This window comes from Stenotrophomonas sp. STEN225, from assembly GCF_056756445.1.
Window position 1 is genome coordinate 113972 of record NZ_JBRRBV010000008.1, and the last position, 57222, is coordinate 171193.

Here is a 57222-nt window from a genome sequence, read left to right on the forward strand (position 1 = left end):
GCGGTCAATGCGCTGTGGCCGCGCACGGTGATCGCCACCGACGCCATCAACATGATCCCCGGCGTTGACGCGGCGGGATGCCGCACGCCGCAGATCATGGCCGATGCCGCGCATGCAGTGCTGGTACGCGAAGCCGCGGGTTTCCACGGCCAGTTCCTGATCGATGACGAGGTGCTGGCACAGGCCGGCATCACCGACCTGTCCGGCTACGCGGTGGATCCGTCGCGGCCGCTGGTGCCGGATCTGTTCCTCGACTGATCCGATGCGAGTGTCATGATCGGCCAACTGCGATAGAATTCGCGGCTGTAATCGTTTTCAACAAGGATGTGCGTAGATGCTCCGTCGTACCACTGCAGCGCTGCTCGCTGCGTCGTTGTCGCTTGCCCTGGTCGCCTGTGGTGGCAAGCCGTCCACTTCGCCCGGCACGTCCGACAAGACCGATGCCGCGCCTACGCAGGATGCCCAGCAGCAGCTGACCTCCAAGCTCAACGCCTATATCGGCTGCTTCAACGCGGTCGATTCCGAGGTGCATGGCAGCGCCCGCGCCTACACGGGCTGGATCAAGGATCTGGAGGCCGGTCCGAGCGGACGCGAGACCCGTGTGTACGGACCGAGCGAGATCGACGACTACGACATGAAGCAGTGCGACGCACCGATCACCGAGGCGATCGCGGCCCAGCCCGCGCTGCCGGAACTCGATGCGGCGGCTGGCCGCTACCTGCAGGCGTTGAAGGCACTGGTGCCGGTCAGCCATGAGGCACACGACTACTACGAGCGCCAGGATTACGAGGACGACCAGTTCGCCAAGGGCAAGCAGCTGCACGCGCCGCTGATGGCGGCGTTCAAGGCCTTCGCCGGCGCCAGCGAAACGTTCAACGTTGAACTGGAACGCCAGAACGATGCTGCCCAGCGCGAGCACCTCAAGGCGCTGGAACAGGCCGAGGGCCGCACCCGCGAGTACTACCGGCTGGCGATGATGCTGGAAGCGAAAGCGATCATGGACCTGATGGGCGACGACGATTTCGATCCGGCGCAGGCCGATGAACTGCTGCAAGCCTTCAATCGCATTTCCGACGAAGCACATGCCAAGGTGGCCGATCAGGAGCCGGGCAAGCTGGACTGGAACAGCTTCGAGCGCGAAGCCGAGAACTTCCGTCGCGAGGGCAAGGAGCGCCTGCAGCGGGTCAGCAGCAAGACCCCGTACAACGACTTTGAGCGGCGCATGCTGGATTCGCCGTCGATGGCCCCGCGGGGTTCGGCCGGGCGACTGCTGCATGTCTACAACGCGCTGGTGTTCCAGAGCAACCGGCAGTAGATCCGGGTGAGAGTCCAGTGTGCCGACGCACTGGTCAGTGCCAGCAATCAGATGCGCTGAGGCGGGAGCGGCGGCAGGCCGCTCACCGCCCCGCGCAGGTACGGGTCAGCGGTTGAAGGCTTCCGGCAGCGCGTTGCCGCAGGCCCGGCAGTGGCGTGCATCCGGTTCGTGGCCTTCCAGCCCGCAGTGCGGGCAACCCCGGGCATCGCGGCGTGCCGCCAGCTCGGCCTCGCGCATGGTGCTGGCCAGTTCAGCGGTGTAGATGCCGGTGGGCACGGCAATGATGCTGTAGCCGATCAGGATCAGCACGGATGTGACGAAGCGGCCGAGCACGGTCTGCGGCACGATGTCGCCGAAGCCGACCGTGGCCATGGTCACCACCGCCCAGTACATGCTGGCAGGAATGTTGCTGAAGCCGTTCTCCGGTCCTTCGATCACGTACATCAGCGCGCCGGCGATGATGGTGATGGTGATCACCGTGAACAGGAACACCAGGATCTTCCGCCGGCTGCGCCACAGTGACTGCATCAGCACGCCGCTTTCCTCGATGTAGCGGGTCAGCTTGAGGATGCGGAACACGCGCAGAATGCGCAGTGCGCGCACCACCAGCAGGCTCTGCGCGCCGGGGATGAACATCGACAGGTACGCGGGCAGGATCGACAGCAGGTCGATGATGCCCCACACGCTCACGGCATAGCGCAGCGGGCGCTTGACCACCGCCAGCCGCAGCAGGTACTCGGCGGTGAAGATGAGGGTGAAGCCCCACTCGAGCACGTACAGGCTGGTGGACCACTCGGCGTGCAGGTGCTGCACGCTGTCGATCATCACCACCAGGATGCTGGCGATGATGGTCACCACCAGCAGCAGGTCGAAATTGCGCGAGGGCCGGGTATCGTGCCGGTAGATGATGTCGAACCACTGGCGGCGCCAGCCGGTTTCGGTGGCGGGGTTCAGCTGGGGGGCGGAGAACGGTCGCATGGGCGCATTGTGCCGCAGGGGTTCCGGCGCGAGAATGGGCATTCCTGAATCCTGCCGACTGCCATGACCTCCGCGACCGACCCGCTGATCTCCCTTTCGCACTACTACCTGCCGGTCTACAAGCCTCGCCAGGTGGTGCTGGAGCGTGGCCAGGGCGCCCGCGTGTGGGACAGCCAGGGCCGTGAGTTCATCGATCTGGCGGCCGGCATCGCCGTGTGCGGCCTGGGCCACAACGACCCGGATCTGGTGGCGGCACTGGTCGAGCAGGCCGGCAAGCTCTGGCACACCAGCAATGTGTTCTACAGCGCACCGCCGCTGCACCTGGCGGAAGAGCTGGTGAAGGCCAGCCGCTTCGCCGAGCGCGTGTTCCTGTGCAATTCCGGCGCCGAAGCCAATGAAGTGGCGATCAAGATGGTGCGCAAGTGGGCCTCCAGCCAGGGGCGGCCGGCTGACAAGCGGGTGATCATCACGTTCCGCGGCAGCTTCCACGGCCGCACCATGGGCGCGGTGACCGCCACCGCCCAGCCGAAGTACCAGGAAGGCTATGAGCCGCTGCCCGGTGGCTTCCGCTACATCGACTTCAACGACGAAGTGCAGCTGGAAACGGCGATGGCCGCGGGCGACGTGGCGGCGGTGATGCTGGAGCCGGTGCAGGGCGAGGGTGGCGTGATGCCGGCCAAGTCCGGTTTCCTCAAGCGCGTGCGCGAGCTGTGCGACCAGCACGGCGCGCTGCTGGTGCTGGATGAGATCCAGGCGGGCATGGGCCGTACCGGCACGCTGTTCGCGCACTGGCAGGATGACGTGGTGCCGGACATGGTCACCCTGGCCAAGGCGCTGGGAGGCGGCTTCCCGATCGGCGCGATGCTGGCCGGCCCGAAGGTCGCCGAGACCATGCAGTTCGGTGCGCACGGCACCACCTTCGGTGGCAATCCGCTGGCTGCTGCCGTCGCCCGCGTAGCGCTGCGCAAACTGTCCTCGCCTGAGATCGCCGCCAATGTCAGCCGCCAGTCGAAGGCGCTGCGCGATGGTTTCGCCCGCATCAGCGAGGAATTCGGCGTGTTCAGTGGCGTACGCGGTCGCGGCCTGATGCTGGGCGCGGTCCTGGCCAAGGACTTCGCCGGGCAGGCCGGTGCCATCCTCGATCACGCGGCCGAACACGGCCTGCTGACCCTGCAGGCCGGTCCGGACGTGCTGCGTTTCGTGCCGTCGTTGAACATCACCGACGAAGAAGTGGCCGAAGGCCTGAAGCGCCTGCGTGCCGCTGTTGCGGCGTTCGTCGCCGCACGCTGAAGCCTTGGCGCTGACCCCGTTGCCGCGGAATCGCTGTAGAGCCGAGCCCATGCTCGGCTCATCTCCACGTCAGGCAACAGCAGCCGAGCATGGGCTCGGCTCTACAGCGGTCACGTGATCCGGTAGCGCTTCAACACCTTGCCCAGCCCACGGCCATCGTGCACCGTTTCCGCGTGCAGCCCAGCGGCGCGTGCGCCGCGCACGTTGGCGAACAGGTCATCGACGAACAGCGTGTGCGCAGGCGCTGCATCAAGCATCTCCAGCGTGCGCAGGAACACCTCCGGCGCCGGTTTGCGCAGGCCGAAATCGGCGCTGCAGAACACGCGACCCAGCAGGGCAGGGAACAGCTCCGGCAGCAGGGAAGGCAACGCCTGCTTCATCAGCGCGCCATTGTTGGTCAGCACCGCCATCGGCAGCTGCAGGGCCCGCAGCCGTTGCAGGACTGCGCGCTGCGGATGGCTCGCGGCTTGCCGCGCTGCCGTCCAGGTGTCCACGTCGATGGTCCTGTGCAGAAGCTCTCCCAATCGCGCCAGATAGGCAGGGCCGCCCAGCAAGCCATTGTCATGCGCGGCTTCCAGCCCGCTGTCGTACAACGCGGCCTGCACGGCCTGCGTCGGAACCCCCAGCGCCTTCGCCAGATGCAGCACGCGTTGCGCGCGCTGGTAATGCACCAGCACGCCGTCTACATCCAGCAGCAACAGGTCGATCCGCATCGGCCGAGCATGCCATTGCGGCAAGTGTGCGGGAAACCCTGGAGTGGGCATGCGACAGACGGTCGCAGACGCGGCCACAGGGGGCTGCCTAGAATGGCGCTTGAATCCGCAGGAGAGGCAACGATGAAGGCTTGGATGGTGGCAGTGGGACTGGGCGCGCTGATGCTGGCGCCGTCGGCGATGGCGCGGGTGTGTGCGGTAAGCATCGACAGCACCGACCAGATGAGCTTCAGCAGCCGCGAGATCAAGGTCGCCGCCGACTGCACCGCCGTGGATCTGACGCTGCGCCACACCGGCAAGTTGGCCGCCACTGCCATGGGCCACAACTGGGTGCTGACCCGCAGTGCCGATTACCAGCCGGTGGCGATGGCGGGCATGCGCATGACCCTGGCCGACAGCTACCTGCCGAAGGCCGACAAGCGCGTGTTGGCGCACACCAAGGTGATCGGCGGCGGCGAGACCACGCGCGTGCGCTTCTCTACCCAGGGCCTGCAGAAGGGCGGTGACTACACCTTCTTCTGCTCGTTCCCCGGCCACTTCGCGATGATGAAGGGCACGTTCGTCTTTGGTTGATGCCGTTTGCAGCGTCGCACCATGCTCGACTGCTCTTTTCCGCGCTGCGTACGATGAGCCGGGCATGGCTCGGCTCTACACGTTGCAGTAGATCCACGCCAGGCGTGGATACGGTGCAAGGCAGTGCCAACCAAGGTTGGCACCTGCCATGGGCAGGGCTCAGCCCTTGGCGGCCTTGAACGCCACGCGTGCAGCGGCCAGCGTCGCTTCGATCACCGCATCGTCGTGCGCACTGGACAGGAAGCCGGCCTCGTACGCCGACGGTGCCAGGAACACGCCCTGGTCCAGCATGGCGTGGAAGAAGCGGTTGAACGCCGGAATGTCACAGGCGGTGGCCTGCGCATAGGTCTCCACCTTCTCGCTGGTGAAGAACAGCCCGAACATCGCGCCGACCCGGGTCGTGGTCACGGCCACTCCGGCGTCTGCGGCCGCAGCTTCCAGGCCCTCGCACAGGCGTGCGGTGCGCTCGGCCAGGTCGGCGTGGAAGCCGGGCTGCTGGACCAGTTCCAGCATTGCCAGGCCGGCCGCCATCGCCACCGGATTGCCGCTGAGCGTGCCGGCCTGGTAGATCGGGCCGGCGGGGGCGATCTGCTGCATCAGGTCGCGGCGACCGCCATAGGCGCCCACCGGCATGCCGCCGCCGATGATCTTGCCGAAGGTGGTCAGGTCCGGCGTGATCCCGTAATGCGCCTGCGCGCCGCCGAGCGCCACGCGGAAGCCGGTCATCACTTCATCGAAGATCAGCAGTGCGCCGTGTTGCGTGCACAGCTCGCGCAGGTGCTGCAGGTAGCCGTCGCGCGGCGGGATGCAGTTGGCGTTGCCCACCACCGGTTCGATGATCAGGCCGGCGATCTCGCTGCCCCGTGCCTCGAACAGTGCGGTGGCGGCCTCGAAGTCGTTGTAGGGCAGGGTCAGGGTGAGTTCGCTCAGGCCTGCCGGAACGCCCGGTGAGGTGGGCACACCGAGGGTCAGCATGCCGCTGCCGGCCTTGACCAGGAACGAGTCGCCATGGCCGTGGTAACACCCTTCGAACTTGACGATGCGGTTGCGCCCGGTGGCACCGCGCGCCAGGCGGATCGCCGACAGGGTCGCTTCGGTGCCGGAGTTGACCATCCGCACCATCTCGCAGGACGGCACCAGGCGGGTGATGGTCTCGGCCATGGTCACTTCGGCGGCGCACGGCGCACCGAACGAGAGGCCCTGTTCAACGGCCTTCTTCACCGCCTGGCGTACGGCCGGATGATTGTGGCCGACGATCATCGGACCCCAGGAACCGACATAGTCGATGTAGCGGTTGCCGTCCACGTCGTACAGGTAGGCGCCATCGGCGCGCTCGACGAAGAAGGGCTCGCCGCCGACCGACTTGAACGCGCGGACCGGCGAATTGACGCCGCCCGGCAGCAAGTGCTGGGCACGGGAGAACAGGGCGTGGGACTGGTCGTGGTTCATCGGGTTTCCTGGGTGTTACCGGAACTGGGCGAGGTAGGCGCGCTGGGTGGCGACCGGGTCCGGTGCGGCGTAGATGCCGCTGACCACGGCCACCAGGTCGGCGCCGGCCTCGATGAGGGGACCGACATTGTCCGGCGTCAGGCCGCCGATCGCCACCCGCGGTACGCCCAGTGCGCCGCTCTGCCGCAGCAGATCGATGTGGGCACGGCTGGTGGTGATCTTGGTGGTGGTCGGAAAGAAGGCGCCGAAGGCCACATAGCTGGCGCCAGCGGCTGCGGCGGCCTCGGCGTTGGCCAGCTGGTCGTAGCAGGAGGCGCCGATGATGGCGTCGGCACCGAGCAGGGCGCGCGCGCTGGCGATGTCGCCGTCGGTACCGCCCAGATGCACGCCGGCTGCGCCCACGGCCCGGGCCAGTACCGGGTCATCATTGACGATCAGCGGCACGCCGTGCTCTGCGCACAGCGCCTGCAGTGCGGTGGCCTGTTCCAGCCGCAGCGCGTCGCTGGCGGTCTTGTTGCGGTACTGCAGCCAGGTGGCGCCGGCGGCCAGCAAGGGCGCGGTGCGGGCCAGCAGGCGTGCGGTGTCGGGCTCATCCGGGGTGATGAGGTAGACGCCACGGGGCGCCGGGGAAGCAGAGGTCATCGATGGCTACCGGTGAGTGGACCGCGATGGGACAATGGCGGCCCGTGAATTCAACCCCGATTATCCGATGAGCGACGCCACCCCCACCACCCTGCGTACCTGGATGTGCGTGGTCTGCGGCTTCCTTTACCACGAGGCCGACGGCCTGCCGGAAGAGGGCATTGCGCCGGGCACGCGCTGGGAAGACATTCCGGACACCTGGACCTGCCCGGACTGCGGCGTTACCAAGGCCGATTTCGAGATGGTCGAGGTCGATTGACGGACGTGGGGCGGGCCGCAGGTCCGCGCACCGACCGCCTCAATGCAGCCGTGGCATCGGCCCGCCCAGATCGATCAGCTTCTCGCGCAGCCACTGCGCGTCGCTGGCCTCGGGATTGCGCTTGAGGTACTGCCCCAGATCGTGCCGGGCTCCCGTCAGGTACTCCAGCTGCAGGTAGGCCAGGCCCCGGTCGCGCAGGGCGTCGTCCTGCTCCGGCGCCAGCTTCAGCAGGCGGTCGGCACTGCGCGCGGCACGGTCCCATTCACCGGCCTCGGCATACACGCCGTGCAGGTTGCGCAGCATCCGCATCAGGATCGCGCGGGACGGTGCCGGATCGAGAATCTGCGCCAGCACCTGGTCGTCGGGCATCTGCCCGCCCAGATGTGACTTTGCGCGCTCCCGCAGTTCGTCCACATCCAGCGGCCGACCGCCGTTGAACGGGTCCATCACCAGGACACCGTCATCCACCGGCAGGCGCACCAGGAAGTGGCCGGGGAAGGACACGCCGTCCAGCGGAATGCCCAGCCGCCGCGCGACCTCCATCTGTACCAGCGCCAGCGAGATCGGATTGCCGAGCCTGCGCTCGAATACCTGGTTGAGATAACTGTTGCGCGGATCGTAATACTCGTCGTGGTCGCCGCTGTAGCCCAGTTCGTCGAACAGGTGGCGATTGATCGCGGCCATTTTCAGCGGACTGCGCTCGATGCTGTCCACTTCGGCGCGAAGGTGGTCGACATGGCTCTGGATCAGCGCGTCGTAGGTGGACGGCTGCAGATCCGGATATTCATCGCGCGCGATCAGCAGCGCGGTCGGCAACAACGGCAGCGCCTCGTCTTCGAGGTCGGCCAGTGCATCCCAGTCGGGGAGTGTGATCCGGTCCGGCATGGTCACAGACTGGCGGCAATCGCAGACGGATTCAAGCGGTGTGGCGTGAAAAATCCAGGGGTCAGATCCCGTCCGCGTGCGAAAGGGATCCGACCCCGACCGGGGTGCCGGCCGGCCGCCGGGCCGCGTGGGCCTACTTCTCGATGCCCGGGCCGAAGGTCAGTTCGGTACCATCCTTCAGCTTGAGCTTCTCGGCCTGGCCGGCGTTGAGTTCCAGCACGTACCGGGCCGGGCCGCCGCTGGGATAGGGCGGGCACATGTCGCCGGCCGAGCAGGGCGGCACGTCGCGCTGCTGGCTCACCAGCCTGCGCTGGCTGTCGAAGTACAGGATGTCCAGCGCGATCTTGGTGTTCTTCATCCAGTACGCCTGCATTTCCTCGCGGTCATGGATGAACAGCATGCCGTGGTCAACGGGCATCTGGTCGCGGAACATCAGCCCGCGTGCGCGGGTCTCATCATTGGTTGCCAGCTCCACGTGGTAGCGGGCGCCGTCCAGTTCGACCCAGTGACGGGCCGCATCGGTGGCACAGCCGGCCAGGGCCAGCAAGGGAAGCATCAGCAGCGAACGCAGCAGCGACATCGTCAGGATCCTTCGCGTGAGGGTCAGAGCACGACCGGCGGTTCGCCGCCGATGATCACCACGTCGGCACGGCGACGGGCAAACAGGCCGACGCAGACCACGCCCGGCAGCTGGTTGAGTTCGCGCTCGAGCTTTTCCGGATCGGTGATCTGCAGGTTGTGGATGTCCAGGATCTGGTTGCCGTTGTCGGTGACCACGCCCTCGCGCCAGGTCGGCTGGCCCCCGGTCATGTCGCGGATCTGCCGGGCCACCAGGCTGCGTGCCATCGGAATCACTTCCACCGGCAGCGGGAACCTGCCCAGCACCGGGACCTGCTTGCTCGGGTCGACGATGCAGACGAAGCGCTCGCTGGCCTCGGCAATGATCTTCTCGCGGGTCAGTGCAGCGCCACCGCCCTTGATCAGGCACTTGCCGGGATCGCACTCGTCGGCGCCGTCGACGTACAGCGACAGGTTGCCGGTGTGGTTCAGCTCGATCACCTCGATCCCGTGCTGCTTCAGGCGCGCGGTGCTCTGTTCCGAGCTGGACACCGCACCCTTGATGCGATGCTGGATGCGCGCCAGCGCATCGATGAAATAGGCGACGGTGGAACCGGTGCCGACACCGACGATCATGCCGTCTTCGACGTACTCGATGGCTTTCTCGGCGGCCAGGCGCTTGGCTTCGGACATGGGAGGAACTCTCAGCAGGGAATCAGGATTTCTTTTCCAGCGACAGCAGCAGCTTCCACTGCGCGGCGGTCACCGGGAACACCGACAGCCGGTTGCCCTTGGCAACCAGCGGGAAGCCCTCGCCGAGTGCTTCGGCGTGCAGCTTGATCTCGTCCAGCGCGATCACCTGGCTGAGCTTGCGGTCGAAGGCCACGTCCACCAGCATCCAGCGCGGGTTCTCGCGCGTGCTTTTCGGGTCGTGGTAGTCGGATTTCGGGTCGAACTGGGTATCGTCCGGGTAGGCCGGGCTGGCGACCGTGGCCAGGCCGACGATGCCGGGGACCTTGGTATTGGAGTGGTAGAACAGGATGCCGTCGCCGACCTGCATGCCATCGCGCATGAAGTTGCGCGCCTGGTAGTTGCGTACCCCGTTCCACGGCTCGACCTTGACCCGGGCCAGGTCATCGATGGAGAAGGCGTCCGGCTCGGACTTCATCAGCCAATAGCGCTTGCGGGCGGTCATGCGTTCACGGGGGCAGCGGAGGGGAACAGGGTGCCGGCTTCGGTGCAGATCGCATCCACCGGCACGTCCCACGACGCCACCGGCAAGGACTCGACCTGCTGCACCGCGAAGGCAGCACCGACCAGCCAGGGCGGCGCCGGCCGGTCGTGGCGGAAGGCGAAGCTGCGATCATACCAGCCGCCCCCCATGCCCAGCCGCCGGCACTGTGTGTCGAAACCCACCAGCGGGGTCACTACCAGCGCCATCTGCGCCGGTTCCAGCGTGTCTTCCACGGCCACGTCCGGTTCCGGAATGCCGTAGCGATTGCCGGTCAGGGGCTGACCGGGCCGCCAGGGCGCGAAGCGCAGCGTGTCGCCGGCCAGCACCGGCAGGCAGTAGGTGAGTCCATCGGGCAGCTGCAGCTGCCAGCGATGCAGCGCGATCTCACCGTCCAGCGCCCAATAGCCGGCAACGTGGCCGTGAAGCGGCGCAAACGGCAACGCCAGCAGCCCATCGGCAAGGGCATCGGCGGCGGCGATGCGCTCGCTGGCGGAAAGGTCACGGCGGCGTTGCCGCAGGTCGTGGCGCAGGGCCTGGCGCGGGTCGGTCATGGCAGCGTGCGGCAAGGAACAGCCGTCATTGTGCCGGAAAGAACAAGGGCGACGCCCGAAGACGCCGCCCTTGCTGGAATATTGCATTCTCCGCAATGTCGATGCATGCGAAACGACCTTGAACCCGGGGGCTCAAGTGGGAACGCTGGAGAACCATCGGGCTTCCCGCTACAAGGCGGACCTGCACTCCCGGCGCTGTCGCGCTCCCGGTGTCGTTCTTAAGGGACAAGGCGAATGTTTGCACATGCCGTCGAGTACCGCAGAGAACGCAGGGCCATTATAGCGGCCGGTCCTGATCTGGATAGGCCGTTCGTCGGCAACAGTCCGTGCCAATTCAGAAATGAGAAGACGCGTGTCGCGCGATCTGTCAGGGATTGCCGTCGATGGCGCGGTCCAGCCGCCGGTTCAGGTCGGCCAGCGTCTGCTGCAGGGCCACGGCCTGGCGGGCGTTCTCGTCACGCAACAGCTGCAGTTCATGGGCCAGATTCAGTGCCGCCAGGACCGCGATGCGGTCGACCGCCGCCATGCGGTTGCTGCCACGGATCTCGCGCATCCGTGCGTCGAGCAGGCGCGCGGCCGCCATCAGGCTGTCGCGTTCATCGGCACCCACGCCGACGGTGTACTCGCGGTCGAGGATGCGGACGCTGACCGGTTCGGCGCTCATGTGTGCTGCTCCAGGGATTTGAGCCGGCTGATCATCGCTTCCACCCGCGAGCGCGCCTGTTCGTTCTTGGCCAGCAGCGTCGAGCGCTCGGCCACCAGCTGTTCCTGCTGGTGGCGCAGGCTGCGGTTCTCTTCGGCCAGGCGCTGGTTGCGTTCAAGCAATGCTTCCACGCGGGCGGCGAAGTCCTGCAGCTGGGCAAGGGGATCGGCGGGTTCCATGCAGGCACGATAGGCAAGCCGGGTCAGGACGGTCAAGCGCTGTCGCAGCACGCCCGGATGGCCACGGGGAGGTCGCTATCGGGTTGCTACACTACAGGGCTCACGGGCGCGCGCGTACGCGCTCGGGGTTTCCTTCTCCGAACGAGCCGCACGATGACCGAACTTCCCTCCGTCGACGACGTTTCCCGCGCGAGCCAGGACCTGGGCCTGGGCGCCACCGCTGCCGAGCTGCATGGCGGCCTGTGCGGCTGGCTGGCCGCCGGTGGAGCTCCCGGCAACGACTGGCCGGCGCGTGTGCTGGCCGACGACAGCCTGCCGCCGGTGGCGGCCGACAGCGCCCTCGGGCAGTTGTTGCAGGCCACCATCAAGCAGCTGGAGGACCGCGATTTCGCGTTCGAGCTGCTGCTGAGCGACAGCGAGGACGTGGCTGCGCAGGCCGACGCCATGTTCAGCTGGACCCGCGCCTTCCTGGGTGGATTCGGACTGGGCAGTGGCGGCCGTCGTCCGGCCCTGTCCGAAGAGGGCGAAGAGGCGCTGACCGACATGGCCAGCCTGGCGCGTGCTTCCAGCGAGGATTTCGAGGCAGGTGGCGAGGACGACGATGAGGCGCTGTCGGAGATCGAGGAATTCATCCGCGTGGCGGTGCTGCTGCTGCACGGCGATGTGGTGCTGGCCGCGCGCCACCGGCAGCGCCTGAACTGATGGACATCAAGCAGCGCACCGGCATTGCGGCCGGCGAGTACAAGCGTCGTCGCCGGCAGCTGATGGACATGGCCGGCGAAGACGCCATCCTGGTGCTGCCCGCCGCGTCCGAGAAGGTGCGCAGCCTGGATACCCATTACCCGTACCGGCAGGATTCGGACTTCCAGTACCTGAGCGGCTTCCCGGAGCCGGAAGCCGTGCTGGTGCTGATTCCCGGGCGTCGTCACGGCGAGGCGATCCTGTTCTGCCGCGAACGCGATGCCGAGCGCGAGGCCTGGGACGGCAGCCGCGCCGGCCAGGAAGGCGCCGTGGCGCAGTTCGGCATGGACGATGCCTATCCGATCGACGATCTGGACGACATCCTTCCGGGCCTGCTGGAGGGACGCTCGCGCGTCTACTACCACTTCGGCCGTGACGCGGACTTCGACCTGAAGCTGATCGGCTGGGTCAACCGTGTCCGCTCCCAGGTGCGCCACGGTGCGCAGCCGCCGCACGAGTTCCTGGAGCTGGGCCACCTGCTGCATGAGCAGCGCCTGTTCAAGTCCGGCGCGGAGGTGGCGCTGATGCAGCACGCCGCCCAGATCAGCGTGCGTGCGCACCTGGCAGCGATGAAGGCGGCGAAGGCGGGCATCCATGAGTACGAACTGCAGGCCGAACTGGAGCGGGTGTTCCGTGCCAGCGATGCGGTGCCGGCGTACTGCAGCATCGTCGGCGCCGGCCGCAACGGGTGCATCCTGCACTATCGCGACAACAACGGGCGTGCGCGCGACGGCGAGCTGGTGCTGATCGATGCGGGTGCTGAGTACCGTGGCTACGCCAGCGACATCACCCGTACCTTCCCGGTGAACGGGCGCTTCAGCGCCGAGCAGCGCGCGCTGCATGATCTGGTCGGCCAGGCCCAGGCGGCGGCGCTGGCCCAGGCCCGGCCCGGCGTACCCTACGAAGCCGGCCACCTGGCGGCGGTGCAGACGCTGACCGAGGGCCTGCTGCGGCTCGGCCTGCTGAAGGGCACGCTGGAGAAGAATCTTTCCGAAGGCCTGTACCAGCGTTTCTACCGGCACAAGACCGGCCACTGGATCGGGCTGGATGTGCACGACGTGGGCGACTACCGCCTGGCCGGTGACTCGCGGCTGCTGGAGCCGGGCATGGCGTTCACCATCGAGCCGGGCCTGTACATCGGCGTGGACGATACGACGGTGGAGCCGCGCTGGCGTGGCATCGGCATCCGCACCGAGGACGATGTGCTGATCACCGACGATGGCCATCGCGTGCTGACCGAAGGGCTGGCGCGGAGTGCGGACGAGATCGAAGCGGTGATGGCGGGTTGAGGGTTGCCGGCAGGGCTTGCAGCCCTGCACCTGCTCAATGCAACGGCCAAAGCCAAAGCGGGCATTCCGAGGGATGGCGGGGCACTGTGGATTTGCGGGGACGCCGTGAACCCGTCCATGGGGGCTTGGTCGCGGCATCCATGCCGCTCACACCCCGCAAACCCACAGTGCCCCGCCTTCGACAGCTGGCCGGTGGCTGTTGGTAGGTGTCGACCTTGGTCGACACAGTGCGAGCGCAGCGAGCGACCCGCTTTTGCTTTTCTTTCTTCTTTTCCGTGGTTGGATGCGCGCAGAAGACTGTCAGAGGTGGGGCGGGGGGCATGCAGGGACGTACTTGCAGCGTCCCCTGCATGGCCTACCCGCCCCGCCAAGCGCGCATCACGCATGATGCCAGTCGACTAACAGTCGACCCTACCTGTGAGGCCAACCACGAGGGGCTCAGCCGTTGGCTGCCGCAAACTCCGGTCGCGTCAGGTTGTCCGCTTCGCCATCGGTGCACAGCACTTCGTCCTCGATGCGGATGCCGCCATACGGACGGAAGAAGTCCACGCGCTCCCAGTTGATCGCATCGCCATGGCCGGCGTCCTTGACCTCGTTCAACAGCATGTCGATGAAGTACAGGCCCGGCTCGATGGTCACCACCATCCCCGGTTCCAGCACGCGGGTCAGACGCAGGTAGGGATGACCCGCCGGACGTTCGATCCGGCCGCCTTCGTCGCTGGCGGCGAATCCGGCCACGTCATGCACCTGCAGGCCGATCAGATGGCCGATGCCGTGCGGGAAGAATGCGGCGCTGACGCCGGTTTCCAGCGCGGTCTGCGGCGATACCCTGATGACGCCGAAGTCCTTCAGAACGCCCATCAGCGACAGATGCGCGTCCACGTGCAGCGTCCTGTAATCAACGCCCGGGCGCACCGCCGCGCACATCTGCTGCTGGGCGGCATCGACGGCAGCGATCATCGCAGCGAATTCGTCGTGGCCGTGCGCCGCGTAGGTACGGGTGATGTCGCTGGCGTAGCCGTGCGCGCTGGCGCCGGCATCGATGAGGAAGCTGCGCAGCGGCTGCGGTGCCTTGCGGCCCAGTTCGGTGTAGTGCAGAACGGCGGCGTGCTCGTTCAACGCCACGATGTTGCCGTAGGGCAGTTCATTGGCGTCCTGGCCCACCGCCTGGCAGTACGCCATGTGGATGCTGAATTCGTCGGCATCGTTGCGGAACGCGGCTTCGGCGGCGCGATGGCCGCGCACGCCCAGCACCTGTGCCTGGCGCATCAGGGCGATCTCGTAGGGCGTCTTGCTGCCACGGTGCCATTCCAGGTAATTCACCACCGCCGGAGGATTGTTCGGCACGTGGCTGCCCAGGGCGCTCTGCGGCTCACCCAGGATCGCGCAGCGCGACGGATCGGCCGGCAGCAACGCCAGCGCTTCGTCCGGCGTGCGGATGATGTGGATGTCGAAGTGCTCCACCCACCAGCCGCTCGGCGCGTCCGGCACTACGTGCCAGTAATCGAACGGCTGATGGAAGATCACCACCGGCCGCTTGCCGGGCGTAAACACGATCCAGCTGTTGGGCACGCGCGTCAGCGGCAACCATGCCTTGAACTGCGGATTCACCGCATAGGGATAGTCGCGATCATCAAACACCTGGTAGTGCAGGGTGCCGCTGGGCACGACGAGGTGATCAAAGCCGCCGCGCGCCAGCGCCTGCTCGGCGCGTCGGCACAGCACGGCCAGGTGATCGGGATACAGGGCGCCGGGGTCTTGCTGGATCATTGCGGTGGCTCGACACGGAAACGGCCCTAGATTCTGCCGCATACCGGCAGAAACCGCTGTGCCGGAACCGGCAGTCAGTCCGTCGAAAGCGGTCCTTCGTCGCTGTCTTCGCCTACCCACTGCCGCAGCAGCTGGCGGTGTTCGCGTGACAGGGTGAGGAACCGGAAGCCCACCCAGCTCTGTCCCGGGGCGTGCGCCGGCTCGCTCCACAACAGGTGCACGCCCACGTCGATGGCTGCCTGCTGGCCATCGCCCAGCGGCAGCGGGAAGCGGAACTGATACAGTGCGTCGTCGCGCAGCGCAGTGCTGGCCAGCATCAGCATGCCGGTTTCGGACACATTGCCAAGGCGACCGACCACGCAGTCGCGCATCTGGTCGGTCACCGGCACCAGGTCCGACACCTGGCGTCGGGGGGCGCGGCGGGTGTCCTGCGGCGGCGTCATGCTCATGCGGGGGTGTCCTGCGGGTTGCGGCCGGCAAGGGCACGCAGGGCGCCCAGACTGGCCTTCCAGGCGCGGTCGACCAGCCGGCCCTTGTCTTCGGTGACCAGATGCGCACGCCCAGCGCTGATCTGCCGCGCCAGGCTGTCGAGGTCGGTTTCGGCAATCTTCTGCCCGCGCGGATTGACGAACAGCACATGGCCGGTCAGCAGGCTGTACCAGGACAGGCGCTGGCGGCGAAGCGTGCCGTCGCCGTTGTCGATGTCGAACCAGCTGCCGAAGGGCAGGGAGCACAGCTGCTCGTAGGCGGCCTCCTCCGCACTGCTGCGTGGCGCGGCAGGGGCGGACGCACTGCGGCTGTCGGTGTGCTCGCCCAGCCGGGCGCGGGCCTTCAGCCGCGCGCTGAGTTCGGTACGCGACGTGCTGTCGTCCTCGCCCCCGGGTGTGGCCAGGCGACGGGCCACCGCTGAGGCTTCCTCGGCGTGATAGCCCACCTGCAGCAGCGCGGCCTCCACATCGGCGGCCAAGGGGCCATCGGTGCCATCGACGCCGTTGGCGGCGGTTGCGGTGACGGCCGCGATGCGCTCGGTCTGCTGCAGCCGCTCCTGCCACTGGGGCGAGTCCTCGCCATGGCGCAGCCGGGTCAGGGTCAGCGCGTCGGACCAGGCCTGGCGCAGCAGAGTCTGGACGAAACGCGGCGGCTGCTGCGTGCTGCAGCACTGCTCGATCTGGGCGCTGGCCTGGCGCCGCGCGAGTTCCAGGCGCTCCCTGCCGCGCGCGGCTTCGACGTGGCGGCGTTCGGCCAGTTCGGCGCGATGGGCGGCCGCGCGCTGGTGCTGCTGCACCTCTTCGTTGGCAGCAGCGAAGGCTTCCGGCGTGCGTGCATCCTCGCCGAGCAGGCTCTGCACGCTCTGTGCCATGCGCTGCAGAAACTGCGGATCGACGTCGTCGTCCCCCAGCCAGCGGGCACCGGCTTCGGCGATATGGTTGAGCAGCTCGCGCGCAGGATGCTCGTCGCGTACGAAGAAGCCCGGATCGGCCATCGCTGCACGTGCCAACGGTACCTGCAGGCGCGCCAGCAGGGCGGCGGGAACCGGGTCCGGGCGCTGCTGCTGCTGGATCTGCTGCATCAACAGGCGCAGCAGGTCCAGGTTGTCGCGATCATGGCTGCCGATCTGCGCATGCGGGCCATGCTCGCTGCGCAGCTGCGCGACCACGGCGGCCTGCAGGTCGACCACACCGGTAGCGGCGCTGGCCTGGTTTTGCAGCCTTGCCAATACCGCATCGACGGCAGCAGTCGGTACCGCAGGCGCGTCTGCCGCCGGCGTGGTACGCGCGCGCTGCAGCAGGTCGTGCAGCAGGGTGCCGGTGGCGGTGGTCAGCCCGGGGGTGGCTGCAGCGGATGCGGAACCGGACTGGAAGGCATCCTGCATCAGGGTCGACCAGGAGCCGGCAGGCAGGTTCTCGCCCCAGCCGGTCATGGGGGCCGCCGCGCGCCTGGCTGGCTGCGTGGCACGGCCGCCAGCGACGGACTGGGTGATGATCCTTCGCGTACTCGACGAGCGGGCCAGATACGGGGTGTAGACCAGGCCCGGCAGCACGCCTTGCTGGGCGAGCAGGGCATTGGCCCGATCAAGCAGGTCGCCCAGGCGTTCCAGCACCTGGCGCTCGAAACTGCGATACAGCGCCAGTTGCACCTCTGCCCCGAGGCCATCCTGTTCGGCGACCCTGCGCACCATCGCGCACAGCGCCTGCGGTGCCAGCGGAAGGGTATCGGCTTCGAACGCAGGCGCCGCAGCCAGCACGCCCAGGCGCTGGCCGAGCAGGTTCAGGGCGTTGGCTGAGCGCTGCGTCTCGCGCCGGACCATTTCGGTGAGCAGCAGTTCGCGGTCGACCTCGTGCTCGTCGACCAGCGACAGGCCGATCGTGCCCGGCAGTGCGGGCGGTGGTGCTGCTGCCGTGAAGGCGGTCGGTTCGCGCAGCCGCGCCAGTGCCTCGGCCACCGCATCGAGCATGCGCTCGCTGAAGTGGCCGGCGAAGGCATGCAGTTGGCTACGCTGCGCCATCAGTTCAGCCTGCTGCTGCGGACTGCGCGCGCGGTCGGCATCGTGCAACAGGAGTTGTTCCAGCGCTTCGACGGTCAGGATCAGCGGCGCGGTCAGTGCCTGCCGGCACAGGCCGGTCAACGCCCCCAGCAGTTCACGTACCCGCGGTGGCAGGTCGGTGCTGGCCAGGCGGGCAGCGTCGGTGGCGGAGAGGGAGAAGACAGCTGACATCGGCGTGCGGTACCCGGATTCCCGCGGAGCGATCCTGTGAATTTACCGTGTCGGCCGAGGCCGGCGCTACTTTAGGGTGAATGCACACGCTGCACGCCGGGCATGGCCCGGCGCTACCGCATGCTGGCCGCTGGGTGGCGCCGGGCCATGCCCGGCGGATGCGACGGGGCGCTCATTCGTCCAGGAACAGGCTCACCACATCATTGGTGAAACGGCGGCCCAGTTCGGTCGGGCGGACCTGGCCATCGGCCGTCTCCAGCCAGCCGCGCTGCACGGCCTCGGCCAGCGGTGCGTCGAGCACGCTGCGCGGCAGGCCGGTGCGCGATTCAAAATCACGCAGGCTGAAGCCCTCGTGCAGGCGCAGCAGGTTGAGCATGTACTCGAACGGAAGCCGCGCGGGCGTGATCACGTCATCGCCACCGAACGACGCCGGGGTGCCAGCGCTGTCCAGGTAGGCCTGCGGATGCTTGAGCTTCCAGCGCCGCAGCACGTGCTCTTCGGCGCCGGAACTGATCTTGCCGTGTGCACCGGCGCCGATGCCCAGGTAATCGCCGAAGCGCCAGTAGTTCAGATTGTGCGCGCTCTGCCGGCCGGGGCGCGCGTAGGCGCTGACCTCGTACTGGCCGAAGCCGGCCTGCGCCAGCAGCGCCTGGCAGTGTTCCTGCATGTCCCAGGCGTTGTCTTCATCGGGAATGCCCTGCGGCGGGCGCGCGAAGAACACCGTGTTCGGTTCCAGGGTCAGCTGGTAGTGCGAGATGTGCGCCGGCTGCAGTGCAAAGGCGCGCTCGAGGTCCGATTCAGCACCGGCCAGCGTCTGCTCGGGCAGTGCGTACATCAGGTCAATGTTGAAATTGTCGTACCCCGCATCCTGGGCCATCTTCACCGCACGCTCGGCTTCGCCACTGTCGTGGATGCGGCCCAGCCGCTTCAGCGCTTCGTCGTCGAAGCTCTGGATGCCGAAGCTCAGGCGGTTCACGCCAGCCGCGCGGTAGCGGTCGAAGCGGCCATGCTCGGCGGTGCCGGGATTGGTTTCCAGCGTGATCTCGGCGTTCGGCGCGAAGCGCAGGCGGGCGCTGGCCTGCTGCAGGAAGCGATCGATCGCCTCCGGCGGGAACAGGCTGGGCGTGCCACCACCGAAGAACACGCTGTGCACCACCCGGCCCCAGACCAGCGGCAGGTCCTGGTCCAGGTCGCGCAGCAGTGCATCGATGTAGGCCTCGAACGGCAGCTCGCCCTTGGCCTGGTGCGAGTTGAAATCGCAGTACGGGCATTTGCGCACGCACCACGGCAGGTGCACGTACAACGACAGCGGCGGTGGCACCAGTCGCGGTGGGCTGTCGTGGTCAGCGGAGCAGGCTTCGCCGGGCAGGTGGTTGCAGTGGTCGTGGGCGTGCGGCATGGGCTTCATCGGTAGTGCCGGCCGTTGGCCGGCTTCCCTGGTTCGATCGGATGGCTTCAGTACAGCGTCGCCAGCTGCTGCTTGAGCTGCTGCAGGGCAATGGCACGGTGGCTGATGGCGTTCTTCAGGGCCGGCTCCATTTCCGCAGCGGTCAGGCCGTGGGTGGTGTCCAGGAATACCGGGTTGTAGCCAAAACCGTTCGTGCCACGCAGTTCGCGGATGATCTGGCCTTCCCAGCGGCCCTCGCAGATCAGCGGCTGCGGGTCGGTGGCGTGGCGCAGGAGCACGATCACCGCATAGAAGCGGGCGCTGCGCTGGCCATCGGGGATGTCGGCCATCGCGTCCAGCAGCTTGGCGTTGTTGGCGGCGGCATTGGTCGGGTGGCCGGCATAGCGCGCGCTGTACAGGCCGGGTGCGCCGCCGAGCGCATCGACGATCAGCCCCGAATCATCCGCCAGCGCCGGCAGGCCGGTCGCTTCGCAGGCTGCGCGCGCCTTCAGCAGCGCGTTCTCGACGAAGGTCAGGCCGGTCTCGTCGACGTCGCCCAGGCCCAGTTCGGCGGCCGAGGTGATCTGCAGCGGCAGGTCGGCAAGGATCTCCTGCATCTCCACCAGCTTGCCGGCGTTGTGGCTGGCCAGTACCAGTTTCTTCATTGACGGGGCTCCAGCAGGTCCCAGGTGTTGCCATACAGATCGCGAAACACCGCGACCGTTGCATAGGGTTCTTCGCGCGGCGATTCCAGGAACTCCACCCCGGCGGCCAGCATCGCCGCATGGTCGCGGTGGAAGTCGTCGGTGTTGAGGAAGAACGCAACGCGTCCACCGGTCTGGTTGCCGATGCGGCTGCGCTGTTCCTCGTTGCTGGCGCGCGCCAGCAGCAGGGCAGCGGCGCTGCCGTCTGTCGGTCCGACCACGACCCATCGCTTGTGGCCCTGGTCGATGTCCTCCAGCAGTGCGAAGCCGAGCTTGCCGGTATACCAGGCGATGGCCTCGTCATAGTCGGCCACCACCAGGGTGGTCAGGGCAAGGCGCCGGTTCATGCCGACAGCGCCGCCTGCTGTGCGGCCAGCAGTTCGTTCACGCCCTTTTCGGCCAGTCCCAGCAGCGCGTCCAGTTCATCGCGGCGGAAGGCATGGCCTTCGGCAGTGCCCTGCAGCTCGATGAAGCCACCGCCATCGTTCATCACCACGTTCATGTCGGTGTCGCAGTCGCTGTCTTCGGCGTAGTCCAGGTCCAGCACCGGAGTGCCGCGGTAAACGCCCACCGACACCGCTGCCACCGCACCCAGGATCGGGTTGCGCTTGATCTCGCCGCGCTTGATGAGCACGTTCACGGCGTCGACCAGGGCCACGTAGGCGCCGGTGATGGCCGCGGTGCGGGTGCCGCCGTCGGCCTGCAGCACGTCGCAGTCCAGGGTGATGGTGCGTTCGCCGAGGGCATTGCGGTCCACGCAGGCGCGCAGGCTGCGGCCGATCAGGCGCTGGATCTCCAGCGTGCGGCCGCCCTGCTTGCCACGCGCCGCTTCACGGTCGCTGCGGGTGTGGGTGGCGCGCGGCAGCATGCCGTACTCGGCGGTCACCCAGCCTTCGCCCTTGCCGCGCAGGAAGCCCGGAACCCGGTTCTCGACGCTGGCCGTGCACAGCACGCGGGTTTCACCGAAGCACACCAGTACCGAGCCTTCGGCGTGGCGGGTGAAGCCGCGTTGGATGACGACCGGACGGAGCTGGTCGGGCTGGCGGCCACTGGGGCGGGAATCGGACATGATGCGGGTTCCGTAAGGGCGGGGAGTACGCCGCCATGCCCGCGACCTTCACGGGGCGGGCAGGGGGGCTCTGGTGAGGGCGCTAGGGTACCATTCCCCCTTTGCACGCACCGGACACATTCCATGATTCGAAGCATGACCGCCTACGCGGGTGGCGAGCGGGTCACCCCGTGGGGCACGCTGGGCTGCGAGCTGCGCTCGGTCAACCACCGCTTCCTGGAGGTCGGCACCCGCCTGCCTGAAGAGCTGCGGGCATTGGAGCCGCAGCTGCGCGAGCGCATCGCCGCGCGCCTGAGCCGCGGCAAGCTGGATCTGGTGCTGCGACTGCGTGCGCCGGACGCGGCGGGGAATCTGCAGGTCGATGAGGCCCTGCTGGGCCAGCTCGGGCATCTGGCCCACCGCCTGACGTCGGATTTTCCCAACCTGCAGGTGAGCTTCACCGATCTGCTGCAGCTGCCGGGCGTGACCCGGGGCGAGGCCACCGATGCGGCGGCCCTGCAGGTCGAGGCGCTGGCCTTGCTGGATCAGGTGCTGGACGGATTCGTCGAAGCCCGCGAGCGCGAGGGCGGCAAGCTCGCCGCGGCCATTGCCGAGCGCGTGGATGGCATCGAGCGCATCGCGGGTGACGTCCGCACGCTGATTCCCGCCATCCGTGATGGCCAGCGTGCCAAGCTGGCTGCGCGCCTGGCCGATCTGCCGCATCCGGTCGATCCCGGCCGCGCCGAGCAGGAGCTGGTGCTGTGGCTGCAGAAGCTGGATGTGGATGAGGAGCTGGACCGCCTGTCGAGCCACATCGTCGAGATCCGCCGCGTGCTCACGCAGCGCGAGCCGGTCGGCCGCCGCCTGGACTTCCTGCTGCAGGAGTTCAATCGTGAAGCCAACACGCTGGGCTCGAAGTCGGTGGACAGCCGCACGTCCAATGCCGCAGTCGAGCTGAAGGTGCTGATCGACCAGATCCGCGAGCAGGTGCAGAACATCGAGTGATGCTGCGGGGCGCCTTCGGGCGCCCTCATCGTTTCAGCGCACGCTGACGCCGGCGGGCCCCGCCAGCAGCTGGCCGATCACCGCGGTCTGGGCAAACCCGGCGTCGGCAAAAACGGCTTTCACCGCATCCACGGCGTCCGCTGCGCAGGATACGAGCAGGCCGCCGCTGGTCTGCGGGTCGGTCAGCAGTGGCTGCCAGTGGGCGGCCACGCCTTCGGCGAAATGCACCTGGCCGCCATACGAGGCCCAGTTGCGGTTGGATGCGCCGGTAACGCAGCCACGTTGCAGCAGATCCAGGGTCTGCGGCAGCAGAGGCACCTGTGTGCTGTCCACCTCGGCGGCGACCCCGCTGGCACGGCACACCTCCAGCAGATGGCCGAGCAGGCCGAAGCCGGTGACGTCGGTCATGGCATGCACGCCGTCCAGCGCGGCAAGGGGCAGGCCCACGCTGTTCAGGCGGGTGGTCGACTCGACCATCTGCCGGTAGCCCTCGGCATTCAGCACTTCTTTCTTCAGCGCCGACGAATACACGCCCACGCCCAATGGCTTGCCCAGCACCAGCACATCGCCGGCGCGGGCATCGGCATTGCGCTTGAGCCGCTGCGGATCCAGCACGCCGATCGCGGCCAGGCCATAGATCGGCTCCACCGAGTCGATGCTGTGGCCCCCGGCCACCACGATGCCGGCGTCGGCACAGGCACGTTCGCCGCCCTGCAGGATGCCGCGGATCGTGTCCTGTGGCAGCGTATTGATGGGCATGCCGACGATGGCCAGTGCGAACAGCGGCCGCGCGCCCATCGCATACAGGTCCGACAGCGCATTGGTGGCGGCGATGCGGCCGAAGTCGAACGGGTCATCGACGATCGGCATGAAAAAGTCGGTGGTGGCGACGATCGCCTGGCGATCATCAAGCCGGTAGACCGCGGCATCGTCACTGGTCTCGCGGCCGACCAGCAGTTCGGCCGGCGCAGGGAACGCCGGGGTGCCCCGCAGCAGTTCGGCCAGCACGCCGGGTGCGATCTTGCAGCCACAACCGCCGCCGTGGGCCAGCGAAGTCAATCGCTGCGGAGCCTCGGCCGACGGGGGGAGTGGGGACTGCACATGCGAGGCCATGCCGGCATCTCCTGCAGGAACACGAATGGCGGAAGGCAGCAGGAGTCGAACCTACCAGGGAGCGATCGACGCCCCCTGCTGGGTTTGAAGCCCAGCCGCATGCCCGGATGCGCATGCCTTCCGAAGGTACGGCGGTACCGGTGCAGTCAACCGTGGGCGGTGTTCCATTGCAGGTCGCCGCGCGGCCGATGCTGGTCACCGACGCGTCGAGTGTAGCCAACGCGATTGAAGAACTCCAAGATCTGGATGCTGCGCTTGCGGCCCAGGCCGATGGCATCGCGGAATGCTGCAGCATCCACCATGCCGGTTGCCTGTGACAGCCGGGCGACCGTTGCCGCCAGCGCGTCGATGCGGGCCGGTGCGTAGAACAGGTCCGGCACCACCTGGAACAGCTCGCCGCGCGCGGCGGCGCGACGCAGGACCGCACGCATCTCCTCCTCGGCGAAGCCGAGATCGGCCGCAAGCGTGCGCACCCAGGGCGGATCGAAACCACCGGCATCCAGACGCGGGAGCACGCGTTCGAGAAGCGCGCGCTCGCGTTCCGGCGGCGCATGGTCGTGGCCTGGCAGCCGCCACCACGCGCCCACGCGCTGCAACGCGCCATCGTCGAACAGGTCCTGCAGCAGCGCGTTCCAGAGACTGGTCGAGAGCGCGGGCAGGGTGCTGCGCTGCAGGCGCCCGCTGTCGACACCGGGCTCGTCCGGCCGTCGCTCGTGCCAGTCATGCAGCGAGCGGATCACCTGTGCGCGCAGCGCCTGCCAGTGCGAGGCGAGGATGATCACGGTGTCCTCGCGGGTGGCGATGCGCCGGGCATCTGCAGGGAGATCGATCTGTGCGGCCTCACGCCGGCAGTAGCGTTGCAGGGCGGCCAGCGCGATGCCGGCCGGTGCCTGCTGCAGCAGCGGCCCGACGCCGGCGCCGGCCGCGAGCTGTTCAAGGGCTGCCAACCACGCCCGGCGTGCCGGGCTGCGCCGACGTCGTTGCGGTGGATCGGGATCGAGCACGGTGCCGCCGCCCAGCGTATGCGCTGCAGCCGAATCGCGGGCGATGAATCGGTCGCCGCACATCGCACAGACCGGGGCATCGAACACCAGCTGCACCAGCTGGCCGTTGCCACTGTCTTCATCCTCCAGCAGCACCACATGGGCCTGCCGGTGCATCGTGCCCCAGTGGATGTGCAGCGGTGTCCAGTCGCGCAACGGTGCGGCCAACGCGGACAGCCGCAGTCGTACATCAACGCGGGTGGTGGCCTGCAGCGCGCGCGGATCGGCGATCCAGTCGCCGCGGGTGATGCCGTCGCGGGCGATGGCGGCCAGGTTCAGGGCACAGCGCTGTCCCGCGGCAGCCTGTCCACTGGCCTGGTTCTGCGCATGGATGCTGCGGATGCGCACGTCGATGGCGGTCGGCATCAACTGCAGATGCGCGCCGACCGCGGCCACGCCGCCCTGTACCGCGCCGGTGACCAGTGTGCCGTGACCGGCCAGCGAGAACACGCGATCCACCGGCATGCGGAACAGCTCGCTGCGGCGCTGGGCCGTCCGGCGGCTGTCGTTAGCGGCGGCCCACGCATGCAGGTGGGCGCGCAGCGCATGGATGCCGGCATCCGCGCTGTCGGTGCTGTTGCAGGCGAATACTGCAGACCGCTGCAGCGGTGTGCCGGCCAGCAGGGCAACGATCTCCGCTTCGGCCTCGGCAATGCGCGCCGCATCCACACGGTCGATCTTGGTCAATGCCACTGCAGCGCGGTCCACACCCAGCAGCTGCAGGATCGACAGATGCTCACGGGTCTGCGGCATCACGCCGTCATCGGCGGCGATCACCAGCAGCGCCACATCGATGCCGGTGGCACCGGCCACCATCGTGTGCACGAAGCGCTCGTGACCCGGCACATCGACGAAGCCCAGCATCGCCGGAGGCCCCTCTCCGCGTGCGGCCTCCACCGGCACATAGGCATACCCCAGTTCTATGGAGATGCCGCGCGCGCGCTCTTCCTGCAGGCGATCGGTTTCGATGCCGGTCAGTGCCCGCACCAGGCTGGTCTTGCCATGGTCGATATGCCCGGCGGTACCGACGATCATGCCTGCAGCGCGCTCCACTGGGCGAGGAAAGCAGCCTCATCCCCGTACTCAAGCCCGCGCAGATCAAGCCACAGCGCATCCTCGGCAATGCGCCCGAGCACCGGCCGTGGCAGGCCGCGCAGGCGCTTGGCCAGACGGTCCAACCCGGCAGCTGCAGCGACGCGGATGCGCAGGCCGGCGCTGGCCAGTTGCGCCTGTGGCTGCGCGCCACTGCCGACCTGGCTGTACATCGGCACCGCTTCAACCGCGTAATGCGCGGCCAGCGCCTGCTGCACGGAAGGCAGCAGGCGCTGTGCCTGCGCATGGATGTCTCCCTGTTCGCGGGACAGCGTGCGCAGGGTCGGCAGCCGCTGCGGCAGCAGTTCCGGTTCGCGGTACAGCGCCAGTACCGCTTCCAGCGCGGCCAGGCCCATCTTGTCCATGCGCAGGGCGCGCTTGAGCGGATTGCGGTTGATGCGTCCGATGAGGTCGGCGCGGCCGGCAATGATCCCGGCCTGCGGTCCACCGAGCAGCTTGTCGCCGCTGAACGAGACCAGGTCGGCGCCCGCCGCCAGCGCTTCCTGCACTGTAGGTTCGCGCGGCAGACCGTGGGCAGACAGGTCGCACAGGCTGCCACTGCCAAGGTCCACCGCCAGTGGCAGCCCGTGCCCGTGCGCGATCGATGCCATCCGTGCAGTGTCGACCTTGGCGGTGAAGCCGGTGATGGCGTAGTTGCTGGCGTGCACTTCCATCAGCAGCGCGGTGCGCGTGCCGATGGCGCTGTCGAAGTCGGCCGGATGGGTGCGGTTGGTGGTGCCCACTTCGCGCAGCCGCGCACCGGCGCTGCGCATTACATCGGGAATGCGGAAGGCGCCGCCGATTTCCACCAGTTCGCCCCGCGACACGACTACCTCGCGGCGATTGGCCAGGCTGTTGAGCAGCAACAGGACTGCTGCTGCGTTGTTGTTGACCACGGTCGCTGCTTCGGCGCCGGTCAGTTCGCAGACCAGTGCCCGCACGCGCGCATCGCGGTCGCCTCGACGGCCCAGGGCGATGTCGAATTCCAGATCCACCGGCGCCGTCATCGCGCGGGTTACTGCGCGTACCGCCGCGTCCGGCAACAGCGCGCGGCCGAGATTCGTATGCAGCACCGTGCCGGTGAGGTTGAATACCGGCTGCAGATCCAGGCGTGCATCGGCTGCCAGCGCCGACTGCAGGGCCGCGACCACGCCGGGTTCCGCGACGGCCCGCTGCAGCTGTTCCGGTGACAGCTGGCCGCAGCCGCTGCGCTCGCGCAACCCCTGCACGTGCTCGCGCAGCAGATGGGCGATGCGGCTGCGGCCGTGGTCCCTGATCAGCGTCGACAACGCCGGCAGGCGCAGCAGGCGGTCCAGCGAGGGCAGGGCGCTGGCCGGGGCGGTGGGGGCGTGCACGCGAGGCATCGGTTCAGTCGCCGTCGGACTGCCAGAGCAGCGGATTCTGGCTGGCGCGCATGTAGCCTTCCTCGCCCAGCAACAGATCCAGCGCCAGCGTGCCGAGGTCGTCGGCGACCGGCTCCAGCGCCGGATCCTTCTCCAGATACAGAATCTTGCGGTAGCTGTGGCAGTGATCGCAGGTCTCGGCGCGGATCGCGCCTTCACGCACCACCTCCCCTGCATCGCCGTCGACCTCGGCCAGCGCGCGATAGGCGATGTCCTTGCCGGCCGCGCCGCATTGGCTGCACTGCACGCGCACGTAGTGCCACTGGCAGGCGCACAGCGAGCACGACAGATAGCGGTAGGAGGCGTAGGGTGGGCGCGCCTGCACCACACTGGCCACCGGCAACGAGCCGCACAGCGGGCACAGCCCGGGTGCATCGGCAAGCGGTTTCAGGTCGGTGGGGCGGAAGCTGGCCGCGAGTACGGCCCAGTACACCTGCAGCGCGTTCATCACCAGCAGGGCAGCGACCGCGTCCAGCGACGGTGCGTCGTCGCGCTCCAGCACCGCATGCGCCTGTGCATCCAGCCAGGCGTCAGCGGCCGCGGCAACCCGTTGCAGTTCCTGTCGGGTCTCCGCAGGCAGCCCGGCTTCATCGGCGCAGTGCCGGCACAGCGCGCGCAACCAGTCGCGCCATCGGCCATCGAGCTGAAGTGTGTTGGCGGGCCGCAATGGCATGCCGGCGCTGGCCGCCGCGCTCGACTGCTGCGCGCGGGCCTGCGCCTGCAGCGCCTCGCGTTGCTGCGGCGTCAGTTCGTCCAGCAGCGCCTGTTGTGCATCGGCCAGTGCCGCCAGCAGCTGCAGGTAGCCACCGATGGCACTGCGTCCGGCCAGGCTGCGCAGCCGGTGCGCACGTCCGCCGAACAGCGAGGCGATATCCGGCAGGATGATGCGCGGGACATCGCGCGAGGCCAGCGTCTCGATCTCACCGGGTTCAAGGATGCGTTGCGCCATGCGGGGCCAGCCGGAAGAACCAGTCTCCATCCTCGCCGTTGTCGACGCTGGCGTCCAGCGTGTTGCCGGCCATCTGAAAGGTCGGGGTCAGATCCGTTTTCCTCTGGAAAACGGATCTGACCCCATTGGTTGTTGCCGTGTTCATCGTGTCGACCAAGGTCGACACCCACCAACAGCAGCGGGACCCACCCCGCCATCCGGCGGCAACCTGCTTTTGACGTTGACGTTGACGTTGATCCGGCGGGTGCAGGGCCGCAGGCCCTGCCGTTACCCCTCTCCGCGCCGCCCGCGCAGGATGTCCCTGAACCACTGCCGATGGTGCTTGTAGGCCCACCCATAGGTCACCTTGCCCTGGGTCATCGCGCGCACCGAACCCTTGATCCAGATCGCGGCATAGATGTGCACCACGATGGCGCATACCAGTACCCAGCCAAACAGTGCGTGCACCAGCACCGAAAAACGGATCACGCCGATCGGGAACAGATGGCTGAAATACTGCCGCCAGATCACGAAGCCGGTCAGCAGCAACGCCGAAAGGCAGCCGATGATCGCCCAGAACAGCAGTTTCTGGCCGGCGTTGAAGCGGCCAACCGGTGGCAGTGTCTCATCCTCGTTGCGCAGCACTTCGCGCATGCCGCGCAGCCATGCGCGGTCGTCGGCGGTAGGCAGGTTGTCACGCCACATGCGGAAGGCGAGCAGGGCGAAGCCCACCACCATGGCCAGGCCGACGAAGGGATGCAGGATGCGTGTCCACGGCCCCCCACCGAACAGCGCCGTCAACGGGAACAGCGCAGGGTGGAACAGGGCCAGGCCGGACAGCGCGGTCAGCACGAAGCAGATCGCCACGATCCAGTGGTTGATGCGGGTCGGAGCGCGGTAGCGCACGATCTGGCGGGGGTGCGGGGCGTACTTCATGGCCGCTGCTCCTCTTCGATCTTCTTTGCTTCGTGCTCGGCCTGCTCTTCCTCCTCATCGTTGACCGTGTTGCGGCCGATGCCGATGTAGTGCAGGAAGCCCACGAAGGCTGTCGCGGCGATTGCCAGCACGCCCAGCGGCTTGGCCACCCCCTTCCAGACCTCGACCATGGGGCTGATGCGCGGGTCCTTGGGCAGGTCGGCGTACAGCTCCGGCTTGTCCACGTGCTGCAGCACGTACATCACGTGGGTGCCACCGACGCCCTGCGGGTCGTACAACCCGGCATTCCCGTAGCCGCGTGACTTCAGGTCCTCGACGCGGCCGGCGGCATGCTCGGTCATCGCCTGCTTGCTGCCGAACGTGATCGCCCCGGTCGGGCAGGTCTTCACGCACGCCGGCTCCTGTCCCACGGCCACGCGGTCCGAGCACAGCGTGCACTTGTAGGCCTTGTGGTCCTTCTTGGAGATCCGCGGCACGTCGAACGGGCAGCCGGTCACGCAGTAGCCGCAGCCGATGCAGTTCTCCTCCTGGAAATCGACGATGCCGTTGGCGTACTGGATGATCGCGCCCGGCGACGGGCAGGCTTTCAGGCAGCCCGGGTCGCTGCAGTGCATGCAGCCCTCCTTGCGGATCAGCCACTCCAGCTTGCCCTTCTCGTCCTCGTACTCGCGGAACTTCATGACCGTCCACGACTGGTCGCTCAGGTCCGGCGGGTTGTCATAGCTGCCGACGCAGCTGCCGACCTCGTCGCGCAGGTCGTTCCACTCCATGCAGGCGACCTGGCAGGCCTTGCAGCCGATGCACTTGCTCACGTCGATCAGTTTGGCGACCTGCCCGGTGTGGGCGCCGCGCGCCTGCGGCGAGGGCGTGGTGGTGGCCGAGCGGCGGATGATGTCCAACGATTGCAGTGACATGGCGTGTCTCCTACACCTTCTCGACCTTGACCAGGATGCACTTCGATTCAGGCGTCTGCGAATTGCCGTCACCGATGGCGTTGGTCAGCGTATTGGCGATGTAACCGGGCTTGGCAGCACCCAGGAAGCCCCAGTGGATCGGCACGCCCACCTGGTGCACCGTCCTGCCATCGATCTGCAGTGCCTTGATGCGCTTGGTCACCATCGCCACGGCTTCGATGTGGCCACGCTTGGAGCTGACCCGCACGCGACTGCCGTTGCCGATGCCCAGCTCGTCGGCCAGGGCTGCGCCGATCTCGACGAACTGCTCCGGCTGGATGATGGCGTTGAGCTTGCCGTGCTTGGTCCAGAAGTGGAAATGCTCGGTCAGCCGGTAGGTGGTGGCCACGTGCGGGAACTCGTCCGGCGAGCCGATCTGCGCGCGGTCGCTGTCGAACACGCGCGCGGCCGGATTGTTCAGCGTCAGCGCCTGGCCCGGGCTCAGCGGGTTGCTGCGCAACGGCGTGTCGAAGGGCTCGTAGTGTTCCGGGAACGGGCCTTCGGCCATGCCGGCCTTGGCGAAGAAGCGGGCGATGCCCTCGGGGTTCATGATGAACGGGCCCATCCCGCCGGCCGGGTCTTCATCGGCCTTGAAGTCGGGCACGTCGATGTTGCCCCAGTTCCTGCCGTTCCAGGCGAGCAGGGTGCGTCGTGGATCGAACGGCTGCCCGGCGACGTCGCACGAGGCGCGGTTGTACATCACGCGGCGGTTGGCGGGCCACGCCCAGGCCCAGCCCAGCGTGTTGCCGATACCGGTGGGATCGCTGTTGTCGCGCCGTGCCATCATGTTGCCGGTCGGCCCCCACGCACCGATGTAGATCCAGCAGCCGGAAGACGTGCTGCCGTCGTCGCGCAGGTCGCCGAACGCGGCCAGCTGTTCGCCGGCCCTGCGCACCAGCCGGGTCGGGTCCTTCGGATCGAACACATCCACCAGGGCCTTGCCGTTGTACTCCATCGCCAGTTCTTCCGGCGTCGGCAGTTTCGGGTCGGCGTAATTCCAGGCGAGGTCGCGCACCGGCTCCCACCACGCGCCGCCGTCCTTCTCGTACAGCGCCTTGATGCGGTGGAACAGCTCGGACATGATCTCGATGTCGCTGCGCGCTTCGCCCGGTGCGTTGGCGCCCTTCCAGTGCCATTGCAGCCAGCGCGAGGAGTTCACCACCGCGCCGTTCTCCTCGGCGAACGAGGTGGTCGGCAGGCGGAACACTTCGGTCTGGATGGTGCTCGGGTCGACGTCGTTCAGTGCGCCATGGTTCTGCCAGAAGGCGATCGTTTCGGTTTCCAGCGGGTCCATGCTGACCATGAACTTCAGCTTGGAGAACGCGCTGATCAGCTTGCCCTTGTTCGGTGCCGAGGCCAGCGGGTTGAAGCCCTGGCAGATGTAGCCATGGATCCTGCCTTCGTTCATCAGCTCGTAGGCCTGCAGCATGTCGTAGGGCTTGTCGAGCTTGGGCAGGTGATCGAAGCACCAGTTGTTGTCGGCGGTGGCGGCATCGCCCCACCACGACTTCATCAGACTGACATGGAACTTCGGGTAGTTCTGCCAGAACGACATCTGGTTGGCGCGCAGCGGCTTCTGCGTGCGCTTGGCGATGTAGGCGTTGTAGTCCTGCTCGTCCTGCCTGGGCAGTGTCAGGTAGCCCGGCAGCAGGTCGGACATCAGGCCGATGTCGGTCAGGCCTTGGATGTTGGAATGCCCACGCAGGGCGTTCATGCCGCCGCCGGCCACGCCGATGTTGCCCAGCAGCAGCTGCACCATCGTGCCGGCGCGCACGTTCTGCGCACCGACGGAGTGCTGCGTCCAGCCCAGCGCGTACAGGATGGTCATCGCCTTGTCCTTGCCGGCGGTGGACGCGATCATGTCCCATATCTGGCGGATGCTGTCGGCGGGCGTACCGCAGATGCGTTCGACCATCTCCACGGTATAGCGTGCGTAGTGCTGCTTGAGCAGGTTGTAGACGCAGCGCGGGTCCTTCAGGGTCGGGTCGCTGCGCACGTAACCGTCGTCCCCATACAGGTAGTCCCAGCTGGAGCGGTCGTAGCTGCGCTTCTGCGGGTCATAGCCCGAGTACAGGCCGTCGGTGAAGGCGAATTCGTCCTTCACCAGGAACGACATGTCGGTGTAGTTCAGCACGTACTCGTGCTGGATGCGGTCCTCGGCCAGCAGGTAGTTGATCAGGCCACCCAGGAACACGATGTCGGTGCCGGTGCGGATCGGCGCGTAGACATCGGCCACCGCGGCCGAGCGGTTGAAGCGTGGATCGATGACGATCAGGCGGGCCTTGTTGTGTGCCTTGGCCTCGGTCACCCATTTGAACCCGCACGGGTGTGCCTCGGCGGCATTGCCACCCATGATCAGGATCAGGTCGGCATTCTTGATGTCGACCCAGTGATTCGTCATCGCACCTCGGCCTAGCGTCGGGGCAAGACCTGCCACCGTCGGGCCGTGTCAGACACGTGCCTGGTTGTCGAATGCGAGCATTCCAAGCGAGCGGACGACCTTGTGGGTCAATACCGCGGTTTCATTGCTGGTGGCCGAGGCCGCCAGCATGCCGGTGGTCAGCCAGCGGTTGACCGTCTGCCCCGCCTCGTTCTTCTGCACGAAGTTGGCGTCGCGGTCTTCCTTCATCAGCCGCGCGATGCGGTCCAGAGCGTCGTCCCAGCTCAGGCGCTTCCATTCGTTCGTACCCGGTGCACGGTATTCCGGGTAGAGCAGGCGCGATTTGCTGTGGATGATGTCGGCCAGGCCGGCGCCCTTCGGGCACAGCGTGCCACGGTTGACCGGATGGTCCGGGTCGCCCTCGATGTGGAAGATGCTCGGCTCGGCGTTCTTGGCGCCATCGCCGAGGCTGTACATCAGGATCCCGCAGGCCACCGAACAGTACGTACAGGTGTTGCGGGTCTCGGTGGCGCGGGTCAGCTTGTACTGCCGCACCTCCGCGAGCGCGATGCCGGGCGCGAAGCCCATCAGGGCCAGGCTGGAGCCCACCAGGGTTGTCCCGGTGACCTTCAGGAACTGGCGGCGACTCATCGAGGGCATGCCGTTCTCCTTGGATGGCGGGGAGGCGTGCAGGCCTCCGGGCTGTCGGTGGGTACGGCCGTCGCAGGGGAGAACCGCCAGCATGCCGCGAGCGTCTTTCCGGGAACGACCGCAATGCCCCGGTTATAGCACAGCCCCCCGCATGCCCATGTGGCACAAGGCCGGCCGGGTGTGGCCGGGCGCGGGGAGGGGCCGCTCTGGTAAAGTTGCGTGCCCGCACCCCGGGGAGCCGTCTGCCGGGCCTGGTTCCAGGATGTTCCGCGCAGTCCCCGCCGTCCTGGCGCGATCCTCCGCGCCACGTCTGGAACATCGAGGAAAAATTTTGCGAAATCAACCAGTTGGGTTCCGTGCATGAGCGCCCCGTCCACCCCGTCGGCCACCATCGCGCGCGGCACGCTGTACATCGTTGCCGCCCCTTCAGGCGCCGGCAAGAGCAGCATCGTCAACGCGACGCTGGCCCGCGACCCGCAGATCGCCCTGTCGATCTCCTTCACTTCGCGGGCCATGCGACCGGGTGAAGTGAACGGTGAGCACTATCACTTCGTCACCGCAGAGAAGTTCGAGCAGATGATTGCTGCGGGCGACTTCTTCGAGCATGCATGGGTGCACGGAGACTGGAAGGGCACGGCGCGGCAGTCGGTGGAACCGCAGCTGGCGGCCGGCCAGGATGTGCTGCTGGAGATCGACTGGCAGGGCGCGCAGCAGGTCCGGCAGCTGGTACCGGGCACGGTCACCGTGTTCATCCTGCCGCCGTCCAAGCAGGCCCTGCAGGACCGCATGCGCAAGCGTGGGCAGGACAGCGAGGCGGTGATCGCCCAGCGCCTGGGCGCCGCCCGCGACGAGATGCTGCACTTCAATGAGTTCGACTACGTCATCGTCAACGAGGTGTTCGACACCGCCGTGGACGAGCTGTGCGCGATCTTCACCGCCAGCCGCCTGCGCCGCGAGGCCCAGAAGGTCCGCCACGCCGGGCTGATCCAGGCCCTGTTGACCCCTGATCCGGGCGCAACTGACTGATTCCAGAAGAATCGGGTGAGGGTTGGCTTGATTTTGTCCAACCCCTGCCGGTACACTCCGTCCCCTTTCCCTCATTCGACTGAGCGGCCGACCGGTCGCCGGGAGCCCGTATGGCCCGCATCACCGTAGAAGATTGCCTGGAAGTCGTTAACAACCGTTTCGAGCTGGTCATGATGGCCTCCAAGCGTGCCCGCCAGCTCGCCAATGGCGTGCAGGCCACGCTGGACAACAGCGAGACCGAGGACAAGCCGACCGTGCTGGCGCTGCGCGAGATCGCTGCCCGCAAGATCGACAACGCGCTGATCGACGAAGTCGAGAAGGCCGAGCGTGAGCGCGCCGAGCGCGAAGCGCTGGAGTGGGCCGCCGCGGAAGTGGTCGCCGATGAAGACATGTCCAAGAACGACGATTGATCGCATCGATCAACGTCATCGCTGGACACGCCGAACAGCCCGCCCCGTGCGGGCTGTTTCGCATTCAGGATTTGCCGTAAACGTCGCGCTGGAATAGGCTTCGGGCATGAACCCAGGCCCCACTGCCAAGGTCGCCGCAGCCCCCACTGCCGCCGTACCCGACTACGTCCTCCAGCTTGAACGCGCCGCCCATTACCTGCCGCCGGAGCAGCTGCCGCTGCTGCGCCGTGCCTGGGAAGTCGGGGCCGCTGCGCACGCTGGGCAGACACGCAAGTCGGGCGAGCCCTATATCACCCATCCTGTGGCGGTTGCGCAGGTGCTGGCCGAGCTCGGCCTGGATGTCGAAGCGTTGATCGCCGCGATCCTGCACGACACCATCGAGGACACGCCGCTGACCCGCGAGGCGCTGGCCGCCGAGTTCGGCGAGCCGGTTGCCGAACTCGTCGATGGCGTGACCAAGCTGGACAAGCTGAAGTTCCGGGACCGCCAGGAAGCTGCCGCGGAGAGCTTCCGCAAGATGCTGCTGGCGATGTCGCGCGACCTGCGCGTGATCATGATCAAGCTGGCCGACCGCCTGCACAACATGCGTACGCTGGGCGCCCAGAGCCGCGAAGCGAGGAGCCGCATCGCCCGCGAGACGCTGGAGATCTACGCGCCGATCGCGCAGCGGCTGGGCATGAGCCTGGTCAAGAGCGAGCTGCAGAACCTGGGCTTCAAGGCGTTGTATCCGTGGCGCCACGCGATCCTGGAAAAGCACATTCGCAGCCAGCCGGTGGTGCGCCGCGAGGCGATGGCGCAGGTGGAAGTGCAGCTCTCGCAGCGACTGGCGAAGGAGGGCATCGAACACCGCCTGGTCAGCCGCATCAAGACGCCGTGGAGCATCTACAACAAGATGCGCGACGAGAACAAGAGCTTCGACCAGGTGATGGACGTGTTCGGGTTCCGCCTCGTAGTGCGCAGCGTGCCCACCTGCTATCACGCACTGGGCTCGGTGCATGCCACGTTCAAGCCGCTGGACGGTCGCTTCCGTGACTTCATCGCCATTCCCAAGGCCAACGGCTACCAGTCGCTGCACACCGTGCTGTTCGGACCGTATGGCTCGCCGATCGAGGTGCAGATCCGTACCGAGGAAATGGACCTGATTGCCGAGCGAGGCGTGGCCGCACACTGGACCTACAAGTTCGGTGGCGATTCGCCCAACAGCGCGCAGAGCCGTGCCCACGCGTGGATCGTCGAGTTGATCGATTCGCAGCGCGCGGCCGGCTCCTCGCTGGAATTCCTCGACAACGTGAAGGTCGACCTGTTCCCGGACGAGGTCTACCTGTTCACGCCGAAGGGGAAGATCCTGGCCCTGCCGCGCAATTCCACCGCGCTCGATTTCGCTTACGCCGTGCATACCGATGTCGGCAACATGGCGGTGGCCTCGCGCGTGGACAAGAAGCTGGTGCCGTTGCGCACCAAGCTGGTCTCCGGGCAGTCGGTGGAGATCATCACCGCGCGTTCGGCCACGCCCAAACCGCAGTGGCTGGAGTTCGTGGTCACCAGCAAGGCACGCACCGCGATCCGCCACCAGCTCAAGCAGCTGGAGCACGAGGACGCCGTGCAGCTGGGCCACCGCATGCTTGACCGTGCGCTGGAGGCGATGGATTCCTCGCTGGAGCGGCTGCCGAAGGGGCGCCTGGACGCATTCCTGGCCGAACACCGTTTCCCGCGCCTGGAGGCGCTGCTGGCCGAAGTCGCGCTCGGCAACTGGATGCCGACCCAGGCCGCGCAGGCGCTGATGGCCTATGCGGAACTGCGTGGCGGCCCGCATTCGCGCCACCACTCGCAGGAGAAGATCCTGATCAATGGCAGCGAGCGCGGCGTGGTCACCTTCGCGGGCTGCTGCCAGCCGATTCCCGGCGACGACATCATGGGGTACCACACCGCCGGCAAGGGCATCGTGGTGCATCGCATGGACTGCCCGAACCTGGCCGAGCTGCGCAAGTCGCCCGAGCGCTGGGTGCTGATCGGCTGGGATACCACCGTTTCCGGTGACTACGACACCTCGCTGGTGGTGGAGGTGGAGAACGGTACCGGCGTGCTGGCCCAGCTTGCCGCCGCGATCGCGCAGAGCCAGTCCAACATCGAGCGCGTGGATTATCTGGATCGCGACTTCAACGCTGCCGTGCTGGCGTTCAACATCCAGGTGCGCGACCGCAACCACTTGGCCGAGGTCATGCGGCGCCTGCGCCGCCTGTCGGTCGTGCAGTCGGTGCGCCGCCAGTAAAGCCACGCCATGCGTGGATGGTTCTTGTGGAGCCGAGCCCACGCTCGGCTGCTCTTGCCTGAAGCAGCCGAGCATGGGCTCGGCTCTACGGATGGCGCATCGCAGGCCCGGATTGAAGTAGATCCACGCCATGCGTGGATGATATTCCGTGCACACGATGCGCGAGGTCGGATCACGCCGCCTGTTCGCGCCAATACGCATGCAGCGCCGGGATATCCCCAGCGGTCAGCAACGGCATCGCCGCCTTGATCTGCGCCAGCGGCCACTCCCACCACGCCATTTCCAGCAACCGCGCGATGTCCTCCGCTTCGAACCGGCTGCGCAGCACCTTGGCCGGGTTGCCGCCCACGATGGCGTAGGGCGCCACGTCGCGGGTCACCAGTGCCCGGCTACCGATCACGGCACCATCGCCAATGCGCACTCCCGGCAGGATCATCGCCTCGGCGCCGATCCACACGTCGTTGCCGATCACGGTGTCACCGGCTGGCCTGAAGGCGTCATTGGCCGCGGCAAAGGCCGACTCTTCCTGCATGTAGAAGAACGGAAACGTCGATGCCCAATCGTGCCGGTGGCCCTGGTTGCCAGCCATGATGAAGCTGACGCCGCTTCCTATCGAGCAGAAGCTGCCGATGATCAGCTTGTCCACGTCGTCGCGATCAGGCAGCAGGTAGCGCGCGCAGTCGTCGAAGCCGTGCCCGTGGTAATAGCCGGAGTAGTAGCTGTAGCGGCCGACGAGGATGTTGGGGTTGGTGACCATTTCGGTCAGCAGCTTGCCCTTGAAGGGGGAGTCGAACACGTTTGCCATGGCTTGGTCCCACAGGAATCAGCAGCCAGTCTACGGATGCGCCCGGCCCGGAGACCATGGGTGGATGGTGCACCGGTAGCGCCGGGCCATGCCCGGCGAGCGCGCCACGCAGCATGAACCAAACGTCGCCGGGCATGGCCCGGCGCTACCGGGTTGCTACAATCGCCGCTCTGTTTTCCAAATGCACCGGAGCGACCATGTCCCGCCAGATCATCAACACCGAAAAGGCGCCTGCCGCCATCGGCCCTTACTCGCAGGCCGTGCGCGCCGGCAACACCGTGTACTTCTCCGGCCAGATCCCGCTTGATCCGGCGACCGGCGACATCGTCGGTGCCGGTGATGTCGAAGCCCAGGCCCGCCGCGCGTTCGACAACCTCAAGGCCGTGGCCGAAGCTGCCGGCGGTTCGCTGGACCAGGTCGTGCGCCTTGGCCTGTACCTGACCGACCTGGGCGAGTTCGCCAAGGTCAACGCGGTCATGCAGGACTACTTCCAGGCTCCGTTCCCGGCCCGTTCCACCATCGAAGTCTCCGGCCTGCCGAAGGGCGCCAACTTCGAGGTCGACGCGGTGATGGTCATCGACTGACGCCCCCGTGGCACGCAAGGCGGCGGTCACTCCGGTCCTGTCACCGTCCGGCGAAGCATCCCTGGCGATGCTCGCCGGCGTGGGTCCGGCCGTGGCCGCCAAGCTGCAGGCGCGTGGCCTGGCCACCCTGCAGGATCTCTGGCTTCACCTGCCGCTGCGCTATGAGGACCGGACCCGGCTGACCCGCATCGAAGACCTGCGATCCGGCGTGCCGGCACAGGTGGAAGTGCGCGTCGTCGCGGTCGAGCGCGGCATGCGCTACCGGCCGATGCTGAAGGTGGCGGTCGAGGACGAGGGGCAGGGCACCCTGGTGCTGCGCTTCTTCCATTTCCGCCAGCAGCAGGTCGGCCAGTTCGCGGTCGGCAACCGCCTGCGCTGTTTCGGAACGCCCAAGCCGGGCCACCTTGGCCTGGAAATCGTTCATCCCAGCTACCAGGTGCTGGGGCGCAACGATGATCCTGAACTTGGCGACCGCCTCGATCCGGTGTATCCCACGGTGGAAGGTGTGGGCCCGATGACGATGCGCAGGCTGATCGGCCAGGCACTGGATCGCCTCCCCGAAGAAGCCGCGCTGGAACTGCTGCCCGTTGGCTGGCTCGATGGCCTCGGCCTGCCGTCGCTGCGCAGTGCGCTGCTGACGGTGCACCGGCCGCCACCGGATGCCGACCTGGCCGCGCTGGCCGCCGGCACCCATCCCGCGCAGCGCCGGCTGGCGATGGAAGAACTGCTGGCGCACCACCTCAGCCTGCGTCGCCAGCGCATCGCGCTGCAGGCGCATCATGCGCCGCCGCTGGCCGGCCCCGGTGCGCTGGCCGAGGCGCTGCTGAAGCAGCTGCCGTTCGCCCTCACCGGCGCGCAGGCGCGCGTATTCAAGCAGATCCGCGAAGACCTCGCGCGACCTCGTCCCATGCTGCGGCTGGTGCAGGGCGACGTGGGTTCCGGCAAGACAGTGGTGGCCGCGCTGGCCGCCATGCTGGCGGTAGAGCAGGGCAAGCAGGTCGCGCTGGCCGCGCCCACCGAACTGCTGGCCGAACAGCATCTCAACAACCTGCGCGGCTGGCTGGAACCGCTGGGCGTACGTATCGCCTGGCTGGCCGGCAAGGTCACCGGCAAGGCGCGCGCGAAGGTGATGGAACAGGTCGCCAATGGCGAAGCGCAGGTGGTGGTCGGTACCCACGCGCTGATGCAGGAGGCGGTGGTGTTCCAGGACCTCGCCCTGGCCATCGTCGACGAACAGCACCGCTTCGGCGTGCACCAGCGCCTGGCGCTGCGCGACAAGGGCGCCGGTGGCAACAGCGTGCCACACCAGCTGGTGATGACCGCCACGCCGATTCCGCGCACGCTGGCGATGTCCGAGTACGCGGACCTGGACGTATCGGCCATCGACGAACTGCCGCCGGGCCGTACGCCGGTGCAGACCGTGGCCCTGAACAACGACCGCCGGCCGGAGCTGATCGAACGTATCGCCCTGGCCTGCGCGGAAGGACGGCAGGTGTACTGGGTGTGCACGCTGATCGAGGAAAGCGAAGAGCTGGATGCCACGCCCGCACAGGCCACCTTCGAATCGCTGCAGGCGCTGCTGCCGGGCGTGCGCGTGGGGCTGGTGCACGGGCGGATGAAGGCCGCCGAGAAACAGGCGACCATGGTCGCGTTCAAGGCCGGTGACATCGACCTGCTGGTGGCGACCACGGTGATCGAAGTGGGTGTGGACGTGCCCAATGCCTCGCTGATGGTGATCGAGAACGCCGAGCGTCTGGGCCTGGCCCAGCTGCACCAGCTGCGCGGTCGCGTCGGCCGCGGTTCGGCGGTGTCGCGCTGCGTGCTGCTGTACCAGGCACCGCTTTCGCAGATGGCGCGCGAGCGTCTGCAGACCATGCGCGACACCAACGATGGCTTCGTCATCGCCGAGAAGGACTTGGAACTGCGCGGGCCGGGCGAACTGCTTGGCACGCGGCAGACAGGCCTGGCCGGCTTCCGCATCGCCGATCTGGCACGCGACGCCGGCCTGCTGCCCGGCGTGCATGACCTGGCCGAGCGCCTGCTGGCGCAGCAGCCCGCACTGGCCGACCGCGTGGTCAAGCGCTGGATCGGCGCGGCCGTACGCTACGCCTCGGCCTAAGCGACCTCTGTGCGCTGCGCGCGGGAGTCGAGCATGGCTCGACTCCACAGACAGCGCCTTCGATCATTTCCATGTTCATCCACGCATTGCGTGGATGTGTCGACCACGGTCGACACCTGGCAGAGCAGAACGCCGTTCCGACAGACCGCGGGAAACTGTCGAAGGCGGGGTGGGTCCGGTTGCGGGGGCGTGAGCGCCATGGATGGCGCGACCGAGCTTACATGGACGTACTTGCAGGGTCCCCCGCAACCGGGCCCACCCCGCCATCCCACAGAAAACCAGCTTTCGCCGTTGCTCTGGCGTTTGCCGTTGATTCGGCGGGTGCAGGGCACAGCCCTGCCAGAACCCCCATACTTGCAACGGTCATCATCCCGGTCCACACTTCGTTGCCGATCTGAAGACGGCAACGATGACCCACAAGATCCCCCTGTTGATCGACACCGATCCCGGTGTGGACGACGCCCTGGCCCTGCTGATGGCCTTTGCCGATGAACGGCATGACGTGGTCGCCCTGACCATCGCCGCCGGCAATGTCGGCCTGCAGTACACCGTCCGTAACGCCCTCAAGCTCTGCGACATCGTCGGCCGTCCCGACGTGCCGGTGTTTGCCGGCAGCCCCGATCCGCTGCTGCATCCCTCCGTCGATGCCGCGCATGTGCACGGCCGTGATGGCTACGGCGATGTCGATCTGCCACCGCCGGGCCGACAGGCCGAAGCCGAGCATGCCGCGCTGGCGATCCTGCGCCTGTCGCACAAGCATGCCGGCGAACTGATGCTGGTGATGCTCGGCCCGCTGACCAACCTGGCGCTGGCGCTGAAGCTGGACCCGACCCTGCCTCAGCGCATCAAGCGCATCGTGGTGATGGGCGGCGCGGTCACCTGCCACGGCAACATCACGCCGGCGGCGGAGTTCAACATCGCCTTCGATCCGGAAGCGGCGCACGTGGTGTTCACCGCATTCAAGCACCTGCTGGTGTCGGACTGGGAAGCCACCGTCGCCCACGGCCTGCCGCTGCAGCAGGCCGAGACGTGGCTGCAGGCCGATTCGGAGCGCGCCCGCTTCTATGAGCTGATCTCGCGCAAGACCCGTGGCCTGTCCGAAGACAGCAAGGGCGGACGCTGGTACACCGCCGATGCCTTGGCCATGGCCTGGGCGCTGAACCCGGAAGGGCAGCTGCGGGTGGAATCGCGGCCGCTGAACGTGGAACTGAACGGCACGTTCAGTCGCGGCGCGACCCTCGTCGACTGGAACCGCCAGACCGGCCAGCCGGACAACTGCGACCTGCTGATGGCCTACGATCAGGCCCGCTTCGAAAGCCTTGTGCGGCAGGCACTTGGCGCAGACTGAGCGCGGATCCACGCAACCGGTTGCCCCAAGGGGCGGCCGGTGCTTATAATGCCGCTCTTGACCACCAGCCCATTTACGGTGTGAGCCCATGAAGGCCGATATCCATCCGAACTACCGCGACGTCGTCTTCCATGACGTCACCTCCGATTTCAAGATCCTGACCCGCTCCACCATGGCGACGAAGGAAACCATCCAGTGGGAAGACGGCAACGAATACCCGCTGGTCAAGGTTGAAATTTCCTCGGCTTCGCATCCGTTCTACACGGGCAAGCACAAGGTCATCGACACCTCGGGCCGCATCGACAAGTTCCAGAAGCGCTACGCGCGCTGATCTGTCGATCCCGCTCCGAACCGACGGCCGCGCTCTGCGCGGCCGTTTGTTTTTCCCCGGCGCCTGCCCAACAGGCGTTTGGATGGACAGAACACTGCGTTCGCGTGACAACGCTTTTGCCGATCCGGGCCACTCGCTGGCCGGGTTCCGGCCGCCTGCCGTCTACGACTTCCGTCTAGCACCGGGCAAATGCTGCTGTGCGATAATGGCGTGATCCACGACACAGGTCGTGGACGTCATTCACGTGCCTGACCAATGCGCTTGGGCAGGCGCCTTCCCATGAAGGAGCGCACACAGTGTCCGATCTTGATCAGGTCACGCTCAACGCCGGCGACACGTCGGTCGTTCTGCCCGTCATCAAACCCACCCTTGGCAACGACTGCGTCGACATCGCGAAGCTGACCAAGGAAACGGGGTACTTCACCTACGATTCCGGCTTCACCGCGACGGCCAGCTGCAAGTCCGCCATCACCTACATCGACGGCGACAAGGGCGTGCTGCTGTACCGCGGCTACCCGATCGAACAGCTGTCGGAAAAGTCGAGCTACGTCGAAGTGGCCTACCTGCTGATCAACGGCGAGCGTCCGAGCGCCGAGCAGCTGAAGGCCTTCACCGATGAGCTGGCTGCCGAGGCCAACGTCCCCGATTCGATCAACACCCTGATCGGCAGCTTCGCCAAGGATGCCCATCCGATGGCCATCCTGGCTGCTGCGATCGCGCAGCTGTCGGCCGTCTACCACGACGCGCTGGACCTGTCCGACGCCGAGCAGCGCCGCCAGGCCGCCGTGCGCCTGATCGCCAAGGTGCCGACCCTCTCGGCGCTGATCTACCGTCACGGCAAGGGCCTGCCGGCCAACACGCCGGACACCTCGCTGGATTACGTCAGCCGCTTCCTGAAGCAGACCTTCGAGTCGGCCGACGGCCAGTACGAACTGAATCCGGACGTGGTCAAGGCGCTGGACCTGCTGTTCATCCTGCACGCCGACCACGAGCAGAACGCGTCCACCTCGACGGTGCGCCTGGTCGGCTCGACCGGTGCCAATCCGTATGCGTCGGTTGCCGCGGGCGTCACCGCGCTGTGGGGTCCGGCCCATGGCGGTGCCAACGAAGCCGTGCTGAAGATGCTGGAAGAAATCGGTTCGGCCGACAACGTGGAATCGGCCGTGCTCAAGGCCAAGGACAAGACCTCCGGCTTCCGCCTGATGGGCTTCGGCCACCGCGTCTACAAGAACTTCGATCCACGCGCCAAGGTCATCGGCGAGATGACCAGCAAGGTGCTCAAGCAGCTGGGCGTGCAGGACCCGCTGCTGGACGTGGCCGTGAAGCTGGAGCAGGCCGCGCTGCAGGACGACTACTTCGTCGCCCGCAAGCTGTACCCGAACGTCGATTTCTACAGCGGCATCATCTACAAGGCGCTGCAGATTCCGACCGAGATGTTCACCGTCATGTTCGCCCTGGGCCGTACCTCCGGCTGGGTGTCGCATTGGCTGGAACAGCAGGTCGATCCGGAAATGAAGATCGGCCGTCCGCGCCAGGTCTACACCGGCAGCGACGTGCGCGACTACCAGGGCTGATCGCCCCGCAACCGCAACGTGGAAGAACGCCCCCGCAAGGGGGCGTTTTTTTTTGCCCATGCCGTGGTCGTGCCCTGGTCGGAGCAATGCCGAAAGCGTCGCATTCTGCTGGTCACGGCACGCGCGATGCGTGTGTGATGTCGCAGAAGTACGCGTAATCGGCAATCAAGAAACGTTGCATGTACACCGCAGGAGCCGATCAATACCTTGACCGCGCTGCTGGCAGGGCAGGTCCGTGCCGGCAGTGCTTCCATCCAGGAGGCAACCCAATCCATCAGAGAGAGAAACCATGTCGCACATGTTCAAGAAGGCCGCCCTGGCCGTGGCGCTCGCCGGCGCTTCGCTGACCGCGCAGGCCGCCGTGGAAACCAACATCACCGTGTGGGCGAACGTCGATCCGACCCTGTCCCTGCTCAAGGCCGACGGCACCGCGCTGCCGGACGCGGTGCAGCTGGTCTACCGCGCCGGCGGTGCCGGCCTGTCGTCGTGGAGCGAAGATGTGCGCATCTTCACCAACGACACCGAGAAGGACGTCAGCGTGCGCCTGGCGGCCGACGCCGTGCTGCGTCCCGACCTCGCCGCACCGGGTGCCATCAACGTGCCGCTGACGGTCAGCCTCAACGGCCGCGCCCTGGAGACCACCCCGATCGACTTCGCTGCAGACGATCTGTTCGACAGCGCGATTCCGGGTGCGTCGATCGCCATGCCGCTGCGCGTGCAGCAGACCGTGTCCGGCGAGATCAACTTCGCGGGCCTGTACAGCGGCACCGTTGCGCTGGTCGTGTCGCAGAACACCGCCGCGCCGTAATCCCCACCGCGCCGGCCCGTGCGCGGGCCGGCCGGCCATCGGTTGTCTCCCCATGTTGATACCTGCACCTGCCCACAGCCGGCTGGCGGTCGCGCTCGCCCTGACGTTGGCCACTCCGACCCTGCCGGCTGTCCACGCACGGCCGGTACCGGCCGGTTTCGAAGACCTCGCCAGCGGCCAGACCGAGCGTGTCGAGGTACGCCTGTTCGGGCAGTCGGCCGGCCTGTGGTCCGCCTGGGTCACGCTGGATACGGTGCAGCTGGACCAGCCCGCGCAGGTACTGGAAGCCCTGGGTCTCAGCGCCGATGCGCGCGACGCGCTGCAGGCGGCACTGGCTGCACCGCTGCCGCGCAACAGTCATCTGGCCTGTCCCTACGGCCAACCGGATCCCGGCTGCGGCTGGATCGACAGTCCGGACGATCCCGCGCAGGTGCACGCCATCTTCGATGAAAGCGACGGCGTATTGATGTTGTTTCCGGCACGCCGGTGGCTGCCACAGCAGAGCGCGCAGCGCTCGCCGTTCCACCAGGTGTCCGAGCAGGCACAGAACGCGCTGCTGCAGCAGCAGACCGTGAATTTCAGCGGGGGCGATGGCTATCAGGCGTTGAGCGTGCAGGGCAGCACGGTGCTTGGCGTGCTGCGCGATGGCCATGTCGCCAGCAGCTGGAACTACAGCCGCCAGGCGCGGCAGGGTTATCGCGCGCATGACCGCTTCCAGATGGACGATCTCTACTATCGCCACGATCTTGCCCAGCGCCACTACGTGCAGCTGGGCCGCATGGACCGGCGCAATCTGTCCAGCCAGCAGGGCGGCACCTTCGGGTTCGGCATGCTGCCGCTGGATCGCTTCGAGGGGCTGCGCGTGGGTACCACGCAGGCCTACGTCGATACCGACGCGAACGTCACCTCCACCCCGTTGACCGTGCTGCTCGGCCGTGATGCACGCGTGGATGCCTTCGACGGTGATCGCCTGCTGCAGACCTTCTACCTGCAGGCCGGTGTCAACGATCTCGATACGCGCCGGTTTCCGCTCGGCAGCTACACCGTCACCCTGCGCATCTATGAGGATGGCCGCTTCGTGCGCAGCGAGGAGGCACCCTTCAGCCGGGGCGGCGACTGGTCCGAGCGCAGCCTGCAGTGGTTCGTGCAGGGCGGGCGGCGTCGTGCGCATGCGACACGTGCAAGTGACATCGGCGATGCGTCCGACACGGCGGTACAGGCGGGGTTGCGCATCCCCCTCGCGCGGAACTACGGCATGACAGCGGGGATCGCCCGCGTCGGCGATACCGGTTACGGCGAACTGCGCCTGGAGGGACGCCAGCAGTTCGGGCGGCATGACCTGCAGGCGATGGTCGGCGTGCTGAGCGGAGGCGACGGCAGCCACGGCCTGCAGCAGCAGCTGAGCTATCGCCACTACGCGTCCTGGAACGTCTATCGGCAACGCCTGCGCGGCGGTGCGTGCCAGAGCAGCACACCGGTGCAGCACGACCGCTTCGGTTGTGTCGATGCGCTCAGTGCCTCGGTATCGGCGCCCCTGTTCGGCGGCAGCCTGTACCTGGGATACACGCGCCGGCGCAGCTTCACCCCGGAGTGGAGCCTGCCCGGCGAAGACGACGATGCCTGGACGGGCCTGCCGCCGGGCCTGCTGCCGCCTCATGTGCCGGCGCTGCGTCCTGCGCAGACCTCGCGCAGCCTGCAGGCCAGTTACAGCCGTACCCGGCAGTGGCGTGGACTGAGCATCGGCAGCCGGCTGGGGGTGTGGCAGCAGGACACCGACACCGGCAGCGGGCGCGGGCCTGCCCGTGATCGCGGCCTCTACCTGAACATTGCAGTCTCGCGGCTGCAGCGGATCGACGACGGCAGCGTGCAGCAGCGCGTGGCGCTGGACATGCGCCAGCCTCAGCACAGCCGCCCGGATGCCCGCCTGGGCCTGTCGCATTCGCTGCGGCAGGAGCGCGACGGCGACGCGCGCGATCTGGGCGCCGAGCTGAGCGCGTACAACGACGACCGCTACAGCGCGCTGGCCAGCGCCCGTATCGACAACTGCTTCGGGCAGAGCGGTGCATCGGTGTCGTACTACCAGCACCACGGTGGGGGTGAACTGGCCTACAGCGGCAACCACACGTCGGGGCTGTCGCTGTCCGCACGCGGGCTGCACTGGGGCGGCGCCCATGGCGCCGATGCCGGGGTAGTGGTCAGCGTGGACGATGCGCGCGATCTGGAGCTGAGTGGCGCGGCTGCCGACATCCGCGCCGGCAGCAACCGGCGCCGCATCCTCGGCTTCGGCGAGCGCCGGCTGCTGCCGCTGGGCGGCTACCAGCGTCACCGCGTGGACGTGCAGGACGCCAGTGCGCACGACAGCGACGCCGCAGTGCGTGTCGCCCGCCTGGGCGCGGCGCAGCACGCCTTCCTGCTACCGGGAAAGGTGATCGCGCTGCCGGTCACGCTGGACGTGACCTACACCTTCATCGGCAACGCACGCGACATCGCCGGTACCCCGCTGGAAGGCGCCCGCATCCTCAATGCGCCGGTGCCCTCGCTGGGCCGCGACGGCGGCTTCATCGCCGAGTTCCCGCAGCGCGAGCCGGTGCTCTACCTGCTGCGTGCAGGCGACCTGCTGCAGTGCCCGCTCACCGTGCGTGAGCGCCGCAGCGTGGTGCTGCTGGTCGGCCAGGTGCAGTGCGAACCGCTGGCGCTGGAGCAGTTGCCGGCACCGATCCGCCACCAGGCGCGGGTACAGCGCCTGTTGAACGAACTGGCCCCGGTGGCGGGGCGCAACGAACGCAACGTGATGAGTGGAGGTGCGCGATGAGGACCGCATGGAGGCTGCTGCTGGCCGCGGCCTGCCTGCTTGGCAGTGCACAGGCGCTGGCACAGCGCCCACCGGCAACGACGCCGGCCACCGGCGTGATCACCACCGACATCGTCCGCACCTTCGACCGCTCCGCGCCCGAAGCGCTGGAGCTGTGGGCGCCCAGGACCGTGCTCGGGTATGGGGAGGTGGAGCTGGGGTACGGGAAGATCCATTTGACGTGTGATCGAGACGTTGGACAAGGAAGGTGTCCAATGCATGACACTCAGGAGGGGCCGCTCGCTAGCAAGGACTTCACTCTCAGCTTTCGAGAGCAAAGAAGTGGACAAAGAATTGACCTTCGGACTGTCGCCTGGTTGGAGCGTGTGGAGTGGGAACGAGATTGCAGTATCGATTATTGGGATCAAGCCAAATTTCCGCTTTGGACATCCGCCAGTAATGATTGCCAGGTTCCTCCTGGAGGCACAGCAGCAAGATTGGTAATAGAGGATCAGGACGTCGCAGATCTCGTCGCCGGCCGCTGGACTGCAGAACTCCGCCTCAACCTGCGCATCGATCCTGACGGCCCGATCATCGCCACCCATGTGTTCCGGTTCGATCTGACCATCACCGATCGCGACCGCACCATGATCTACCTGCCCGAGTTCGGCATGGCCGAGCCGCTGGTGGGCCTGCAGCTGGACTACCGGCCGATTCCCTCACCCGGCACGATCGGGGGCACCGCCGTGCTGGACATGTGCCTGTACGACGGCATGGGCTCGCAGAGCGAGTATCTGGCCATCACCGCGCGTGACATGGGCCCCGCCGCGCCCGGGCGTCCGCCATCGCAGTACTCGGTCTGGCACCGCGACGGTGGGCGCGAGGCGCAGGACCGCCTGGACTACCAGCTCACCCTGGACCACAGCGGCCAGAAGATCGCCCTGCACAACAACGAGGAAGTGCTGCTGCGCGGCATCGATACCGCCGAGCTGCGGCTGGTGATGCTGCCCGACATGAACCAGTGGGTGTACTGCGTGCCCACGCCGCTGACCCTGGAAACCCCCCGTGTGCCGGCGTCCGAGAAACGCGAGGGCTACTACGACGGCCGCCTCAAGCTCGAAATGCGCCTGCCGACCGACCGCCTCTGACCTTCCCCTGGAACCCGATCCCATGAGCAAGATTCCCCTGGCCGGCGCGCTGCTGCTGGCCCTTCTGCCAGCGGCACCGGTGCTGGCCAATCTCAACGTCCATCCGATGCGCGTGCATGCCGAAGCCGGCAAGACCACGACCGTGCGCGTGCATTCGCAATCACCGCAGCCGCAGTACGTGCAGGCCACGGTGAAACGCATCCTGCACCCGGCCAGTGACCACGAGGAAGAAGTCGATGAGGCCGTCGGCACCGCCGCCGTCATGGCGGTCACGCCAGGACGCTTCGGTCTGGCAGGGGGCGGCACGCGCCTGATACGGATCATTCCGCTGCAGCCGGTCGAGCAGGAAACCGCGTTCCGCGTCTACTTCGAAGGCGTACGCGGTCCCGATGACAGCACGCCGGAGGTACCGGTGCAGGGCGCCAGCGCCACCCTCGGCGTCAGCCTGGTCTGGGGCGTGCTGGTCAATGTGCTGCCCGCCGAGGGGCGCGTCGAGATGGCCCTGGACGGTGATCGCCTGTTGAACCGCGGCACGCTGCGGCTCGGCGTCAACCAGGTGCAGGACTGCGCCGCAGACGGCCGCTGCACCACGCACGAAATCAAACGCAGCCTTTACCCCGGCGCGGCGATGACGCTGCCGTTCGTGCCCCGCGCTGGCGGGCGCGTGGAGATCGACTACCGGCTCAGCCATGCCGGCTTCCGCGAGCACCGGCAGACGCTGCAGCCCTGACCGCCCATGACTGGCCTTTCGCCCCCAGGTTCCCATTTCCCAACCACCGAGACATCGATGAATCGCATCTACCGTTTGATCTGGAATACCCGACTGCGTTGCTGGGCGGTTGCCAGCGAGCACACCCGTTCGCGCGGCAAGCCGGCTTCGGCGGCACGCCCGCTTGCCGCCGCCCTGTGCGTGATGCTGGCCGCTCCCGCGTTCGCGACCGAGGTTGCATCGGATCCGTTGAGCGTGCCCGACGCCATTGCGGCGGAGGCTGACGCAGCACCGGCAGAGTGGGACGCGTTGATGAGCGCGTTCATCGGCTCGCCTGCCACGTCGCGCAGTGTCGGCACTACCAGCTACCAGAACGTGCTGATCGGTGGGGGTTCCACGGTCAACAGCACCAAGGGCGTGGCCATCGGCGTGGGTTCGGTCACGGCGTTCGACGGCATCGGTATCGGCAACAATGCCCAGGGACTTGCCGGTGGCGTGGCCATCGGCATCAATGCGGGCACGGGAAGCGGCGAAGGGGGCACTGCGATCGGCAAAAGCGCCACGGCGCTGGGAGTCGGGGCCGTCGCGATCGGCCTCAACAGCTACGTTGGCGCGTCCGGTAACAGTGCGGTCGCGGTCGGGCGCAATGCCCGGGCCGAGGGTAGCGATGCCACGGCGATGGGGCCGAGGGCACAGGCGTCGGGATCCAGATCGGTAGCGCTGGGCAACAATGCGCAGGCACAGGCGCAGGGATCCGTCGTCATCGGTGACGGCAGCAGACTTGCCAACGGCAACGCACACCACGCCATCGTGATCGGCAGCGGTGCGCGCTCCGGCGGCTACGATGCGGGCATCGCCATCGGCCAGAACGCCGTGACCGACGGCCACGGCAAGGCCGTGGCGCTGGGTGCCAACGCCAATGCCGGGCAGAGCAATGCAGTGGCCCTGGGCGCCGGCTCGGTCACCAGTGCCAGCAACCAGGTCTCGGTGGGCAATGACACCCTGAAGCGCCGCATCGTCAATGTGGCCGATGGCACCCTCAGCACCACCAGCAGCGAAGCAGTGACCGGCAAGCAGCTGCACGCCACCAACCAGAGCATCGCCAGCGCGACGGGCACGGCGAACGCGGCGAAGACGGCCGCAGACCAGGCTGCGACGAAAGCCGGGCAGGCCTTGGCCAGGCTGGATGGCAGCCGCATCGCGATTGGGACCGGTGCCACTGCAACGGGCACCAACAGCACCGCCATCGGCAATGCCGCCGATGCGTCCGGTGGCTACAGCAACGCCCTGGGTTTCCAGGCGTCCAGCGCCGGCAGCAACGCCGTGGCGATGGGCACCCTGGCATCTGCGGACGGCAGCAGTGCAGTGGCATTGGGTAACCGCGCGCGGACCGAGGGGGGCGACAACGGCGTGGCCATCGGCAATGCGGCATTGGCCTACAACAATGACGGTCTTGCACTGGGCAACAATGCCCGCAGCGGCGTCAATGCGGCCGGTGAGCGCGTTGCCGCGTCCAACGGCGGCGTGGCGCTCGGCACCGGCTCGCGCAGCGGCAATGGCGGCGTGGCATCGGGCCTGCGTGCCTCGGCCACCGGCGACCGTGCCGTGGCCATCGGCAACGACGCCAAGGCCGACGTGATCCATGCCACCGCACTGGGCTATCAGGCGGCGGCCACCGCCAACCAGGCCACGGCGCTGGGCCGCGGCAGTGTGGCAAGCGCCCGCTTCGCTACATCCGTCGGCAATCTGTCCGAAGCGACGGCCGAGAGCAGTGCCGCCCTTGGCGACCGCGCGCTGGCCAACCACACCGGTTCGGTGGCGCTGGGCAGTTCCTCCACCACCTCCGGCAGCAACCAGGTCTCAGTCGGTAATGCCACGCTCAAGCGCCGCATCGTCAATGTGGCCGATGGCACGCTGAGCACCAGCAGTGCCGAAGCCGTGACAGGCAAGCAGCTGCATGCCACCAACCAGAATGTTGCCAGCGCCGCCCAGGTGGCTGCTGCAGCCAAGCAGCAGGCCGATGCTCTGGCAACGCGGCTGACCTCCACGTCCATCAGTGTCGGCGAAGAAGCCAGCGCGGGCGGCCAGACCGCCATTGCACTGGGACGCAAGGCCAATGCACCTGCAGCCGGAGCCATTGTCATCGGCGACGGGGCCGGACTGTCCAACGCAAATGCGCAGCATGCCGTCGTGTTGGGTACCGGTGCGCGGTCCGGAGGCTATGCGGAAGGAGTCGCCATCGGGCACGGTGCGTACACCGGCGGGCGCGGCGGCTCCGTGGCGCTTGGGGCGCAGGCCGAAGCCAGCCATGCCGGCTCGGTGGCACTGGGGCAGCACTCGAAGTCCGGCAGCGACAATGAAATCTCCGTGGGTAATGACGATCTCAAGCGCCGTATCGTCAATGTGGCCGATGGCACGCTGAGCAGCACCAGCACTGAGGCGGTCACCGGCAAGCAGCTGCATGCCACCAACCAGAATGTCACCGCAGTCACCCAGGCAGCTACTGCGGCCCAGGCCGATGCCACACGCGCGCTGACGGCCCTGGCCAGCACCACCACCGCCGTCGGCCAAGGCGCGTCGGCCGGCAGCAATGCCGTGGCGGTGGGCCATTCGGCGAAAGCGGAGGGCTCCCACAGCAATGCCTTCGGTTACCAGGCCAGCGCGGGCGGCGCCAACGCGGTGAGCGCGGGCACCCTGGCGGGCGCCGCGGCTGACTCCTCGGTGGCGCTGGGCAATCGTGCCGCCGTGGATGCCACCTCCAGCGGCGCCATCGCACTGGGCACCAACGCCAAGGTCAATGCGCAGGCGGGCAACAGCGTCGCGCTGGGCGCGGGCTCGGTGGCGACCGGCGCCAACCAGGTCTCGGTGGGCAGTGCCACGGTGAAGCGGAACATCGTCAATGTGGCTGACGGAACGCTGAGCACCACCAGCGCCGAGGCGGTGACCGGCAGGCAGCTGCATGCCACCAACCAGAACCTCGCCACGGTGAATGCGCTGGCCAACACCGCGCACAGCATCGCCAACGATGCGCAGACCAAGGCCAACGCGCTGGGGGGCCTGCTCAGCCAGAGTGCCGGCAACAGCGACGTTCGCGTCGGTGCCAGCAATACCGGTGGCGCGGTGGACATGCGCAACCAGTCCAGCGCCAACCGTCGCGTCACCGGCGTGGCCGACGCGGCACTCAGCAGCACCAGTGCCGATGCGGTCAGTGGCCGGCAGCTGCATGCCACCAACCAGAACGTCACGCAGGTCACCGCCACCGCCGCCACGCTCAGTGGCCTGGTCGGCCAGGCGGCAGCCGGCGGCGATCTGCGGCTGGGCGCGCAGAACAGCGGCACCCTCCTCGACGTCCGCAACCAGGGCAATGCCAACCGTCGCATCAGTGGTGTTGCCGATGGTGTGCTGAGTGCAGCCAGTACCGACGCGGTGAGTGGTCGCCAGCTCAACACCACCAACCAGAACGTGACCACGGCCACCACCCTGGCCAATACGGCGCACACCGTGGCCAACGCCGCCCAGTCCACCGCCAACGATGCACAGGGCAAGGCCAACGTGCTCGGTGGCCTGCTCGGCCAGACCTCGTCCAGCGGCGACGTTCGCCTGGGTGCGGCCAACAGCGGCGGCGTGCTGGATCTGCGCAACCAGGGCTACCAGGCGCGTCGCGTGCACGGCGTTGCTGCCGGGCAGCTGTCGGCCACCAGCGACGATGCGGTCAGTGGCCGCCAGCTGTTCGACAGCAACGCGCAGATCGCCCGCAACCGTACGGACATCGACCGCCTGCGCGAGGACTTCGAGGGCTTCGATCCGGACCTGTTCGATGTGGTGCGTTTCGACGCAGGCGGCAATGTCGACCTCGAGGGGGGCCGCCTGCTCGCCGTGGGCGACGGACAACTCAGTGCCGACAGCCGCGAGGCGGTCAATGGCGCGCAGCTGTTCGCCACCAATACGAAGGTGACCGAGCAGGGCGCACAGATCGCTTCCGCGCGGGAAGACCTGGACGCGTTGCGCGTGGACTTCGACAACTACATGCCTGACCTGGGCAGCGTCGTGCAGTTCGGCGAGGATGGCACGGTGGACCTGAAGGATGCGCGTCTGGTCGCCCTGGCTGATGGCGAGATCGGTGCAGGCAGCCGCGAGGCGGTCACGGGCGGGCAGCTGTTCGTGACGAATGAGCGGGTGTCGGTGCTGGAGGAGGCGCAGAAGTATGTGGTTGTCGGATATGACGATCTGAGCATGCCGGCGCAAGCTGCGATTCTGGCGACGGCATTGGGCAGTGATACCAAGGCTATGGCCGAGGGTGCCACGGCGATCGGCAGTTTTGCTCACGCGCGAGGTAAGAATTCCGTCGCGTTGGGGCGTGCCGCGTATGTGCTTGACGGGGCTGAGGACGGATTCGCTTTGGGCGCTCGCTCCCAGGTGCAGAGCAATAACGGTATTGCGTTGGGTGGTGCAGCCAAGGTTCTGGCAGAGGCACGTAACAGCGTTGCTTTGGGCTACGGATCGATAGCTACAGAGGAAAATGAGGTTTCCTTGGGCGGAGCTGGTGCCCGACGAAAGGTCACCAATGCGATGAACGGTATCCACGCTTATGACCTCACCACCGTCGACCAGCTCTCCGGCGTCGTGTACGCACTCGGCGGCGGCGCGGGCTTTGCCGCAGATGGCAGCGTGATTGCTCCTTCCTACGGCGTGCAGGGCGCTGTACACGGCACGGTAGGCGATGCGCTGGCCGCGCTGGATGCAGGCGTGGACAGCAATCGTGGCGGACTGGATGCGATGGACGCGCGCCTCGATACGCTGGATCAGGCGCGGGCGATGGCGGATGCCAGTGCCGTGCGCTTCGGCGCCGACCGTTCCGCCGTCGATTTCGGTGGCGCGCGCCTCATCAACGTTGGCGAGGGTGATATCAGCCATGCGGGCAGCCGGGAGGTCGTCACGGGCGGGCAGCTTCATGCCAGCAACCAGCGGATCGCGGGCCTGGAGGAGAAGCACCTGTACGCCGTCGTGGGCTATGACGAGCTGAGCAAGCCAGCGGAAGCGGCGCTCCTGGGTACTGCAATGGGCAGCGATGCCAGAGCGCTTGCGGAAGGCGCAACGGCCATCGGGAGCTATGCGCTCGCCCGTGGCAAGAACTCCGTGTCGTTGGGCCGTGCCGCGTACGTGCATGAGGGTGCTGAGGATGGCTTCGCTTTGGGCGCGCGTTCCCAGGTACATGTTCAGAGTGGCGTTGCTTTGGGGGGGGCGACGCACGTATTTGAGGGCGCACGAAACAGCGTCGCGCTTGGATACGGTTCGATCGCTACGGTCGCCAATGAAGTTTCATTGGGTGGCGGAGGAATTCTGCGTAGAGTCACCAACGCGATGAAGGGCATCAACCCCAATGACCTCACCACCGTCTCCCAGCTCCGCAGCGCCTTTGCGGCCTTCGGCGGCGACATGCGCATGGATGCCGACGGCAACATCGTCGCGCCGGAGTTCCACGTGCAAGGCCAGCGGCAGGCCACGGTCGGTGATGCGCTGAAGTCGCTCGACGGCGCGGTGGTCGACACGCGCCGGGATCTGGCCAGCATCGATGCGCGCTTCGAACGCCTGTTCGACGATGGCGGCGTCCGCAATGACGGTACCGGCCAGCTGCGCCTGGCCGGGGAACACGGCAGGGTGCTGGGCAACGTGGCCAACGGCATGATCGCGCCGGGCAGCCGCGATGCGGTCAATGGCGGTCAGCTGCACGCCGTGCAGCAGCAGCTCAACGGCCGCATCGACGGACTGCAGTCGCAGATCGACGGGTCGGCGACGGCCAGCCGCCAGGCAGCGGTGGACGACGTCGCTGGCGAGTCGCCGGCGGACAGCCAGACCCCGGCCCCGCCGGTCAAGGACGCGCCGTCGGTGGCCTCCACCGACACGCCGAAGCCGAAGCCGGAAGCCGACGATCCATTGCCGCAGGTGGACTCGCGTGCCGTGGATCAGGCGGTGAACCAGGCGCAGGCCTATACCGACCAGGCAATGGCCAGCGTGGACCGCCGACTGGACCGGATGGACAAGCGCCTGAACCGCATGGCGGCAATGGGCAGTGCGCAGGCGGCGATGGCGATGAACACCGCCGGCCTGCAGACCTACAACCGCCTTGGCGCGGGTGTGGGCCATGCCGAAGGCGAGTCGGCGCTGGCGGTGGGTTACCAGCGCGTGCTCAACGAGCGCGGCTCGGCCACCTTCAGCCTCAATGGTGCCTTCACCAACAGCGGTGAGCGCACCGTGGGCGTGGGCTTCGGCGTGGGCTGGTAACCGACAGGGCGACGCGGTCCGGTCGCCCTGATGCATGACGACGCCCCACGCGGTCCGCCGCGTGGGGCGTCTGCGTTGTGGGGCTCAGATGCTGCCGAGATAGCTTTCGATCTGCTCCTGGCTGAGCAGTTCACGCAGCTGGGCCTGCGAGGCGCGCCGCATCGGCTTCTCGTCGACCGGTGACAGCGGTGCCTGGCGCAGGGCGTCATACGGCAGCACGGCCAGGTCGAACGTCAGTTCCTCCGCACTGAACACCCAGACCGGCACGTCCAGGCTGCGCTCGCGGTCCAGGCGCAGCCGGCGCACGCGCGACTCGGCCGGAATGCCCTGTTCGTCCAGGAAGCGATGCACGGCTTCGGGGTCGTCGCTGTGCAGATGCACCTGCACGGGGCTGTTGGCATCGGCGGTGCCGTCCAGCACCGGGCCGACCAGGCGCGGGGCGAAGGCATGCAGGAATTCCAGTGCGCGCAGCGCAGCTTCGCGACGTCGCTGCAGCTCGTTGCCGTGCTGGGGGCCAGCGAACAGACGCTGGTATTCGCGCAGCGCATCCTCGATCTCGACATTGCGGGGCAACGAGGCATCGTCATGGATGCCGAGCCGGCTGGCCGCCTTCAGTTTGGCCTGGTGGAAGTCGCGGATGCCGCCTTCGGCCATCAGGCGGGCGGCTTCGTGGGCGAGGCGGTGACGACGCTCACGGGTCTGGGTGGTGGCATGCTGGCGGGCGCGATGCATGCGGGAACTCCTGTTGCGACCTGGCTACAGACTAGCGCAACGGTGTGACATCTGCGTGGGCAATGGAGAAGGGATGCGGGGCCGGGCCCACGCTCGGCTGGGCGGGCCGTCGAGCCGGGCATGCGCCGGCTCGACGGTGACGCCCGCGGCGCGCGTCAGAAGATATCGAACGCAGCCGCGTCGGCCTGCGGGGTATTGAGGTTGAGGTCGTAGTCCGTCAGGCGATCCATGTCCTCCACCTTGACCCACTCGGTCGCGCCGTTGAGCGTGGTCTGCACCATGCCGCTGGGCGGGTCGTTCTGCGCGATCGGCGTGTCCTTCAGCGCGGTGCGCATGTACTCGATCCAGATCGGCAGCGCTGCCTTGCCACCGTATTCGCGGTAACCCAGCGAACGGAAGTCATCGCGGCCCACCCACACGGTGGTCACATACGGGCCGCCGAAGCCGGAGAACCAGGCATCGCGGTGGTCGTTGGTGGAGCCGGTCTTGCCGCCCACGTCCTCGCGGCCGAGCACCTTGGCCTGGGTACCGGTACCGCGCTGGACCACATCGCGCATCATCGACACCAGCTGGTAGGCGGTGCGTGCATCGATCGCGCGCGGCGCGGTGCGCGCATCCGGGTTGACCGGTGCGGCAGCGGTTTCGGTGGTGGCCTGCGCCTTGGCGGCGGCCGGGTCCGGCGTGGGGGCCGGGGCACCGAAGTTGAAGCCGTCCACGACCTGGCTGACCGGCTGGTCGCTGCTGCCGGCACAGTCGCGGCAGGCCAGTGCCGGGTTCTCCTTGAACACCAGGTTGCCGTCGCGGTCGTTCACCTGGTCGATCAGCCAGGTGTCCACGCGCGAGCCGCCGTTGGCGAACACGGCATAGCCACGGGCCACCGACAGCGGGGTCAGCGAGGCGGTGCCGAGCGACATCGACAGGTTCGGCGGCAGCTCCGATTCGGCGAAGCCGAACTCGCTGATGTACTTGCGGGCGTAGTCCACGCCCATGCCGTCGAGCAGGCGCACCGAGACCAGGTTGCGCGACTGCACCAGGGCTTCGCGCAGGCGCATCGGGCCGCGGAAGCCACCGCCATCGTTCTGCGGTGCCCAGGTCTTGCCGCGGCGGTCGCGGAACACGACCGGGGCATCAAGCACGATCGAAGCCGGGTTGTAACCCTTGTCGAACGCTGCGGCATAGACGAACGGCTTGAAGCTCGAACCGGGCTGGCGACGGGCCTGGGTGGCGCGGTTGAACTTGTTGCCGGAGAAGCTGAAACCGCCGACCAGCGCCTTCAGGGCACCGCTGTGGGCATCCAGCGAGACCAGCGCGGACTGACCGCGCGGGATCTGGTCCAGCAGCCACTCGCCCTCCTTGTCGCCGGCGCGCACACGCACGATGTCGCCGCGCTGCACCAGCTTGCCGGGGGTCTTGTTGGTCCACCGGGCGGCACCGGCCGGCAGCACGATCTCGCTGCGGTTGGCCAGCACCACCGTGGCGCTGCCATCGGCACTGGCGCTGGCAACGATCGCCGGCAGCAGGCCTGCCTGCGCCGGGATGCCGCGCAGATGTTCGGCCAGGGCCGCGGCATCGTCGCCGGCCCCCAGCTGCACCTGCTTCTCCACGCCGTGCCAGCCGTGGCGGTGGTCATACAGCAGCAGGCCGTCACGCACCGACAGGTTGGCCGCGGTCTGCAGGGTCGAATCGATGGTGGTGGTGACGTGGTATCCCTTGTTGACCACATCGCCGCCGAAGCGCGCGATCATCTCCTGGCGCACCAGTTCGGCCACGTAGGGCGCCTCGACCTGCACCGGCGGCT

The 57222-nt window shown here is 67.5% G+C and carries 50 protein-coding genes, 1 tRNA gene and 1 other RNA gene (2 of these 52 only partly in view); 21 read left to right on the forward strand and 31 right to left on the reverse strand.

What is annotated here, in order from left to right; all coding sequences use genetic code 11:
• A protein-coding gene (locus ACVOJ1_RS10320) for an SDR family oxidoreductase (RefSeq protein WP_065181697.1) crosses the window boundary here: on the forward strand, positions 1-258 show its end. The gene continues 561 nt to the left of window position 1, outside the view; 258 of the gene's 819 nt are visible here — the last part of the coding sequence; its start codon lies off the left edge, out of view; its stop codon occupies positions 256-258.
• A 76-nt stretch (positions 259-334) separates the two neighbouring features.
• On the forward strand, positions 335-1315 hold the full coding sequence (locus tag ACVOJ1_RS10325; RefSeq protein WP_346480376.1) for a YiiG family protein: 981 nt from the start codon (positions 335-337) through the stop codon (positions 1313-1315).
• A gap of 105 nt (positions 1316-1420) precedes the next feature.
• Here ACVOJ1_RS10325 and ACVOJ1_RS10330 read toward each other — a convergent pair whose 3' ends face one another.
• Positions 1421-2293 carry an ion transporter gene (locus ACVOJ1_RS10330; RefSeq protein ID WP_053519846.1) on the reverse strand — a complete coding sequence of 291 codons (873 nt, stop codon included), beginning with the start codon at positions 2291-2293 and terminating at the stop codon, positions 1421-1423.
• Positions 2294-2356: 63 nt separating this feature from the next.
• Here ACVOJ1_RS10330 and ACVOJ1_RS10335 point away from each other — a divergent pair, with 63 nt between their 5' ends.
• Positions 2357-3583 (forward strand): acetylornithine transaminase, encoded by a 1227-nt coding sequence (locus tag ACVOJ1_RS10335; protein WP_346480377.1) that lies wholly within the window; start codon positions 2357-2359, stop codon positions 3581-3583.
• A 110-nt stretch (positions 3584-3693) separates the two neighbouring features.
• Here the strand turns inward: ACVOJ1_RS10335 and ACVOJ1_RS10340 are convergent, their stop codons facing one another.
• A complete protein-coding gene (locus ACVOJ1_RS10340) occupies positions 3694-4296 on the reverse strand; it encodes an HAD-IA family hydrolase (RefSeq protein WP_065181694.1) in 603 nt (200 codons plus the stop codon).
• Between the two features lie 123 nt (positions 4297-4419).
• On the opposite strand from ACVOJ1_RS10340, the gene azu reads away from it, so the two are divergent.
• On the forward strand, positions 4420-4869 hold the full coding sequence (azu, locus tag ACVOJ1_RS10345) for an azurin (RefSeq protein ID WP_050509801.1): 450 nt from the start codon (positions 4420-4422) through the stop codon (positions 4867-4869).
• Between the two features lie 159 nt (positions 4870-5028).
• On the opposite strand, the gene hemL is transcribed toward azu, so the two are convergent.
• On the reverse strand, positions 5029-6318 hold the full coding sequence (gene hemL, locus ACVOJ1_RS10350) for a glutamate-1-semialdehyde 2,1-aminomutase (protein WP_346480378.1): 1290 nt from the start codon (positions 6316-6318) through the stop codon (positions 5029-5031).
• A gap of 15 nt (positions 6319-6333) precedes the next feature.
• A complete protein-coding gene (thiE, locus tag ACVOJ1_RS10355; protein ID WP_197600574.1) occupies positions 6334-6960 on the reverse strand; it encodes a thiamine phosphate synthase in 627 nt (208 codons plus the stop codon).
• 34 nt (positions 6961-6994) lie between these two features.
• Here thiE and ACVOJ1_RS10360 point away from each other — a divergent pair, with 34 nt between their 5' ends.
• Positions 6995-7219, forward strand: a complete 225-nt coding sequence (locus tag ACVOJ1_RS10360; RefSeq protein ID WP_053519835.1) for a rubredoxin — start codon at positions 6995-6997, stop codon at positions 7217-7219.
• Between the two features lie 39 nt (positions 7220-7258).
• Here ACVOJ1_RS10360 and ACVOJ1_RS10365 read toward each other — a convergent pair whose 3' ends face one another.
• The 8 genes from ACVOJ1_RS10365 to ACVOJ1_RS10400 all read right to left on the reverse strand — a co-directional run bounded on the left by ACVOJ1_RS10365 (position 7259) and on the right by ACVOJ1_RS10400 (position 11329).
• Positions 7259-8104 (reverse strand): SirB1 family protein, encoded by an 846-nt coding sequence (locus tag ACVOJ1_RS10365; RefSeq protein ID WP_053519834.1) that lies wholly within the window; start codon positions 8102-8104, stop codon positions 7259-7261.
• A 133-nt stretch (positions 8105-8237) separates the two neighbouring features.
• Positions 8238-8684 (reverse strand): DUF192 domain-containing protein, encoded by a 447-nt coding sequence (locus ACVOJ1_RS10370; RefSeq protein ID WP_053519833.1) that lies wholly within the window; start codon positions 8682-8684, stop codon positions 8238-8240.
• 23 nt (positions 8685-8707) lie between these two features.
• The gene (gene rpiA, locus ACVOJ1_RS10375; RefSeq protein WP_065175077.1) at positions 8708-9355 is read right to left on the reverse strand and encodes a ribose-5-phosphate isomerase RpiA; all 648 of its coding nucleotides are present in this window, start codon (positions 9353-9355) and stop codon (positions 8708-8710) included.
• 22 nt (positions 9356-9377) lie between these two features.
• Positions 9378-9857 carry an EVE domain-containing protein gene (locus ACVOJ1_RS10380; RefSeq protein WP_346480379.1) on the reverse strand — a complete coding sequence of 160 codons (480 nt, stop codon included), beginning with the start codon at positions 9855-9857 and terminating at the stop codon, positions 9378-9380.
• Positions 9854-10447, reverse strand: coding sequence for a 5-formyltetrahydrofolate cyclo-ligase (locus ACVOJ1_RS10385; protein ID WP_053519830.1), 594 nt, complete (start codon positions 10445-10447; stop codon positions 9854-9856). The genes ACVOJ1_RS10380 and ACVOJ1_RS10385 overlap by 4 nt, the downstream gene beginning before the upstream one ends.
• An 83-nt stretch (positions 10448-10530) precedes the next feature.
• A non-coding RNA gene (ssrS, locus tag ACVOJ1_RS10390) (6S RNA) lies at positions 10531-10716 on the reverse strand.
• A 98-nt stretch (positions 10717-10814) separates the two neighbouring features.
• Complete coding sequence (locus ACVOJ1_RS10395) at positions 10815-11111, reverse strand: cell division protein ZapA (RefSeq protein WP_053519829.1); 297 nt, start codon at positions 11109-11111, stop codon at positions 10815-10817.
• Positions 11108-11329, reverse strand: coding sequence for a TIGR02449 family protein (locus ACVOJ1_RS10400; RefSeq protein WP_005410898.1), 222 nt, complete (start codon positions 11327-11329; stop codon positions 11108-11110). Before ACVOJ1_RS10400 ends, ACVOJ1_RS10395 begins: the two co-directional genes overlap by 4 nt.
• Before the next feature lie 153 nt (positions 11330-11482).
• Between ACVOJ1_RS10400 and ACVOJ1_RS10405 the strand changes: the two genes are divergently transcribed.
• Both ACVOJ1_RS10405 and ACVOJ1_RS10410 read left to right on the forward strand, forming a co-directional pair.
• A complete protein-coding gene (locus ACVOJ1_RS10405) occupies positions 11483-12031 on the forward strand; it encodes a UPF0149 family protein (protein ID WP_053519828.1) in 549 nt (182 codons plus the stop codon).
• Between the two features lie 5 nt (positions 12032-12036).
• The gene (locus tag ACVOJ1_RS10410) at positions 12037-13359 is read left to right on the forward strand and encodes an aminopeptidase P N-terminal domain-containing protein (protein WP_111186809.1); all 1323 of its coding nucleotides are present in this window, start codon (positions 12037-12039) and stop codon (positions 13357-13359) included.
• Between the two features lie 438 nt (positions 13360-13797).
• On the opposite strand, the gene pepQ is transcribed toward ACVOJ1_RS10410, so the two are convergent.
• The 7 genes from pepQ to rph all read right to left on the reverse strand — a co-directional run bounded on the left by pepQ (position 13798) and on the right by rph (position 21005).
• On the reverse strand, positions 13798-15129 hold the full coding sequence (gene pepQ / locus ACVOJ1_RS10415) for a Xaa-Pro dipeptidase (RefSeq protein ID WP_346480380.1): 1332 nt from the start codon (positions 15127-15129) through the stop codon (positions 13798-13800).
• A 74-nt stretch (positions 15130-15203) separates the two neighbouring features.
• Positions 15204-15578 carry a PilZ domain-containing protein gene (locus ACVOJ1_RS10420; RefSeq protein WP_065175725.1) on the reverse strand — a complete coding sequence of 125 codons (375 nt, stop codon included), beginning with the start codon at positions 15576-15578 and terminating at the stop codon, positions 15204-15206.
• On the reverse strand, positions 15575-17845 hold the full coding sequence (locus ACVOJ1_RS10425; protein ID WP_346480381.1) for a DUF1631 family protein: 2271 nt from the start codon (positions 17843-17845) through the stop codon (positions 15575-15577). The genes ACVOJ1_RS10420 and ACVOJ1_RS10425 overlap by 4 nt, the downstream gene beginning before the upstream one ends.
• A 172-nt stretch (positions 17846-18017) precedes the next feature.
• On the reverse strand, positions 18018-19244 hold the full coding sequence (gene hemW, locus ACVOJ1_RS10430) for a radical SAM family heme chaperone HemW (protein WP_128988524.1): 1227 nt from the start codon (positions 19242-19244) through the stop codon (positions 18018-18020).
• A gap of 56 nt (positions 19245-19300) precedes the next feature.
• A complete protein-coding gene (gene rdgB / locus ACVOJ1_RS10435; protein WP_053519467.1) occupies positions 19301-19897 on the reverse strand; it encodes an RdgB/HAM1 family non-canonical purine NTP pyrophosphatase in 597 nt (198 codons plus the stop codon).
• A complete protein-coding gene (locus ACVOJ1_RS10440) occupies positions 19894-20283 on the reverse strand; it encodes a VOC family protein (RefSeq protein WP_053519466.1) in 390 nt (129 codons plus the stop codon). The genes rdgB and ACVOJ1_RS10440 overlap by 4 nt, the downstream gene beginning before the upstream one ends.
• Entirely contained in the window at positions 20280-21005 is a 726-nt protein-coding gene (gene rph, locus ACVOJ1_RS10445; RefSeq protein ID WP_053519465.1) for a ribonuclease PH, read from the reverse strand. The genes ACVOJ1_RS10440 and rph overlap by 4 nt, the downstream gene beginning before the upstream one ends.
• A 123-nt stretch (positions 21006-21128) precedes the next feature.
• Here rph and ACVOJ1_RS10450 point away from each other — a divergent pair, with 123 nt between their 5' ends.
• Positions 21129-21989: a YicC/YloC family endoribonuclease gene (locus ACVOJ1_RS10450; protein ID WP_053519464.1), complete on the forward strand. Its 861-nt coding sequence runs from the start codon at positions 21129-21131 to the stop codon at positions 21987-21989.
• A gap of 33 nt (positions 21990-22022) precedes the next feature.
• Here ACVOJ1_RS10450 and selD read toward each other — a convergent pair whose 3' ends face one another.
• The 9 genes from selD to fdnG all read right to left on the reverse strand — a co-directional run bounded on the left by selD (position 22023) and on the right by fdnG (position 32497).
• Complete coding sequence (gene selD, locus ACVOJ1_RS10455; RefSeq protein WP_180875892.1) at positions 22023-23102, reverse strand: selenide, water dikinase SelD; 1080 nt, start codon at positions 23100-23102, stop codon at positions 22023-22025.
• 26 nt (positions 23103-23128) lie between these two features.
• Positions 23129-23224: transfer RNA gene (locus ACVOJ1_RS10460), tRNA-Sec, on the reverse strand.
• A 24-nt stretch (positions 23225-23248) separates the two neighbouring features.
• Positions 23249-25180 (reverse strand): selenocysteine-specific translation elongation factor, encoded by a 1932-nt coding sequence (gene selB / locus ACVOJ1_RS10465; protein WP_346480382.1) that lies wholly within the window; start codon positions 25178-25180, stop codon positions 23249-23251.
• Complete coding sequence (gene selA / locus ACVOJ1_RS10470; RefSeq protein WP_065175729.1) at positions 25177-26601, reverse strand: L-seryl-tRNA(Sec) selenium transferase; 1425 nt, start codon at positions 26599-26601, stop codon at positions 25177-25179. Before selA ends, selB begins: the two co-directional genes overlap by 4 nt.
• Before the next feature lie 4 nt (positions 26602-26605).
• Complete coding sequence (gene fdhE, locus ACVOJ1_RS10475) at positions 26606-27589, reverse strand: formate dehydrogenase accessory protein FdhE (protein ID WP_346480383.1); 984 nt, start codon at positions 27587-27589, stop codon at positions 26606-26608.
• A complete protein-coding gene (locus tag ACVOJ1_RS10480) occupies positions 27570-27746 on the reverse strand; it encodes a hypothetical protein (protein ID WP_346480384.1) in 177 nt (58 codons plus the stop codon). The genes fdhE and ACVOJ1_RS10480 overlap by 20 nt, the downstream gene beginning before the upstream one ends.
• A 110-nt stretch (positions 27747-27856) precedes the next feature.
• Positions 27857-28504, reverse strand: a complete 648-nt coding sequence (locus ACVOJ1_RS10485) for a formate dehydrogenase subunit gamma (protein ID WP_053519460.1) — start codon at positions 28502-28504, stop codon at positions 27857-27859.
• Positions 28501-29418 (reverse strand): formate dehydrogenase subunit beta, encoded by a 918-nt coding sequence (fdxH, locus tag ACVOJ1_RS10490; protein WP_065175731.1) that lies wholly within the window; start codon positions 29416-29418, stop codon positions 28501-28503. Before fdxH ends, ACVOJ1_RS10485 begins: the two co-directional genes overlap by 4 nt.
• A gap of 10 nt (positions 29419-29428) precedes the next feature.
• Positions 29429-32497 carry a formate dehydrogenase-N subunit alpha gene (gene fdnG, locus ACVOJ1_RS10495; RefSeq protein ID WP_346480385.1) on the reverse strand — a complete coding sequence of 1023 codons (3069 nt, stop codon included), beginning with the start codon at positions 32495-32497 and terminating at the stop codon, positions 29429-29431.
• A gap of 351 nt (positions 32498-32848) precedes the next feature.
• Between fdnG and gmk the strand changes: the two genes are divergently transcribed.
• The 3 genes from gmk (at position 32849) to ACVOJ1_RS10510 (ending at position 36193) form a co-directional block, all read left to right on the forward strand.
• On the forward strand, positions 32849-33514 hold the full coding sequence (gene gmk / locus ACVOJ1_RS10500) for a guanylate kinase (RefSeq protein ID WP_053519456.1): 666 nt from the start codon (positions 32849-32851) through the stop codon (positions 33512-33514).
• A 110-nt stretch (positions 33515-33624) separates the two neighbouring features.
• On the forward strand, positions 33625-33924 hold the full coding sequence (gene rpoZ / locus ACVOJ1_RS10505; RefSeq protein ID WP_005410877.1) for a DNA-directed RNA polymerase subunit omega: 300 nt from the start codon (positions 33625-33627) through the stop codon (positions 33922-33924).
• Positions 33925-34030: 106 nt separating this feature from the next.
• Positions 34031-36193 carry a RelA/SpoT family protein gene (locus ACVOJ1_RS10510; RefSeq protein WP_053519455.1) on the forward strand — a complete coding sequence of 721 codons (2163 nt, stop codon included), beginning with the start codon at positions 34031-34033 and terminating at the stop codon, positions 36191-36193.
• 172 nt (positions 36194-36365) lie between these two features.
• On the opposite strand, the gene catB is transcribed toward ACVOJ1_RS10510, so the two are convergent.
• A complete protein-coding gene (gene catB, locus ACVOJ1_RS10515) occupies positions 36366-36998 on the reverse strand; it encodes a type B chloramphenicol O-acetyltransferase (RefSeq protein ID WP_111186780.1) in 633 nt (210 codons plus the stop codon).
• 197 nt (positions 36999-37195) lie between these two features.
• Here catB and ACVOJ1_RS10520 point away from each other — a divergent pair, with 197 nt between their 5' ends.
• From ACVOJ1_RS10520 to ACVOJ1_RS10565, 10 genes are all read left to right on the forward strand, one after another.
• Positions 37196-37582, forward strand: coding sequence for a RidA family protein (locus tag ACVOJ1_RS10520; RefSeq protein WP_053519454.1), 387 nt, complete (start codon positions 37196-37198; stop codon positions 37580-37582).
• 7 nt (positions 37583-37589) lie between these two features.
• Positions 37590-39701: an ATP-dependent DNA helicase RecG gene (recG, locus tag ACVOJ1_RS10525; RefSeq protein ID WP_346480386.1), complete on the forward strand. Its 2112-nt coding sequence runs from the start codon at positions 37590-37592 to the stop codon at positions 39699-39701.
• Between the two features lie 409 nt (positions 39702-40110).
• Positions 40111-41049 carry a nucleoside hydrolase gene (locus tag ACVOJ1_RS10530; RefSeq protein WP_065175735.1) on the forward strand — a complete coding sequence of 313 codons (939 nt, stop codon included), beginning with the start codon at positions 40111-40113 and terminating at the stop codon, positions 41047-41049.
• Positions 41050-41137: 88 nt separating this feature from the next.
• Entirely contained in the window at positions 41138-41380 is a 243-nt protein-coding gene (locus ACVOJ1_RS10535) for a type B 50S ribosomal protein L31 (RefSeq protein WP_005410871.1), read from the forward strand.
• 296 nt (positions 41381-41676) lie between these two features.
• Complete coding sequence (locus ACVOJ1_RS10540) at positions 41677-42954, forward strand: citrate synthase (protein ID WP_053520043.1); 1278 nt, start codon at positions 41677-41679, stop codon at positions 42952-42954.
• Positions 42955-43243: 289 nt separating this feature from the next.
• On the forward strand, positions 43244-43762 hold the full coding sequence (locus ACVOJ1_RS10545) for a CS1 type fimbrial major subunit (protein ID WP_065181680.1): 519 nt from the start codon (positions 43244-43246) through the stop codon (positions 43760-43762).
• Between the two features lie 52 nt (positions 43763-43814).
• Positions 43815-46574, forward strand: coding sequence for a TcfC E-set like domain-containing protein (locus ACVOJ1_RS10550; protein ID WP_346480387.1), 2760 nt, complete (start codon positions 43815-43817; stop codon positions 46572-46574).
• Between the two features lie 254 nt (positions 46575-46828).
• Entirely contained in the window at positions 46829-47701 is an 873-nt protein-coding gene (locus tag ACVOJ1_RS10555) for a CfaE/CblD family pilus tip adhesin (protein WP_346480392.1), read from the forward strand.
• Between the two features lie 22 nt (positions 47702-47723).
• Entirely contained in the window at positions 47724-48431 is a 708-nt protein-coding gene (locus ACVOJ1_RS10560) for a pilus assembly protein (protein ID WP_180875899.1), read from the forward strand.
• A 57-nt stretch (positions 48432-48488) separates the two neighbouring features.
• Positions 48489-54692: an ESPR-type extended signal peptide-containing protein gene (locus tag ACVOJ1_RS10565; protein ID WP_346480388.1), complete on the forward strand. Its 6204-nt coding sequence runs from the start codon at positions 48489-48491 to the stop codon at positions 54690-54692.
• A gap of 84 nt (positions 54693-54776) precedes the next feature.
• Here ACVOJ1_RS10565 and ACVOJ1_RS10570 read toward each other — a convergent pair whose 3' ends face one another.
• Positions 54777-55424 (reverse strand): hypothetical protein, encoded by a 648-nt coding sequence (locus ACVOJ1_RS10570; RefSeq protein ID WP_065175739.1) that lies wholly within the window; start codon positions 55422-55424, stop codon positions 54777-54779.
• 155 nt (positions 55425-55579) lie between these two features.
• A protein-coding gene (locus ACVOJ1_RS10575) for a penicillin-binding protein 1A (RefSeq protein ID WP_346480389.1) crosses the window boundary here: on the reverse strand, positions 55580-57222 show its 3' portion. It continues 778 nt past the right edge of the window; only the last 1643 of its 2421 coding nucleotides appear in the window; its start codon lies off the right edge, out of view; the stop codon is at positions 55580-55582.

Bases quoted from the DNA above. Each gene is read 5' to 3' on its own strand.
- ACVOJ1_RS10325 (WP_346480376.1), top strand. From the start codon at position 335: ATGCTCCGTCGTACCACTGCAGCGCTGCTCGCTGCGTCGTTGTCGCTT.
- ACVOJ1_RS10330 (WP_053519846.1), bottom strand. From the start codon at position 2,293: ATGCGACCGTTCTCCGCCCCCCAGCTGAACCCCGCCACCGAAACCGGC.
- ACVOJ1_RS10335 (WP_346480377.1), top strand. From the start codon at position 2,357: ATGACCTCCGCGACCGACCCGCTGATCTCCCTTTCGCACTACTACCTG.
- ACVOJ1_RS10340 (WP_065181694.1), bottom strand. From the start codon at position 4,296: ATGCGGATCGACCTGTTGCTGCTGGATGTAGACGGCGTGCTGGTGCAT.
- azu (WP_050509801.1), top strand. From the start codon at position 4,420: ATGAAGGCTTGGATGGTGGCAGTGGGACTGGGCGCGCTGATGCTGGCG.
- hemL (WP_346480378.1), bottom strand. From the start codon at position 6,318: ATGAACCACGACCAGTCCCACGCCCTGTTCTCCCGTGCCCAGCACTTG.
- thiE (WP_197600574.1), bottom strand. From the start codon at position 6,960: ATGACCTCTGCTTCCCCGGCGCCCCGTGGCGTCTACCTCATCACCCCG.
- ACVOJ1_RS10360 (WP_053519835.1), top strand. From the start codon at position 6,995: ATGGCGGCCCGTGAATTCAACCCCGATTATCCGATGAGCGACGCCACC.
- ACVOJ1_RS10365 (WP_053519834.1), bottom strand. From the start codon at position 8,104: ATGCCGGACCGGATCACACTCCCCGACTGGGATGCACTGGCCGACCTC.
- ACVOJ1_RS10370 (WP_053519833.1), bottom strand. From the start codon at position 8,684: ATGTCGCTGCTGCGTTCGCTGCTGATGCTTCCCTTGCTGGCCCTGGCC.
- rpiA (WP_065175077.1), bottom strand. From the start codon at position 9,355: ATGTCCGAAGCCAAGCGCCTGGCCGCCGAGAAAGCCATCGAGTACGTC.
- ACVOJ1_RS10380 (WP_346480379.1), bottom strand. From the start codon at position 9,857: ATGACCGCCCGCAAGCGCTATTGGCTGATGAAGTCCGAGCCGGACGCC.
- ACVOJ1_RS10385 (WP_053519830.1), bottom strand. From the start codon at position 10,447: ATGACCGACCCGCGCCAGGCCCTGCGCCACGACCTGCGGCAACGCCGC.
- ACVOJ1_RS10395 (WP_053519829.1), bottom strand. From the start codon at position 11,111: ATGAGCGCCGAACCGGTCAGCGTCCGCATCCTCGACCGCGAGTACACC.
- ACVOJ1_RS10400 (WP_005410898.1), bottom strand. From the start codon at position 11,329: ATGGAACCCGCCGATCCCCTTGCCCAGCTGCAGGACTTCGCCGCCCGC.
- ACVOJ1_RS10405 (WP_053519828.1), top strand. From the start codon at position 11,483: ATGACCGAACTTCCCTCCGTCGACGACGTTTCCCGCGCGAGCCAGGAC.
- pepQ (WP_346480380.1), bottom strand. From the start codon at position 15,129: ATGATCCAGCAAGACCCCGGCGCCCTGTATCCCGATCACCTGGCCGTG.
- ACVOJ1_RS10420 (WP_065175725.1), bottom strand. From the start codon at position 15,578: ATGAGCATGACGCCGCCGCAGGACACCCGCCGCGCCCCCCGACGCCAG.
- ACVOJ1_RS10425 (WP_346480381.1), bottom strand. From the start codon at position 17,845: ATGTCAGCTGTCTTCTCCCTCTCCGCCACCGACGCTGCCCGCCTGGCC.
- hemW (WP_128988524.1), bottom strand. From the start codon at position 19,244: ATGCCGCACGCCCACGACCACTGCAACCACCTGCCCGGCGAAGCCTGC.
- rdgB (WP_053519467.1), bottom strand. From the start codon at position 19,897: ATGAAGAAACTGGTACTGGCCAGCCACAACGCCGGCAAGCTGGTGGAG.
- ACVOJ1_RS10440 (WP_053519466.1), bottom strand. From the start codon at position 20,283: ATGAACCGGCGCCTTGCCCTGACCACCCTGGTGGTGGCCGACTATGAC.
- rph (WP_053519465.1), bottom strand. From the start codon at position 21,005: ATGTCCGATTCCCGCCCCAGTGGCCGCCAGCCCGACCAGCTCCGTCCG.
- ACVOJ1_RS10450 (WP_053519464.1), top strand. From the start codon at position 21,129: ATGATTCGAAGCATGACCGCCTACGCGGGTGGCGAGCGGGTCACCCCG.
- selD (WP_180875892.1), bottom strand. From the start codon at position 23,102: ATGGCCTCGCATGTGCAGTCCCCACTCCCCCCGTCGGCCGAGGCTCCG.
- selB (WP_346480382.1), bottom strand. From the start codon at position 25,180: ATGATCGTCGGTACCGCCGGGCATATCGACCATGGCAAGACCAGCCTG.
- selA (WP_065175729.1), bottom strand. From the start codon at position 26,601: ATGCCTCGCGTGCACGCCCCCACCGCCCCGGCCAGCGCCCTGCCCTCG.
- fdhE (WP_346480383.1), bottom strand. From the start codon at position 27,589: ATGGCGCAACGCATCCTTGAACCCGGTGAGATCGAGACGCTGGCCTCG.
- ACVOJ1_RS10485 (WP_053519460.1), bottom strand. From the start codon at position 28,504: ATGAAGTACGCCCCGCACCCCCGCCAGATCGTGCGCTACCGCGCTCCG.
- fdxH (WP_065175731.1), bottom strand. From the start codon at position 29,418: ATGTCACTGCAATCGTTGGACATCATCCGCCGCTCGGCCACCACCACG.
- gmk (WP_053519456.1), top strand. From the start codon at position 32,849: ATGAGCGCCCCGTCCACCCCGTCGGCCACCATCGCGCGCGGCACGCTG.
- rpoZ (WP_005410877.1), top strand. From the start codon at position 33,625: ATGGCCCGCATCACCGTAGAAGATTGCCTGGAAGTCGTTAACAACCGT.
- ACVOJ1_RS10510 (WP_053519455.1), top strand. From the start codon at position 34,031: ATGAACCCAGGCCCCACTGCCAAGGTCGCCGCAGCCCCCACTGCCGCC.
- catB (WP_111186780.1), bottom strand. From the start codon at position 36,998: ATGGCAAACGTGTTCGACTCCCCCTTCAAGGGCAAGCTGCTGACCGAA.
- ACVOJ1_RS10520 (WP_053519454.1), top strand. From the start codon at position 37,196: ATGTCCCGCCAGATCATCAACACCGAAAAGGCGCCTGCCGCCATCGGC.
- ACVOJ1_RS10530 (WP_065175735.1), top strand. From the start codon at position 40,111: ATGACCCACAAGATCCCCCTGTTGATCGACACCGATCCCGGTGTGGAC.
- ACVOJ1_RS10535 (WP_005410871.1), top strand. From the start codon at position 41,138: ATGAAGGCCGATATCCATCCGAACTACCGCGACGTCGTCTTCCATGAC.
- ACVOJ1_RS10545 (WP_065181680.1), top strand. From the start codon at position 43,244: ATGTCGCACATGTTCAAGAAGGCCGCCCTGGCCGTGGCGCTCGCCGGC.
- ACVOJ1_RS10550 (WP_346480387.1), top strand. From the start codon at position 43,815: ATGTTGATACCTGCACCTGCCCACAGCCGGCTGGCGGTCGCGCTCGCC.
- ACVOJ1_RS10555 (WP_346480392.1), top strand. From the start codon at position 46,829: ATGCATGACACTCAGGAGGGGCCGCTCGCTAGCAAGGACTTCACTCTC.
- ACVOJ1_RS10560 (WP_180875899.1), top strand. From the start codon at position 47,724: ATGAGCAAGATTCCCCTGGCCGGCGCGCTGCTGCTGGCCCTTCTGCCA.
- ACVOJ1_RS10565 (WP_346480388.1), top strand. From the start codon at position 48,489: ATGAATCGCATCTACCGTTTGATCTGGAATACCCGACTGCGTTGCTGG.
- ACVOJ1_RS10570 (WP_065175739.1), bottom strand. From the start codon at position 55,424: ATGCATCGCGCCCGCCAGCATGCCACCACCCAGACCCGTGAGCGTCGT.